General features: G+C 48.4%; 47 protein-coding genes and 2 pseudogenes (1 of these 49 running past the window's edge). 24 read left to right on the forward strand and 25 right to left on the reverse strand.

The window, feature by feature from the left end; all coding sequences use genetic code 11:
• Positions 1–555: 555 nt before the first annotated feature.
• A pseudogene (locus tag KME11_13695) lies at positions 556–1,397 on the forward strand (recombinase family protein).
• A 78-nt stretch (positions 1,398–1,475) separates the two neighbouring features.
• Positions 1,476–1,682, forward strand: a complete 207-nt coding sequence (locus KME11_13700; GenBank protein ID MBW4516263.1) for a hypothetical protein — start codon at positions 1,476–1,478, stop codon at positions 1,680–1,682.
• Between the two features lie 82 nt (positions 1,683–1,764).
• On the opposite strand, the gene KME11_13705 is transcribed toward KME11_13700, so the two are convergent.
• Together KME11_13705 and KME11_13710 are read right to left on the reverse strand one after the other, a co-directional pair.
• Positions 1,765–2,376: a Uma2 family endonuclease gene (locus KME11_13705; GenBank protein MBW4516264.1), complete on the reverse strand. Its 612-nt coding sequence runs from the start codon at positions 2,374–2,376 to the stop codon at positions 1,765–1,767.
• A gap of 119 nt (positions 2,377–2,495) precedes the next feature.
• Positions 2,496–2,675: a hypothetical protein gene (locus tag KME11_13710; GenBank protein ID MBW4516265.1), complete on the reverse strand. Its 180-nt coding sequence runs from the start codon at positions 2,673–2,675 to the stop codon at positions 2,496–2,498.
• A 61-nt stretch (positions 2,676–2,736) separates the two neighbouring features.
• Here KME11_13710 and KME11_13715 point away from each other — a divergent pair, with 61 nt between their 5' ends.
• Positions 2,737–2,886 carry a hypothetical protein gene (locus tag KME11_13715; protein ID MBW4516266.1) on the forward strand — a complete coding sequence of 50 codons (150 nt, stop codon included), beginning with the start codon at positions 2,737–2,739 and terminating at the stop codon, positions 2,884–2,886.
• 144 nt (positions 2,887–3,030) lie between these two features.
• Here the strand turns inward: KME11_13715 and KME11_13720 are convergent, their stop codons facing one another.
• Positions 3,031–3,858, reverse strand: coding sequence for a transposase (locus tag KME11_13720; GenBank protein ID MBW4516267.1), 828 nt, complete (start codon positions 3,856–3,858; stop codon positions 3,031–3,033).
• A gap of 285 nt (positions 3,859–4,143) precedes the next feature.
• Between KME11_13720 and KME11_13725 the strand changes: the two genes are divergently transcribed.
• On the forward strand, positions 4,144–4,392 hold the full coding sequence (locus KME11_13725; protein ID MBW4516268.1) for a GlsB/YeaQ/YmgE family stress response membrane protein: 249 nt from the start codon (positions 4,144–4,146) through the stop codon (positions 4,390–4,392).
• 55 nt (positions 4,393–4,447) lie between these two features.
• Here the strand turns inward: KME11_13725 and KME11_13730 are convergent, their stop codons facing one another.
• Entirely contained in the window at positions 4,448–4,687 is a 240-nt protein-coding gene (locus KME11_13730; GenBank protein MBW4516269.1) for a hypothetical protein, read from the reverse strand.
• Positions 4,688–4,771: 84 nt separating this feature from the next.
• Here KME11_13730 and KME11_13735 point away from each other — a divergent pair, with 84 nt between their 5' ends.
• Together KME11_13735 and KME11_13740 are read left to right on the forward strand one after the other, a co-directional pair.
• The gene (locus tag KME11_13735; protein ID MBW4516270.1) at positions 4,772–5,932 is read left to right on the forward strand and encodes an FAD-binding oxidoreductase; all 1,161 of its coding nucleotides are present in this window, start codon (positions 4,772–4,774) and stop codon (positions 5,930–5,932) included.
• A 47-nt stretch (positions 5,933–5,979) separates the two neighbouring features.
• Positions 5,980–6,261 (forward strand): hypothetical protein, encoded by a 282-nt coding sequence (locus tag KME11_13740; GenBank protein ID MBW4516271.1) that lies wholly within the window; start codon positions 5,980–5,982, stop codon positions 6,259–6,261.
• A gap of 165 nt (positions 6,262–6,426) precedes the next feature.
• On the opposite strand, the gene KME11_13745 is transcribed toward KME11_13740, so the two are convergent.
• Together KME11_13745 and KME11_13750 are read right to left on the reverse strand one after the other, a co-directional pair.
• Positions 6,427–6,807, reverse strand: a complete 381-nt coding sequence (locus KME11_13745; protein ID MBW4516272.1) for a cupin domain-containing protein — start codon at positions 6,805–6,807, stop codon at positions 6,427–6,429.
• Between the two features lie 262 nt (positions 6,808–7,069).
• Positions 7,070–7,741, reverse strand: coding sequence for a TetR/AcrR family transcriptional regulator C-terminal domain-containing protein (locus tag KME11_13750; GenBank protein MBW4516273.1), 672 nt, complete (start codon positions 7,739–7,741; stop codon positions 7,070–7,072).
• A 226-nt stretch (positions 7,742–7,967) separates the two neighbouring features.
• On the opposite strand from KME11_13750, the gene KME11_13755 reads away from it, so the two are divergent.
• A complete protein-coding gene (locus KME11_13755; protein MBW4516274.1) occupies positions 7,968–8,939 on the forward strand; it encodes an NAD(P)-dependent alcohol dehydrogenase in 972 nt (323 codons plus the stop codon).
• A gap of 153 nt (positions 8,940–9,092) precedes the next feature.
• Positions 9,093–10,166, forward strand: coding sequence for an AraC family transcriptional regulator (locus tag KME11_13760; GenBank protein ID MBW4516275.1), 1,074 nt, complete (start codon positions 9,093–9,095; stop codon positions 10,164–10,166).
• On the opposite strand, the gene KME11_13765 is transcribed toward KME11_13760, so the two are convergent.
• Together KME11_13765 and KME11_13770 are read right to left on the reverse strand one after the other, a co-directional pair.
• Positions 10,147–10,704 (reverse strand): Uma2 family endonuclease, encoded by a 558-nt coding sequence (locus KME11_13765; GenBank protein MBW4516276.1) that lies wholly within the window; start codon positions 10,702–10,704, stop codon positions 10,147–10,149. The genes KME11_13760 and KME11_13765 overlap by 20 nt on opposite strands.
• Positions 10,705–10,847: 143 nt before the next feature.
• Positions 10,848–15,479, reverse strand: a complete 4,632-nt coding sequence (locus KME11_13770; protein MBW4516277.1) for a glutamate synthase subunit alpha — start codon at positions 15,477–15,479, stop codon at positions 10,848–10,850.
• Between the two features lie 641 nt (positions 15,480–16,120).
• Between KME11_13770 and KME11_13775 the strand changes: the two genes are divergently transcribed.
• The 3 genes from KME11_13775 to KME11_13785 all read left to right on the forward strand — a co-directional run bounded on the left by KME11_13775 (position 16,121) and on the right by KME11_13785 (position 19,175).
• Positions 16,121–18,019 carry a phosphodiester glycosidase family protein gene (locus tag KME11_13775; GenBank protein MBW4516278.1) on the forward strand — a complete coding sequence of 633 codons (1,899 nt, stop codon included), beginning with the start codon at positions 16,121–16,123 and terminating at the stop codon, positions 18,017–18,019.
• Positions 18,020–18,214: 195 nt separating this feature from the next.
• A complete protein-coding gene (locus KME11_13780; protein MBW4516279.1) occupies positions 18,215–18,613 on the forward strand; it encodes a phosphomannose isomerase type II C-terminal cupin domain in 399 nt (132 codons plus the stop codon).
• A 118-nt stretch (positions 18,614–18,731) separates the two neighbouring features.
• The gene (locus tag KME11_13785) at positions 18,732–19,175 is read left to right on the forward strand and encodes an iron-sulfur cluster assembly accessory protein (protein ID MBW4516280.1); all 444 of its coding nucleotides are present in this window, start codon (positions 18,732–18,734) and stop codon (positions 19,173–19,175) included.
• On the opposite strand, the gene KME11_13790 is transcribed toward KME11_13785, so the two are convergent.
• The 5 genes from KME11_13790 to KME11_13810 form a co-directional block, all read right to left on the reverse strand.
• Complete coding sequence (locus KME11_13790) at positions 19,069–19,884, reverse strand: tetratricopeptide repeat protein (GenBank protein MBW4516281.1); 816 nt, start codon at positions 19,882–19,884, stop codon at positions 19,069–19,071. The genes KME11_13785 and KME11_13790 overlap by 107 nt on opposite strands.
• 203 nt (positions 19,885–20,087) lie before the next feature.
• Positions 20,088–21,662 (reverse strand): FAD-binding oxidoreductase, encoded by a 1,575-nt coding sequence (locus tag KME11_13795; protein MBW4516282.1) that lies wholly within the window; start codon positions 21,660–21,662, stop codon positions 20,088–20,090.
• Positions 21,663–21,744: 82 nt separating this feature from the next.
• A complete protein-coding gene (locus KME11_13800; protein MBW4516283.1) occupies positions 21,745–22,449 on the reverse strand; it encodes a photosystem II biogenesis protein Psp29 in 705 nt (234 codons plus the stop codon).
• Positions 22,450–22,528: 79 nt separating this feature from the next.
• On the reverse strand, positions 22,529–22,813 hold the full coding sequence (locus KME11_13805) for a hypothetical protein (GenBank protein ID MBW4516284.1): 285 nt from the start codon (positions 22,811–22,813) through the stop codon (positions 22,529–22,531).
• Positions 22,814–23,084: 271 nt separating this feature from the next.
• Positions 23,085–23,363, reverse strand: coding sequence for a hypothetical protein (locus tag KME11_13810; protein ID MBW4516285.1), 279 nt, complete (start codon positions 23,361–23,363; stop codon positions 23,085–23,087).
• 363 nt (positions 23,364–23,726) lie between these two features.
• Between KME11_13810 and KME11_13815 the strand changes: the two are divergent.
• The 4 genes and pseudogenes from KME11_13815 (at position 23,727) to KME11_13830 (ending at position 26,521) form a co-directional block, all read left to right on the forward strand.
• Positions 23,727–23,917 (forward strand): annotated as a pseudogene (locus tag KME11_13815) (type II toxin-antitoxin system HicA family toxin).
• 2 nt (positions 23,918–23,919) lie between these two features.
• Positions 23,920–24,135 (forward strand): type II toxin-antitoxin system HicB family antitoxin, encoded by a 216-nt coding sequence (locus KME11_13820; GenBank protein MBW4516286.1) that lies wholly within the window; start codon positions 23,920–23,922, stop codon positions 24,133–24,135.
• 28 nt (positions 24,136–24,163) lie between these two features.
• The gene (locus KME11_13825; protein MBW4516287.1) at positions 24,164–24,409 is read left to right on the forward strand and encodes a hypothetical protein; all 246 of its coding nucleotides are present in this window, start codon (positions 24,164–24,166) and stop codon (positions 24,407–24,409) included.
• Positions 24,410–24,466: 57 nt separating this feature from the next.
• On the forward strand, positions 24,467–26,521 hold the full coding sequence (locus tag KME11_13830) for a DNA polymerase III subunit gamma/tau (protein ID MBW4516288.1): 2,055 nt from the start codon (positions 24,467–24,469) through the stop codon (positions 26,519–26,521).
• Between the two features lie 76 nt (positions 26,522–26,597).
• Here the strand turns inward: KME11_13830 and KME11_13835 are convergent, their stop codons facing one another.
• The 4 genes from KME11_13835 to KME11_13850 all read right to left on the reverse strand — a co-directional run bounded on the left by KME11_13835 (position 26,598) and on the right by KME11_13850 (position 31,465).
• On the reverse strand, positions 26,598–28,364 hold the full coding sequence (locus KME11_13835) for a VCBS repeat-containing protein (GenBank protein ID MBW4516289.1): 1,767 nt from the start codon (positions 28,362–28,364) through the stop codon (positions 26,598–26,600).
• Positions 28,365–28,631: 267 nt separating this feature from the next.
• Positions 28,632–29,414: an anti-sigma factor gene (locus KME11_13840; GenBank protein ID MBW4516290.1), complete on the reverse strand. Its 783-nt coding sequence runs from the start codon at positions 29,412–29,414 to the stop codon at positions 28,632–28,634.
• 4 nt (positions 29,415–29,418) lie between these two features.
• The gene (locus KME11_13845) at positions 29,419–29,985 is read right to left on the reverse strand and encodes a sigma-70 family RNA polymerase sigma factor (GenBank protein MBW4516291.1); all 567 of its coding nucleotides are present in this window, start codon (positions 29,983–29,985) and stop codon (positions 29,419–29,421) included.
• Positions 29,986–30,112: 127 nt separating this feature from the next.
• Positions 30,113–31,465: a hypothetical protein gene (locus tag KME11_13850; GenBank protein ID MBW4516292.1), complete on the reverse strand. Its 1,353-nt coding sequence runs from the start codon at positions 31,463–31,465 to the stop codon at positions 30,113–30,115.
• 1,075 nt (positions 31,466–32,540) lie between these two features.
• Here KME11_13850 and KME11_13855 point away from each other — a divergent pair.
• Positions 32,541–34,364 (forward strand): protein kinase, encoded by a 1,824-nt coding sequence (locus KME11_13855; protein MBW4516293.1) that lies wholly within the window; start codon positions 32,541–32,543, stop codon positions 34,362–34,364.
• A gap of 186 nt (positions 34,365–34,550) precedes the next feature.
• Here KME11_13855 and KME11_13860 read toward each other — a convergent pair whose 3' ends face one another.
• Positions 34,551–34,841, reverse strand: coding sequence for a hypothetical protein (locus tag KME11_13860; protein MBW4516294.1), 291 nt, complete (start codon positions 34,839–34,841; stop codon positions 34,551–34,553).
• A gap of 464 nt (positions 34,842–35,305) precedes the next feature.
• Between KME11_13860 and KME11_13865 the strand changes: the two genes are divergently transcribed.
• On the forward strand, positions 35,306–35,923 hold the full coding sequence (locus KME11_13865) for a L,D-transpeptidase (protein ID MBW4516295.1): 618 nt from the start codon (positions 35,306–35,308) through the stop codon (positions 35,921–35,923).
• Between the two features lie 427 nt (positions 35,924–36,350).
• Complete coding sequence (locus KME11_13870; protein MBW4516296.1) at positions 36,351–41,486, forward strand: protein kinase; 5,136 nt, start codon at positions 36,351–36,353, stop codon at positions 41,484–41,486.
• A 748-nt stretch (positions 41,487–42,234) separates the two neighbouring features.
• Here KME11_13870 and cofG read toward each other — a convergent pair.
• The 3 genes from cofG to KME11_13885 form a co-directional block, all read right to left on the reverse strand.
• Positions 42,235–43,284, reverse strand: a complete 1,050-nt coding sequence (gene cofG, locus KME11_13875; protein ID MBW4516297.1) for a 7,8-didemethyl-8-hydroxy-5-deazariboflavin synthase subunit CofG — start codon at positions 43,282–43,284, stop codon at positions 42,235–42,237.
• Positions 43,285–43,302: 18 nt separating this feature from the next.
• Complete coding sequence (locus KME11_13880) at positions 43,303–45,375, reverse strand: prolyl oligopeptidase family serine peptidase (GenBank protein MBW4516298.1); 2,073 nt, start codon at positions 45,373–45,375, stop codon at positions 43,303–43,305.
• Positions 45,376–45,499: 124 nt separating this feature from the next.
• Complete coding sequence (locus KME11_13885) at positions 45,500–47,515, reverse strand: AarF/ABC1/UbiB kinase family protein (GenBank protein ID MBW4516299.1); 2,016 nt, start codon at positions 47,513–47,515, stop codon at positions 45,500–45,502.
• A 492-nt stretch (positions 47,516–48,007) separates the two neighbouring features.
• Here KME11_13885 and recN point away from each other — a divergent pair, with 492 nt between their 5' ends.
• The 5 genes from recN (at position 48,008) to KME11_13910 (ending at position 51,500) form a co-directional block, all read left to right on the forward strand.
• Entirely contained in the window at positions 48,008–49,813 is a 1,806-nt protein-coding gene (gene recN, locus KME11_13890; GenBank protein ID MBW4516300.1) for a DNA repair protein RecN, read from the forward strand.
• A gap of 218 nt (positions 49,814–50,031) precedes the next feature.
• The gene (locus KME11_13895; GenBank protein MBW4516301.1) at positions 50,032–50,340 is read left to right on the forward strand and encodes a hypothetical protein; all 309 of its coding nucleotides are present in this window, start codon (positions 50,032–50,034) and stop codon (positions 50,338–50,340) included.
• 356 nt (positions 50,341–50,696) lie between these two features.
• Complete coding sequence (locus KME11_13900; protein MBW4516302.1) at positions 50,697–50,921, forward strand: DUF433 domain-containing protein; 225 nt, start codon at positions 50,697–50,699, stop codon at positions 50,919–50,921.
• On the forward strand, positions 50,918–51,256 hold the full coding sequence (locus tag KME11_13905) for a DUF5615 family PIN-like protein (protein MBW4516303.1): 339 nt from the start codon (positions 50,918–50,920) through the stop codon (positions 51,254–51,256). Before KME11_13900 ends, KME11_13905 begins: the two co-directional genes overlap by 4 nt.
• 10 nt (positions 51,257–51,266) lie before the next feature.
• A complete protein-coding gene (locus tag KME11_13910; protein ID MBW4516304.1) occupies positions 51,267–51,500 on the forward strand; it encodes a hypothetical protein in 234 nt (77 codons plus the stop codon).
• Positions 51,501–51,534: 34 nt separating this feature from the next.
• Here KME11_13910 and KME11_13915 read toward each other — a convergent pair whose 3' ends face one another.
• Positions 51,535–52,518: an alpha-ketoacid dehydrogenase subunit beta gene (locus tag KME11_13915; protein MBW4516305.1), complete on the reverse strand. Its 984-nt coding sequence runs from the start codon at positions 52,516–52,518 to the stop codon at positions 51,535–51,537.
• 753 nt (positions 52,519–53,271) lie between these two features.
• On the opposite strand from KME11_13915, the gene KME11_13920 reads away from it, so the two are divergent.
• A complete protein-coding gene (locus KME11_13920; protein MBW4516306.1) occupies positions 53,272–53,862 on the forward strand; it encodes a peptidoglycan recognition protein family protein in 591 nt (196 codons plus the stop codon).
• Positions 53,863–53,930: 68 nt separating this feature from the next.
• Here the strand turns inward: KME11_13920 and KME11_13925 are convergent, their stop codons facing one another.
• From KME11_13925 to KME11_13935, 3 genes are all read right to left on the reverse strand, one after another.
• Positions 53,931–55,112, reverse strand: coding sequence for an aspartate aminotransferase family protein (locus KME11_13925; protein MBW4516307.1), 1,182 nt, complete (start codon positions 55,110–55,112; stop codon positions 53,931–53,933).
• Between the two features lie 460 nt (positions 55,113–55,572).
• The gene (locus KME11_13930) at positions 55,573–55,980 is read right to left on the reverse strand and encodes an acyl-CoA thioesterase (GenBank protein MBW4516308.1); all 408 of its coding nucleotides are present in this window, start codon (positions 55,978–55,980) and stop codon (positions 55,573–55,575) included.
• A 127-nt stretch (positions 55,981–56,107) separates the two neighbouring features.
• Positions 56,108–57,671 carry the 3' portion of an EAL domain-containing protein gene (locus KME11_13935; protein ID MBW4516309.1) on the reverse strand. 1,136 nt of this gene lie beyond the right edge of the window, so only the last 1,564 of its 2,700 coding nucleotides appear in the window; its start codon lies off the right edge, out of view; its stop codon occupies positions 56,108–56,110.

The raw sequence follows: 57,671 nt of genomic DNA on the forward strand, positions 1-57,671 counted from the left end.
GGAACGCTGCAAAAGTCTGGTGAAGAACTTTGAACGAACTCTGTCGAATGCCACGATTAAGATCTATCTCTGCTTCGTCAGGCTACTGGTGAAAAGGCTTGCAGCCTCCTCTTGAGATGTCAAATGGGTTCTATAGGTAATCTTTAAACAGTTAGGCGCATGACCATTAGAAGGAGACCACTTTAGGATAGGACAACGATTCCTTTATTTTAGGGTCATAAGCACACAATCTTGGAGCCAGAGATGCTTTCACAACTAGAGTCCTAATGGAAACACCACGAAACTCAACTTGTAAAACGAATTTGGTACTGAGATTTGGTAGTTGAGTTTCTTAATACACCAAAGGATGCAAAGACGGTTGAAAATCAACGGTCGAGGAAGCGAAAGCAACTGTGTAAAGAAAACGACCGTTTGTTTTACACTCGCGCTTTGCAGTGATAATCTGGCGTTTCAGCCCTTAAACAATGTAAAACAACTTGTCAATTAATCTATGTATCAAAATAGGACAGGTTTAACGAGTTCTGATACAATTACAGCACATTAGAACTTCTGACCATGCTGATCGGGTATGAGAGAGTCTCGACGGATGACCAAAACTTGGCGCTGCAAGTTGCTGGGTGTGACAAAATCTTTTGCGACAAAATGAGTGGGGTAAGATCCGATCGCCCCGGACTAAACAAGCACTCGATTATGTGAGATCTGGAGATACTTTAGTCGTGTGGCGGCTCGATCGATTAGGGCGATCGCTCAAAGATTTGATTGCGCTGGTAGAGGATCTAGAGCACCGACAAATTGGGTTCCGTTCGCTTCAGGAAAGTATTGATACAACCACCAGTGGAGGAAAGCTGATATTTCATGTGTTTGGGGCGCTGGCAGAATTTGAGCGGAATTTGATTCGAGAGCGAACTCAAGCGGGATTGCAGGCGGCGCGAGCAAGAGGGCGAACCGGGGGACGGCGACAGAAGTTAACGTCAGAGCAGATTGCCATTGGGCGATCGCTGACCAGCGATCCAAACCGAACGGTAATTTCGATTTGTGAGCATCTCAAAATTAGTCGCCCCACGTTCTATCGATACATCAACCCGAAAGTGAAGCCGGAGCCAACGACCCGAACAACGCGAGTGCATCTCTGGCTCAGGGTGGAGAATAACAACAAGTTTGTTCGACGCAAGAAAAAAGTGAGAGAGACGATTGAACGTTCGTGTTTGTCTCATTATGGGATGCAAAAGCAACAGCAGGACAGTTGGGAATATGAGTTGACATTCTTCTATCAGGACGAGCAAGACCTTGATAAGCAGGTTGAAGACCTGTTAGCAGAAATGGATTCTGAGGCAGATTTGGAGTGTTGTTTTATTGAGGCAGATGTAACCGAGATTGGGACAGAACGGAGTTGGTGAAAAGCTGCAATGTTGAAGGTAGAGTTAAAGCTCATTTGATTCTATAAGCTGTTATTTTTGGGTCATCAGGGTATTGTCTTGGTCTATTCAGATGTCGTTGCGGCTGAGTTCCATTTTGTCGCGCAGGCATATGGCGCGATCGAACACATTGCCTTTGTTGAGGTGGTTGAGAATGCTTTTGAACTCTGTATCGCTGAGCTTGATCCCGTTGTGCTTTTTAAGTTCAGCTTTGAGGTTGACAGTAAGGGCGGCGGCGTTTCTGAGGGTGACAGGTTCGTAACCTAGTCCTGTGAGGCGCTGAATGAGGTTTTGTTCTAGCTCTCGTTCAGATTAAGTCATGGTGACGGTGATTTAAGCATAATGTAGTCTATTCAAATTCCGGTGTTGCTCCCTTTGGTGGTAGACCTTCTGGCGTTAGCACAAGACCGCGATAGACTTGCTCGATCGCAAAGCTGAGGTTGATGCTTTTCAGTTCTATGATGTCTCCTGCTTTGTAATTAAGAATGATCCATTCGCCAGCATCGTTCTTGTGATATAAATCCATTTCAATACTGGTGGAACTCACTAACAAATAATCTTGTAAGACAGGGTTGTTTCGGTACATTCTGAACTTGCCACCTCGGTCATAAGCTTCAGTGCTATCTGACAAAACCTCAACGATTAAGCATGGATAAGTAAAATAGTCGGCAGTGCTTTTGTCCCGTTCATCGCAAGTGACACTAGCGTCTGGATAGGTGTAGTTATTAGTTTCGACAATATTAACCTTGATGTCAGAATTGCCCGTTATACAACTACTATTGTCTAAGTGGGTGTCGAACATGGCAGTAAACCGGATGGCAATACGACCATGATTGACACTACCGCCGCTCATTGCATAGACTTCACCGTCAATATACTCATGCCTTTCTAGCTGCTTTTCCTCCCAGACAAAATATTCTTCAGAGGTAAGCCGTGGGCGGTTTTCTTTTGCTGCAATCATAGTTGGTGAGATCTGGGTCAACGATGGTTAGGCAAGGATAGGTTTTGATGGGTTATGTTGTTCAATTTTAACAATCTACACAAACATTTTTGGAGCAGTCCTTTCTTAAATTATTCTGTTCAATCAATCTGTTGGGCAACGGCTTCAATCTTTTGGTCGATCGTCATTGATCTCTCGTACCGGGCGATCGCCATTAATATTACAGGTTTGTCCGAAGCACAGTATAAGGGAATGAAGGTTGAAATCTGCGATACGAGACGGAGAGCGCATCTCACCAGGATAAAGTGGGTATCAGTCATAAGTACCAGTGCCAGCTACTGATATTGATGGGTTGCTAGAAACTAAACTAGAGAGATACAGATGGTGGAATACTGTAGTGTTGCTTATGCTTGGGTAGGAAGGGGATGGACTCAAGAGATTAACTGGGTTCGTATCCAAGGTGAGGAAGTTAGCAAGTGGAAGGGAAAATCTTGGACTGATTTTCTCAATCACATGGCACAAGAGCAATAGGAGCTTGTTGCGGTAGCTCCGTTAGGAGGTGGAGAAGGCACAGTGTATGGAGTATGTTGCCTATTGTAATCGCCCTATCTAAATTAGCTAAGCTTCACTTCTATCTCCGGTTGATTACAGGCTAATAATCGCGTGCACGCTTCATTAATTCGACATCCGGTAAAAAAGCAGAGCGCGAACAGGGTAAAGGCTGTACTTTAGAGAGCAGGCAGGAGTCGTAAAGCTCGATTCTGGCAATGAGAACCAGCGGGCGCATTTGGACAGAAAGTTACGGTTTACGCTTGAAAGGCTTTTCTGTAAGGCGTTTAGACGTCTATGCCATTGACATTTCATAGGTAGGGCAGACAGGAGCGTGGCAGCCATCACTTTGCCCACCCCCGGCACGCTCAAGACCAGTTTCTGAGTTTGCCGCCACGCTTGGCAGGCTTGAATTTGGGCTTCGATCTCCTGATCGAGATCTTGGATTTGCGCATCCAACCATTCAATATGCCGTTCCACATTCGCTTGCGCTTTTCCCCGCAGCAGAGCCATCCGGTTGCGCTCTGCTGTTAAGATGTCCACCAACTGACGGCGACGGGTGACTAAATCATCCAGTTGCTGTTGTGCTTCACTCGATAACGGTCGCACAGGCGGGGTGATTTTATCGCCGAACAAAGCCAAAATCTGAGCATCGACTTGATCGGTTTTTGCCTGTTGATTCATTGCTCTGGCAAAGTTGCGTCCTTGACGGGCATTAATCACCGCCACTGAATAACCCGCTTGCGTCAGCCACAAAGCCGCTTCTCGTTCATAGCCCCCAGTCGATTCTAGAACAATTCGCTTGACTTGCTCTGGTTCTGGAAACTGCGACCGCACCGACAACAATCCAATGATTGTATTAGGAACGCGCCAGCACTTGCCTGTGGTATAGACATGAATATCCAGAAACCGTTTACAAACGTCAATGCCAATGGAATGGAGAAGGTCGCTCATGAGAGGACTCCCAATCGATAAACAGTCTAGAATTAAGTCTCAGATGTTCCTCTACCTTGCGTCATACGGGATACGCAGAAATTCTGAGTTCCCTGCCGATAATTCGAGGTGTGTCTGAGTTCAACAGAGTGTGGTGACCCTAGCTAAATCTCGATTTCAAGAATCTTAGGGAGGACGGTCTACCACACTCTTAAGATACAAGGGGGCGATTGGGGCGTTATTTAATTGCAACTCCCTAAGGTCTTAAGTTGATCTTTATCAAGTAAATGTGAGGAGAAACGCAGTATGGAAATCATCAGTACTTTGGTACTCGGCTTAATTGCAGGCGCGCTTGCCAAACTTATTTATCCTGGTACTCAAGGCGGCGGTATTTTTGCAACGATCCTTTTAGGATTTGTCGGCGCTTTTGTGGGTGGACAAATTGCTAAATTCTTGCCTTTTCTAACGGCAGTACCCTTTGCCAACCTGGTGACAGCAGTCATTGGCGCACTCATTCTGATTTTCCTATGGGGCTTAATCTTCCGCAGAGCCTAACGTCTTCAAACTCATACAATATCCCCGACTTTGCAAAAAAGCTGGGGATATTTTTCTATCTATTCTCTTTTAAAACTTTCCAACTTGCCCCGATCGCCGCAAGTGTTCCCGCCAACAGCCCTTGTCCCACGCCTTCTAGCACTTTTAGACCGGGTGCCTGGTTGAAACAGTCGTCGGTAGGATGGTCTGTAGCAAAGCACTGTGGAACTTCAGCCTGACTGCTCACAGCGCTTAACCCCAATCCTAGTAAACTACAAGTTGCGATCAGAAAAAATAACCGTTGGGTGGTGGTCATAGGGCTACGTTGAATAACGTGAGTAGTTCACACAATTTGTCCTACCCCATCCGGTTTTGACAGCGGTAAGATTACAGAAACTTTATGAAAAATTACGATTGGATTGTGGTGGGCGGTGGTTTGGCGGGTTCTGCCCTAAGCTATGAACTTGTAAAAGTGGGGTGCTCGGTGCTTTTACTAGAGCAATCGGTAGCTCAACAAGGTGCCACACGATATAGCTATGGTGGAATTGCTTACTGGTCTGGCGCTACGCCAATGATGCGGCAGTTGTGTCAAGAGTCGGTGACGCTTCACCGTAACTTGTCGGCAGAGTTAGCAGCAGATACAGAATTTCGAGAAGTAAACCTGCTATTGACCATTGACCCTGACCGCAGTCCTGAACAGGTTGCTGCTACTTATGCTGGGTTTATGACTCCACCTGCTTTGCTCAGCGTCGAAGCTGCCTGCGCTCTAGAACCATTGCTGAATCCAAGTGCGATCGCCGCTGCCCTGCTCCTCAACCACGGTCATGTTTCTCCCGAAGCAATGGTGAAAGCTTATAATCAAGCGTTTTTGAGCTTGGGTGGCGATCGACAAGTTGCCCTGGTTAAGAGCCTTTCTCCGTCGAGTGTCACGACTTCCTCAGAAACTTATACCAGTGCCAATATTGCCATCTGTGCTGGAGGGATGAGCCGTACCCTTTTACAACAAGCTGGCTTGTCTACTCGCATTTACTACACTCATGCCGAAATGATTGAAACGCCGCCTCTTGACCTAACGCTACAGGCGATCGTGATGCCTGCTGAACAGCAACGGTTTGAGATGGAGGATCGGGCGGCGGCGATCGATGCATTATGGGATAAATCAAATTATGAGGTTGTTCCCCCAATTTTGGATGTGGGTGTCGTGCAGTTGCAGGATGGCAGCGTGCGAATTGGGCAGGTTACTCGGGCATGGACGGATCTCAATCCTCAAGTGGATGCAAGGGCGAGTGAAGCAGCAATGCGGAGGGGCATTGAGAAAATTTTACCAGTGCTGAAGGATGTTCCTGGGCAATGGCGAAGTTGTTTAGTGGCATTTAGTAGCGATCGCCTTCCCCTTGTCGGGGCGATCCCCCAGGCTCCTAGCATCCATCTCTTTTCAGGTTTTAGCAATCCTTTCGCCATTCTGCCGCCACTAGCTCGGCGCTTTGCCCAGCAAGTGGCTGGACAGCCCGATGAAATTTTGGCGCAAATGTCGCCTGGGCGGTTTGGCGCAGAACACTAATAGAACTACCTGCCCTTGGACAAGATTGAAATTAAGCAGCTTTATTCTTGACTAATTTAATTATCAAAATAAACAAAAAAAAGAAAATACAGCACGATACTGCTATTGCATTTTCTTTGGTTTTTGGTGATACAAATACGATGAATCCCTGGTCTTTAATCAAAGCAGAAAAGCTTGAAACACAAAACGGCATCAGATATAACCTGAACGTTTGCCAAGGATCTGTTTTGCCAGCTTTACCAGGAGAAACGCTCAGCAGTAGACCTGTACCAATCACGGCACTGATGCCCATTGAATTGATCCAAATCTTGAGTGAAGGATCAAAGTAAAAATAAGTGACTACAACATACCAAATGAGATAGCACCAGAGAATTGTCTTATCTAGTTTGATCTCATAAAAATACTGAATCAACCCTTTCATCGCTCTAAAATACCTCTTTTATTTCCACCTAATATCAACATCACCGGCTGAAGATAGATCGTAAACTGAATGATTAGGAATAAAGAGCGAAAGAATTTTCTGATACTACAAGTTGATATCCTGCATCAGCAGGTGACACCACCGAAATAAAAACCAGTGGTGCATCACCATTATTAAATACGCCATGCACACATCCCACTGGCGCTATTACCACATCTCCTGCTCCGATCGCCTTTGTGGTACCTTCTTGATCTAAATAGTATTCTCCCTGTCCGGTTAAAATAGTCCAAGTATCTTGCCCATTAGGATGGATATGTGGGGAAATTTTCTGCCCTGGCTTAATGTACCAGACCACGACAACAGCATCTTTAGCCTCTGTAATAACCGAGCGAATCGGTTCCCCATCTGTCGGCTGGTAAAAGTCAGAACTGTTGAATATCCGAGTTGTACTCATCTTTATTATCCCAATTGAAAAACAGTGCGGTTGAAGAACGATACCGCTTTGAAATTCTTTTGCGATGTTATCGTCTCACTAAGTACCTTTAAAAACCGTCTCACTGGTAACGTTACACCAACAAGTAGGCGATCGCGTCTAGCTCTAGCAGAAATTGTTTAATTAGGGCAATGATAGAAATTGAGCGTTGCTGAATCGATTTAGCGCCACCTTTCTTTGAAGGCTCAGACGTGACTTTGGCTACGCCAACACGAAATGACCGTCAAACCTGCTGATCTCGAAACCCGTCGAGACCATTGAGGATCAATTCAAGACCAAACTCGAAGTCATGAATACCGTCATAACGCCCCTCAATGACATGATGCGTGAGCCTGTTGAGGTAAGGGTACTGATCAGCAGGGATCAGTGAAAGACCGTTCTTCGCCGCTTCAGAATACTCTGTCGCCTCGAACGGAAAGTTTAGCTCCTGGAGCGTAAATCCATAAATATGGCTGTCGATCGCATTCCACGCATGATCAGCCATCTCGCACGAAAAACCCGCCTCGCATAGGCAACCCAGCGTCGCATCCACATAGCGCAACATAGCTGGCCCTACATTGACCCGTGACACAAGCGCCATTGTTGCCCACGGGTGACGCAACAGCACCTCATGAGCCGAGATTGCCCGCTGCCGCATGGCTATTTTCCACTCAACACCCAGATCAGGCACCTCAATTTCGCTGGCAACAATATCGACGATGCCATCCAATATGTCGCTCTTGTTGGACACATGATTGTATAGCGACATTGCCTGAACACCCAGATTCTGGGCAAGCTTCCGCATCGAGAGCGACTCAATGCCACCTTCGTCAGCCATGCACAGTGCCGCGCGCAGCACCCGTTCTCGGCTTAAAGGGAGTTGAGGCGCTGTATTTGAGTTGCTCGTCTTAGCCATTTAACTCTTCTCGCATTGATTCTTAACAGACAAAGCAATCCAGATCTGGGGATTCAGTTTACTATTCATCTTGACAAGCTTACACTGTAAGTTAAACTTGCACTGTAAGCCCAAGTCATAGAGACTTAGCCCCTTCTTGATTCATCTTCTCCCCAATCTAAGAGAAGGTCATGAAAGCTTTGAGTACCCTTAGACAGGGGCAAGGGATAACAAAAGGAATGACAAAATGAAAGCGATCGTTCAAGTCGAGTATGGTTCAGCGGATGTGTTAAGACTAGAAGACATTGATAAGCCTATAGTTCAGGACAATGAAGTGCTGGTGCGGGTTTATGCTGCTTCCGTCAATGCGGGTGACTGCTACCTGATGCGAGGGACTCCGTTCCTTACTCGCCTGATGTTCGGGGGGCTACTCAAGCCCAAAATCAAGATCCTCGGCTGTGATGTAGCAGGACGGATTGAGGCGATCGGCAAAGACGTAATGCAGTTTCAACCTGGTGATGAGGTTTTTGGAGAATTGTCTGGGTGTGGTTTCGGCGCTTTTGCTGAGTACGTCTGTGCAACCGAAGCAGCATTGGTGTTAAAGCCAGCCAGCATGACCTTTGAAGAAGCTGCAACCGTTCCTGATGCCGCCCTTGCCGCCCTACAGGGACTTCGAGATGTTGGGCAAATTCAGCCGGGGCAAAAGGTATTGATCAATGGTGCATCTGGGGGCGTAGGTTCTTTTGCGGTGCAGATTGCGAAGGTCTTTAACGCTGAGGTGACCGCCGTATGCAGCACGAAAAAAATGGATAGGGTGCGATCGCTCGGCGCAGACTATGTTATTGATTACACTCAAACAGACATCACCCAGCATGGGCAGCATTACGACCTGATTCTTGACGCAGCAGCCTACCGTTCAGTTTTTGACTATCTGCCAGCATTGACTCTTGGGGGAACCTACGTCATGGTTGGCGGCTCCATCGCTCGACTTTTCCAGTCGATGTTTCTCGGCCCTTGGATTTCGAGAACCCGTCGCCATAAAGTGAAATGCTTGGTTTCAAAACCTAATCAAGCAGATCTCGTCACGTTGAGGGATCTGATAGTGGCAGGCAAGATCGTCCCTTTTATCGATCGACGTTACAACCTGAGTGAAATCCCCGCAGCAATTCGCCACCTCGAACAGAGGCAAGTGATGGGGAAAGTCGCCATTAGTGTTTGATATGCAGCGTCTCGTCAGTTTACGACCTAGTACTTGTCGCCATGAGTAGTAGTTAATGATGTTAAATTTTCTTGAAACCCTGTGACTTTAGGGTAAAAAGGCAGTGAAGGAACTGTCTAAATTATTGTTATTTGGTTCTCTTTAAGTTGATGTATGAAAGAAGCAACTTTTACCGTTTACGTTACACGTATCGTTCTTAACTTCATTGCGCGCCACGGTGTTAACGTCGAAGAACTTTGTGCAACATCTGGATTTAATTCTGCTCTGTTACAAATGCCCGACGAGCGAATTCCTAGTTCAATCCATCTTGCTGTATGGCAGGAGGCTGTGAAGCAAACAGGCGATGAAAATCTTGCTTTACACATTGGTGAGGCATCTAATTTGGGAAATATGGGTATCGTTGGATATCTCCTTATTAACTGTCAAACTTTGGGGGACGCACTAGCAAAACTCTCTCGCTACACCAGTTTGTTTTGTCAGAGTGCTCAGATGAAATTCTCGGTATCAGATGGAATAGTGTTTTATGACTACACTGTGACGGATGATGTGAAAAACTACCTATTAGAAGAACCGCACTACACGATCGAATGGACTTTTGCATCATTCCTAACTGCGGCGGCATCTCTTACAGGTCAACCACTCCGTCTATCTGCTGCCTGGTTTCACTATGCATCTCCTGCCGATACATCAGAATACGATCGCATTTTTCAAACTGAATTAAAGTTTTCCATGCCTGTGAGTCGGCTGATTTTTGATGCTAGCTGTCTGAGTTGGCCAATTTTATCGAGCAATTCAAATCTGCTGCCGCTGTTTGAAAGTCAGGCTGAAACGATGTTGAATGAGATGAATCGAGGCGATCGCTACTCTCAAAAAGTAGTCCAGGCAATCATTCAACAGCTTGCAGGAGACTTGCCCGCAATTGATGCGATCGCTCACGAGTTAGCCATCAGCGTCCGTCAGTTGCAGCGAGAATTACAAGCTGAAGGCATAACTTTTCAAAAACTACTTGATGCAACCCGCAAAGAATTAGCCCTACAGCAGCTTAAAGATTCCACGATACCGATCCACGCCATTGCTTTTCTGTTGGGCTTTTCAGAACCCAGTGCGTTTAATCGTGCCTTCAAACGCTGGACAGGAAAAACCCCGCGAGACTATCGGCTCATTGGTAAAGAATTAAGTGCCGATAGTCACCCTAACGGGCTTTTCCCTAGCGACGTAACCAACTAAAAATTTGCTCAACTGTCAGTACTAAATCAATATCTTCTAAAACCAGAAGTTGCTCGGCACCCCTTAACAATTCAGGCAAGCGATCGCGCTGATAAACTAAGACTGATTTTTCTTTAGGGTCAATTAACCAACCCAATCGACAACCATTTTTCATGCAGTGTAATATGTTTCCCGTTACCTTAGTTTGGCTCTGGTTAGGCGAAAGAATTTCAATGACCCAATCAGGTGCAAACTCAATGCCAATACTGGTAATTTCTCCGCTTTCATCAATCGGAACCCGATCGCGCTCAACCACTGAAACATCAGGCACAATCGATCGATCGCCTACCGTACAGCGCAACTCAGGAAATGCCTCATAGTTGCTGTCCAAGCGATCAATCACTCCCACTATTTTTTTCTGTAAAATGCTGTGCTTGCCGCCACCCATAGGTTTTTGAATCGCTTCGCCGTTTATGTGTTCCCAAGCGGGGGACTCGTCGATATTAGGAAAAACGAGGAATTCCGTTAAGGTGATGAATTTAGGAGTCGCTGTGGTCATAGTGCGATCGCCTCTCTAATCTTGCCTTTAGTGTAGAGGCTATTTGAAATATTAATAAAGGAAGCTTGAAACAGCGATCGCCCTTTAGCAAAATGACTAGAGGGCGACCCTTGCGGTATCTGCACAGCGCGCGTCTTATGTATTTACTGTGCCGAAGTTAATACCCGTTCCTCTGCCTTCGCCTCTGGGCTGTCTGCTTCTGATGGAGGCACGACTTGCCAGAACCGAGGCAGATACTCTGACCAATTCGCCAGAATTAGTTGCGCTTTAGGACTGTCCGTATGGTCAGCATGAGCTTGTACTAGCGTTTTAAGCTGTTGCGCTCCCGCGTCACTGACGACCCGCTGCACCTTGACGATTTCGGGGTTGACTTGGGTAGGGAAACTGCCATCTTCGTCGAGGAAGTAAGCTAAACCGCCCGTCATGCCTGCGCCGACGTTGCGCCCCGCCTTGCCCAGCACCACGATCACCCCGCCCGTCATATATTCGCAGCAGTGGTCACCCGCGCCTTCAATAACCGCTTGTGCCTTGGAGTTGCGAACAGCAAAGCGTTCTCCCACTTGCCCATTAGCAAAGAGGCTGCCGCCTGTCGCTCCATAGAGGCAGGTGTTACCTGCAATAACATTAGCAGCCGGATCGTAGGTCGCCTCAGCCAATGGTTTGATGGCAATCACGCCGCCACACATCCCTTTGCCCACGTAGTCGTTGGCTTCGCCTTCCAGGTTAAGCGTCATACCAGACAAGATGAAAGCGCCAAAGCTTTGACCAATGCTGCCCTTGAAGTTAAAGGTCAAGCTGCCCTCAAAGCCATTGTCGCCGTACTGTTTGGCGATCGCCCCTGAAACTCGTGTACCGACCGATCGATCGGTATTGACCACTGCGTACTTTTTCGATACCTCACCTTGATTCTGAATCGCTGCCAAAATTTCTGGATCGCTCAACAATTCATCATCCAAAACTGCGCCATTACTATGGGCTGCTTCATGCTCTAACCAGCTTCGATCGGTGCGGGTATCGGGTAACTGAGTCAGGCAATCCAAGTTGAGCGCTTGTGTTTTGGTCAAAGTCACGCCTTCGCGCACCTTGAGTAAGTCAGCACGACCCATAATTTCGGGGAGCGATCGGTAGCCCAGTCTCGCCAAGAGCGATCGCACCTCTTCTGCCACAAAGTAGAAGAAGTTAACCACATGGGCAGGTGTGCCCGTAAACCGCTGTCGGAGCTTCTCTTGCTGAGTAGCAACGCCCACAGGACAGTTATTGGTATGACAAATCCGCGCCATGATGCAGCCTTCGGCAATCATTGAAACTGAGCCGAAGCCATATTCTTCAGCCCCCATCAATGCCGCCATGACAACATCCCAGCCCGTCTTCAGCCCACCATCTGCCCGCAGCAATACGCGGCTGCGTAAATGGTTTTCCATCAGCACTCGATGCACTTCTGTCACGCCCAATTCCCAAGGCACGCCTGCGTGCTTGATAGAGCTAAGAGGCGATGCCCCCGTGCCGCCATCATGCCCCGAAATTTGAATGATATCGGCGTTTGCCTTGGCAACCCCAGCCGCGACTGTGCCAATGCCAATTTCTGCCACCAGCTTCACCGATACCTTTGCCATCGGATTAATTTGGTGCAGGTCAAAAATTAACTGCGCCATATCTTCAATGGAGTAGATGTCGTGGTGGGGCGGCGGCGAAATCAGCGAAACGCCCGGCTTCGATCGCCGCAGCATGGCAATATAAGGCGTAACTTTACTACCTGGCAACTGTCCGCCTTCTCCGGGTTTTGCTCCTTGAGAAACTTTAATTTCGAGCTGTTGACCGCTCATCAAATATTCTGGCGTGACCCCAAAGCGACCCGATGCCACTTGCTTGATAGCAGAACTAGCGGTGTCGCCGTTGCGCAAGCCTTTGAGGTGGGGGAACCGTTGGGAAATTCCGGTTTCATCCACATCATCAAAGCCTTTAAATCGCATCGGGTCTTCGCCGCCTTCCCCAGAGTTGGATTTGCCGCCCAAACGGTTCATAGCGATCGCCAGCGTCTCATGTGCCTCACGGGAAAGCGAACCTAATGACATTGCCCCCGTGCAGAAACGTTTGACGATATCCTCTACTGGCTCTACTGCTTCGATAGGAATGGAGGGGCGATCGCCCTTGAAGTCCAGTAAATCGCGCAGTGCCGTGATCGGACGATTAGCAATCAGGGTTTGGTAAAGCTGATAGTGGTCGTGGCTTTTTTCGCCTACTGCTTTATGCAACGCCTTCGACATTTCGGGGTTGTTCATGTGGTACTCGCCCCCTGGCTTGTAGTTAAAGAACCCCAGATTCTCTAGCTTTTTGCCCGTTAGCGTGGGGAATGCGCGGCTGTGAATGGAGATCACTTCCTGCGCTAAATCTGCCACTGTTAATCCGCCCAGCCGTGAAACCGTCCCCGCAAAGCCCAGTTGCAATAGATCCGAGCCAATCCCGATCGCCTCGAAAATTTGCGCTCCGTGATAGCTCGACAATAGGGAAATCCCCATTTTCGACAATACCTTCAGCAGACCGCCATCGATCGCCTTGCGGTAGTTGTACTGTGCCCCCGTCAGGCTAGTGGAAATCTTGCCCTGCTCAATCATTTTCTGGGTCTTGGTCGAAGTCCACCAATGGCGAACGGTTTCCCAAGCCAGGTACGGACAAATGGCGCTGGCTCCATAGCCAATCAAACAGGCGAAGTGATGGGTGCTCCAACATTGCGCCGTGTCAATGACGATGGAGGCTTTCATCCGCAGCCCTTGACGGATCAGGTGGTGGTGAACTGCACCAACGGCCAAGAGAGGCGGAGTGTAGCTGTATTCAGGGCTGAGGCTAGTGGGTTCGCCGCTATGGTTTAGGCGATCGCTCAAAATCAAAATCTCTTGTCCGGCTCGGACTGCTGCGGTTGCTTGCTGACATAGCTCGGCAACTGCCCGTTGTAACCCGCTGGGGCCATCAGAAATTTTGAAGAGGGTAGAAAGATTGGCGATCGCAAATTCCGACTGCCGAATCTGCTCCAGTTCGCTATCATTCAACACTGGCGAATCCAGCTTCATCAAATGAGCAAACTCCGATTTTGTCGTCTCTAGCAGATTTCCCCGTCCGCCCAGTTGGCTAGTGAGGGACATCACCAGGCTTTCTCGCAGCGGATCGATCGCCGGGTTCGTGACCTGGGCAAACCGCTGCTTAAAGTAGTCGTACAGCAAATGCGCTCGACTCGACAGCACGGCTAGGGGAATATCATCGCCCATGCAAAAAGTCGGCTCTTTCCCTTGGGCTGCCATGTCTTCGATTACCATTTCCACGTCTTCGGTGGTGTAGCCGAAAGCGGTTTGTTGACGCAGCAATGATCCTGCATCCATTTGGGGCGCATCGGGGAACGGCTGATTGTGTAAATCTTGGCGCACGCTGAGCCACTGCGCGTAAGGATGGGCGCTGGCAACCTGTTGTTTAAGCTGCCAATTTTTGAGAATCGTGTGGTTTTCTAAATCAACGGCGATCGCCTGTCCAGGGCCTAGCCGTCCTTTCTCCACAATGTCGGCTTCGGGTAAATCCACCACCCCAGCTTCAGAAGACACCAGCACAAAGCCATCTTTAGTAATGCTGTAGCGCGCCGGACGCAAGCCGTTGCGGTCTAACGTGGCTCCGACAATTTTGCCATCACTAAAGATTACTAGGGCTGGGCCATCCCACGGTTCTTGAATGCCGCTGTAGTACTCGTAGAAATCAGTGATTTCGGGATAATTTGCCAGGTCAGGCTGATTTTTGTACGCCTCTGGAATCAAAATCATCAGCGTTTCTAAGGGGCTACGACCTGTCCGCACCATCAAATCCACAACGTTATCGAGGTTAGCAGAATCGCTGCTGTCCATTTTGACGATCGGCTTCAGATCACCTAGGCGATCGCCCCAAATGGAATGCTCCAAATCGGCTTCTCGCGCCACCATCCAGTTAATATTGCCCACGAGGGTATTGATTTCGCCATTGTGAGCGATCAAGCGCATCGGGTGCGCCAACGGCCACTTCGGCAAAGTATTGGTGCTAAAACGGCGATGATAAACGGCAAAAATACTTTGGTAAGCCGGATCGCGCAGATCGTCATAAAACGCCGCCAACACTGCCGATCGCACCATGCCTTTATAAACCACCGTGCGGCAAGAAAACGAGCAAACGTAAAAGTCTCGAAGCTGAGGATGTGCAACTTCCAAGGGAGCTAGCGCGGTCAAAGTTCGTTTGCGCACTAAGTAAAGGAGGCGATCGAGGTCATCCCCTTCTACCTCGGTAGACTGCACAATTAACTGCTCGATTTGAGGCTGATATTCCCTGGCTTGTACCCCCAGCACCTCTGGATTAACGGGCACAACGCGCCAGCCTAAAACCTTGAGTCCACTGGCTTGAGACACGCGCTCAACGGCTTCACGGGCGATCGCTGCTGCCACTGTTTCCGCTGGCAAGAAGAACATTCCTAGTCCCATCTGTTCCGGCTGCACTGCCAAGCTCTTTGCTTCCAGCCAAGGAGCCAGCATCTCCCAAGGAATTGCCGTCATTACCCCTGCGCCATCACCCGAATCTTGGTCAGCGCAGCATCCCCCCCGATGCTCCATACATCTCAACGCCGCCAGCGCTTGAACAATCAGAGAGTGACTTTTACGCCCATATTGGTCAGCAATGAAGCCAACTCCACAGGCATCTCGCTCTTCCACCAGCCACCGCTGCCCCGCGTATCCTGCCCCTGATTCCTGATTGCTTCGCTTATCTTGACTCACGCTACTTACGACCCCTCTGAAATAACTAAAGGTAATTAGACTTAGACCGCCACGAAGTGCGCCAACACTATAGAGATCAATTTCTCATAACGACACGGAGACAGAATCTTAATAGAAATTAAAGCTCCTCGACAATCCCTCCCCTGCATTGGCGTTTGCTGCGCTCCTCCAAGACTTTTTGCGACTCTTGGCATCATGACCCTCAGCTTCTATTGTAATGGGACTGTAAAGTTCATTACTAGAAGCATTCTAGATTCGCAAACCTCCGCATCGCTCCAATGTCCTAATCTATCTCTGTAGGAGAGAAGAGAACCAAAACTCTAAAGTCTATCTCTGGAGAAGAAGAACTTAGGGTAAAAGCATACAACTGAGATGACTTCCTATTGTTTAGGGATTGCAAAGACAAAAGAGTGACCTTTAATACCGATACCCGTCTGAATATTGCTGAGCTAAGACGAGAAAACTGAAGCAAGGTGAAAAAATAGAGCGTCTGAATAAAATTCTTGGGGAACAGTAGCTCTGTTGGAATAACAACAAATTGTGAAAACTTGTCGGAAATTTGTTTGCAGATAAGGAATTCAGATACAGAGTAGTAGTTGCTTCATCAATTTTCCCCCCTAGGATAGAGTTCAGCGAATACTGTGATTAGTTTTAAAACTCGTCGTCGAATGCGTCGGTTACGCCGTGAAGAGGCACAACCTTCCAACCCTCTCCTTAAGTTCCTCACTAGGCACTTCAGAACTTTGCTCGTTGCGTGCTGCTTGGGCGGGCTGCTTTACTTCGCACTCAAGCAGCCTAGTATTGCCGAAACTCAAGCACCGCCAGCCCTCCGGAGTCCTTCTTGGGTGCCTACCCTGGCTCAAGCTGCGGTGCCGCCTATTCCCCTCACCCGGCAAGGGCAGCAGGTAGTGGTTAATGGTCAGTCCTTGAGCATTCCTTGGAGCGAGCGCCAGGGCAGCATTGGAATTGCGGATGCTGGGTTAGTGCAGGGCTGGGGCGTGAGCTTGTTGAACACTCAAGATGCTGCTACTCAGCCAATTGAATGGTTCTCTGACGTACCGGGTAAGCCGTTGGTTTTGCCGACCTGGTTGACTGACCAGTATCGCTATTTAGATATTTCAGAATTGGCACAAAAGTTTGGTTGGCAGGTGCAAGCGAAGGGGACTTCGCTACAAATTTCTACCCCCACAGCCCACGTCAAAGGAATTCGACAAGGCAAGCAAGAGTGGGGCGATCGCATTGTCATCGATCTTGATCAACCTGCTCCCTGGCGTGTAGCTGAAACCAATGGCTCTGCCGTTATTACAATTGATGCTCCTAGCGCATCTAGCCTTCATAAACTTCGGGGGATGCGCGGCAATCGCTTACGGGCTTTCAGTGTGAGCGGTAACACCCACAAAACTGTCCTTAGCTTAGAACTCCCCGAAGGCATCCGTCCTCGGGTGTGGGCATTGACCCAGCCCAATCGCTTGCTGGTGGATATCCGCCCTGATTCAATGCAACCGCAAGATATTCTTTGGGCACCGGGCTTGCGCTGGCTGCAACAAACGATCGCCGTTGAAGCAGCGCGTTTTCCAGTGATTGCCCTGGAAATTGATTTGCGTCAGCCCGGAGTCTCCCTTAAGCCAATTTTGAGTCATACTTCCACCGTTGTAGGGATTGCGCCATTGCAGTCTACGGCACAGCGTTCTAAAGTAGCGGCAGCAATTAACGCAGGCTTCTTTAATCGCAATACGCGGCTACCGCTAGGGGCAATTCGCCAAGACGACAACTGGGTATCAGGCCCAATCCTAAATCGGGGGGCGATCGCCTGGAACAGCAGCGGAGAAGCCACTGTTGGCCACCTCAGCCTTAATGAAACGATCACGACTTCGAGTGGACAACGCTTCCCGGTCTTGTATTTCAATACTGGCTATGTAGGCGCAGGCGTGTCTCGCTATACAAGAGGCTGGGGGGCGAACTACTCCACCATTTTGGAACACGAAGTTTTGGTCACCGTCAAAAATGGACAGGTTGTTAAACAGCAGCAAGCCACAGGAGCAGGCAAAGTTAGCACGCCCATTCCAACAGATGGCTATCTTTTAGTCGTCCGTGCCGACCGGGATGCCGCCCTTGCTTTAGGTGTTGGAACCGCAGTGCAGACCGAAACCGGAACTCAGCCTGCTGATTTTAGTCAATATACTCAAGTTGTTGGGGCAGGTCCTTTATTGGTGCAAAATCGCCAAGTTGTTCTCAATGCTGCATCAGAGCAGTTTGCCACCGCCTTTGCGCAGCAAGCAGCCGCTCGTAGCGTGATTGGCTCTACTGCCACGGGAACTCTAATGCTAGTAGCGGTTCATAATCGCCTAGACGGGGCAGGGCCCACCCTAAAAGAAACCGCTCAAATTATGTTGCAGCTTGGAGCAGTCAATGCACTCAATCTAGATGGGGGAAGTTCAACAACCCTTTATCTGGGAGGACAGTTGCTCGATCGCATTCCTAGCACCGCAGCTCGGGTTAACAATGGCATTGGGGTCTTTATTCGCCCCGGTGTTGAGTAGGCTGATTCTACTTAGAAAGTTAATCTCTATAAAGAGTGAGTGTAGATTGGAAGAGCCAGATGACTTTCCAGTTTAGGCATTATGACCCCTGTGGTATGTTGATCAGGGTCTATTGACATTAGGCATTAGATCACCTCTCATTCACATTTTTTGTAATTGCGATAAGGAGAAAATGTCGTGGCTCAAGTTAAAGAAATGACTCAATCAATATCTCTACCCACTTCTATCGTTCCTGGAGGCATTGCAGCAACCGAACTGCGCCCTTGGGGAGCATTCACTATTTTAGAAGAAGCGCAAGGGTACAAAATTAAGCGAATTGAGGTAAAGCCCGGACATCGCCTAAGTTTACAAATGCACCATCACCGCAGCGAGCATTGGATTGTGGTATCGGGCACTGCCAAAGTGGTGTGTGGTAGCGAAGAAAAGCTGTTGTATAGCAACCAATCTACCTATGTACCCGCCTGTACTCTCCACCGTCTAGAAAACCCTGGCGTTATTCCCTTAGTGCTGATTGAAGTCCAGAACGGTGAGTATTTGGGTGAAGATGATATTACTCGTTATCAGGATGATTACGCTCGAACTGAGGTAACCTAATTACTCTGAATACTATTGTCCTGAATTATACTGCCTGGCTCTTCTCCGTTCTAAGCCCTCCCAGCCGGAGGGCTTTTGCAAGGTATGATCAGTAGCCGTAGAGTGATGAGGAAACCTGATGATTCACCTGAGTGAAGCCGCGATCGCCGAGTTTAAGCGCACTCAATCTAAACACCCTGGCGCCTCGTTTCGTCTGGGTGTGGCAGCAGGAGGATGCATTGAGTTTTACTACACAATGGCGTGGGATGAAGTGGACTCTTCGAAAGACCCGCAAGGGGTCGCCCTTACCGACCAGATCATCAACTGCCAAGGCATCCAGGTTACCATTGCGCCTCAGCATCAGCCCTACCTGAATGGATTAACCCTAGATTACACCGAGGACTTGATGGGTGGCGGCTTTCGCTTTCATAACCCCAATGCAGTCAATTGCTGCGAATGTGGCAACTCGTTTGCCGTCAGCTCATCTTCTCCAGCAGTTCCAAAATCATCGCCCGCTCAGGAGCAGTTGGCATTTGGTCAAGGTAATCGGTTAGGTCTTGACGAGCTTCTGTCCAATGGTTGAGTTGGTAATAAATAAAGCCGCGATCGCGCAGTTCGGTCAACGCTTTAGGGAATAGCAAGAGGATGCGATCGATGACGGAGAGCGTTCGGAGCAGATCATTTTTGGAAAGATAGATAGCCTTTAAGTTCGTTAACATTCGGGTTAAAAAATAGCGAGAACCCACAGGCTCTAAAAACTCTGGACGAAAATCGATAGGCTGACCATAAATTTGGCTCAGGCGCTCTTGGCAATCTTCGGCAAACATGGTTTCGCCCCGATGGAACGGATCGACAAACACTAGCATTTCTTCAACAGCAGGACGGACTAAAAAATGTCCCGGCATTCCGACTCCCACCATGGGGAAATTAATCCGTTGTGCTAATGCCAAATAAACCAGTGAAAGCGTGATGGGTATACCAATGCGACGATCGAGCACTTCGTTCAGGTAGCTGTTGCGAGGATCGTAATAATCCTCTGTGTTTCCAGAAAATCCTAGCTCATCATACAGATATTGGTTTAACGTTTGAATCATCCGCAGAGGGTAGCGCTCAGCAGGCAACCTCGCCATAACTGCGGCTGCCATTGCTTCCAAGGCGGTGAGATAAAATTTGACATCTAGCTCAGGATATTCTTCCTGAGCTAAATATAAAGCCGCTGTTGCCAGATCAATCTGCTCATCAGGTTGATTAATCTCCTCATAAAATCTCTGTCGCGCCTGGGGAAAATCCATGCTAAGCCGTTTCCTTCGTTCGTCTCAAAAGCAAGTTCAGCCGAAGTTTTGCCAGTTATAAGTCTCCCATAGTTTGGGGCTTCAAGTTATTTTCTGACCGTACTAAGTAATCTTTGCGCTGAGGCGATCGCTTAAAAAAGCTAGGAACATCTATGTTTTTTATGTCTTTTCTTCTAATGCGATACTGAACTTCTACCCAGGTTTTATTCTTCAAAATCATTGCCTGAGCCGTACCGTAAAGCATCTAGCCCTCGAAAAAATAAATATTGCTGGCTAGGCGAAAGATTTTTTGCCCAAGGTTTGAAGGTGCAGGCGATCGGGTAAAGCCCTGTGTATACACCTAAATTAATAAAATGAATGAGCCATTCGAGTAACGTCATTATCCCCACCTGGGGGATAACTTTTAGCACCAGTAAGGGATGCATAATGGAAACCCTAAGCAAGGTTTTTAGCAAGGCAGAAAACTGCACTACGTCTTGCAGAAAGGGTTTCAAGACAGGCTCTCCAAGCTGCTCCATTTCTAGAAAAACGCTTGAAAGGAGAGCGTTAATTTGATGAGGTGCAACAGTTTGGTTAATGCCAACGCTCATCGATCGCTGAAATAACCAAGTTACCGCTAAGTTAGGCTGATAAGGCTGAAGGCGAGCAAGGGCGCGGCGGTGCAGCAAATTGGCTTCAAGGGCGGCATCAATGCCTTCAGTTAGCCGTCTGAGGTGACGAATCATGGAACCAAACCCACCAAAGCTGAGAGGTGATTGACTCCCGCTACTATCGCCAATGGACAAAATCCGACTCCAACCCAGCTGCAACGGACTTTGGCGGTAGCAGGGAAAAAAGCCAAACAGAGCGCGCTGAAACTGAAGCTGCTCGATCGCCACATTTTGATAGTTGGGTAAGAGCCGCAAGTAATCTTCAAACAGAGCTTCTAGATTAGGACGTTGGGGGTCAGCATCTAGATAGGTAAAAAGATAGGTGGTTCTGCCATCACGGGCAGGAAAGGCTTCCCAGAAATACTGACATTGATTTTGAATAGAGGTGAAGGAGGCAAAGAGATCACCAGTCTCGTTTTTGGGAAAACCTTGGGCACAGCTTCCTACAACCAGACAGATGGCATCGGGCTGTTGCCCTTGGCGCGCTTGCCGAGAGACGGTAGAGAAATGCCCCATGGCATCCAGCATTACCCTACCGTTATATCTTTGGCTGGGCTGGCTTGTTGAATCGTCCGTCGGAGTAACCGCGATCGCCACTCCATTAGGGTGCACGATCGCTTCTTTAAAGGCGACTTGCTCAAACAACTGTCCGCCAGCAGCAAGAAATCTTGATTTGAGGGTTTCGAGGAGAAAAACCGGGTCAACGCCGATGTTAAGAACATCTTCGACCCATAGTTCTATGCCTTGATCGAAGGTGAGACGGGCGGGATTGTAGCAAGTAGCGATCGCTTTCTCTAACTCTGCTTCTGTCAATAGCTCCAAATCTACCAAGACCTGCAACTCTTTACGAGAAATATTCCACTCCTGCTCTCGTCCTCGCAAAATGCCTCGCTCCAATAGGGCGACCCGCCATCCTCGCTGTGCCAGTGCTGCGCCCATCAGAATTCCCAGCGTGCCGCCACAAATCACCGCATCCCAATCCACTTCCTCTAGTAGTTCAGAACTTTCGGTGACAACGATCGCCTCTGATAAAGCATTCTCTCGATAACTTTGCCAGAGGCGATCGGCGCTCCGTAGCCCCTCTAAGGTGCCAGGCAGTTGAGAGAGAACCTGCTCAGTAAGACTCATGGTGAGAAAGGGATAAAGAAACGCTTGATTCAGATCTTTGATTCAGAGCTTAGGCTCAAGATGATCAATCAAGTCCTCAGCCTTAGCCTTCCTGGGGAGTGGCGATCGCCGCATCTGCCTTAGCTTTTGCCCGTTCTTCCTTCTTCTTGCGGTCTGCCTTGATGATATCTTCCAGGACAATTTGCGCCTGGATCATTTTTTCTAGATTGCTACGATACAGTTCTAGATCTTTTTCTACTTTGTCCCCGTCCAAATGGAGGGCTTCGCTTAAAGTGTGGAGAGCGCTATTAAGCTTTTTCGTGTCTTTCGTCAACTCTATATCCATTGCCTCTAGAAGGCTATACAGACCGACTGCAAACAAGCGACAGTACTTAAACTTGGGGTTATCGGCGATCGCTTTCAGGGTGCCGATCACGCCACTTGAATCTTGGCTAGAGATCTGCTTGACCTGCTCCAGAAAATCATTCGCTGTTAAGGAACTTGCTTCGCTTCTCAGGTGGGCGGCATCGTTGAGATAGGTTTGAGGATCTTCTTCGACGGATTTGCAGATGGCATTGAAAATTGAATCTCTGTCAGATTCGGGGCGGTAGCTCTGCATGAAGCGATCGAAGGTTGTGACTACGCCGAGGGCGTAAATCGGTTCATAGCGATAGTCCGCATTGACGGAGTGAAGATGCATCTCCACCATCAATTCGTCCACAACCCGCCGATAGATGGAGTTAATGGGGCGTGTGTGATCGTTGTAGAAAGATCGTTTGGTGTCGGAGACAGTGCGGACGTTGCTCACGGGACTTCTTCATATAATGCGTTTACTATTATCTCACAGGTTGGGAGCGTGAGGGGAGATGGGACGGAAGACGAGGAGATTAATCGAGTAGTTTCTTAATTTCTTTGTAACTGAGCCATAAGGCACAACCGCCGCCCACCAATAAAGCGACTACACCCTCGACCCCAAGAAACTCTTGGCACTCAGTCAGAAACAAGGCTCGATAGATGATTTGGACTGCCGCGAATGTTCCAGATACCGCGAATGCTAAACCTGGTAGTTCTTCAGAGCTAGGAAAGGTTTTCTTCCGAAGATATCGTGTCAAAACAATCAGCAGGAATATCCCAACCAAAATAAACTGAGTGTGTTGAACGGATAAATTCATTCAGTTTTTTTAATCGTTCCTACTTTTTCTGAGCCAGTATACCAACCATAGATCCCGGCTAAAATGCTACCCAGAACGGCTCCAGGAATTTGTCCCAGTAGCGCTCCTAAAAAAGCTCCACCGGATACCATTGCTACCACGCGATCGCCCTTTCCCCACGAATCTGCTGGCTTAGCGATGGGCGCAGACTGAATCGGTTCGACCCACTGACGAGCAGATGTAATTGGCTGATCTGCGGCAAAAAGTTGACCGGCGAGGCGACTGATGTCGGCTAAAGAGGGTTCAGTGGGTAAGGCAAAGCTGCCTTTGGCTCGTTCGTTCCTTTGGTATTGCGTTTGCAGCTTGCGGTATGCGGCTTCGTACTCGGCTTGAAAGTTGGGGTACTGGTCGAGCGTTGCCCGAATGTAGATTGGGGGCGTTGGTTGGCGATCGCTTGTAATGTGCTGCGGATATCATTCTGTAGCGCGTCGGGGAGCGGCTCGTTGATCTGGGGAATTGCCCGAATGAACGCTTCGCAACTGAGGGTATCTAGCGGGTTGAGAGATTTCATGGCGCAAGCCCGGTAAAAGTAAACGCTGCCCAATAGTAAGGATTGCTGAAGAGCGGCTCGGATGTGTCCATTTTACCTAGGTTTCCTTTCATCTCGATGGTAAGGTTTTTTAAGTATTCTTGGATGGAGACATTAAACTGGGCAGAGACATTAGAGTAGTCTGGTTTAATTTCCAAGGCTTTGTCATAGTTAGCGATCGCCCCCTCGAAAATCTCCAGCCGTAAGCTGTTGCTCTCCTTGCTCTACCCGACTCTTTGCATCTTCACCCATTCCCCACACCATCATCAGTTTGCGATTTTACAGGTGGCTGAAGTGTTCTAGAAACCGTTAAATTCAGCATCATGACCAAAGGCAAACCATGACGTGAAAGTTAAAGACGTGATTAATCTGGTAGAGGAAGATGGATAGGTACTGGTTAGGACTCCGGTAGCCATCGTCAATTCAAGCATCCGATTAAGCCAGGAAAAGTTACCATAGCAGGTAAACCTAGTGTAGATATGCCACCAGGTACACTAAACAGCATCCTGAAACAGGCAGGATTAAAGCCAGAATAGCCATGCGATACATCATTATTGTTGAAGAAGGAAAAACTAGCTTTGGTGCCTATGCTCCAGATTTGCCAGGCTGCGTTGCGGTTGCAGAAACCCGCGAAGACGTTTTGCATCTGATGCAAGAAGCGATCGAATTCCATCTTGAAGGTTTGCAGGAAGAAGGGCTACCTATTCCAGAACCAACTTCTAGCAGTGCGTATGTTGAAATTAGAGCAGCCTAGGCGATTGATCTTCATGTAGAGGGCTGATATGAGCCAAGTTGATTATGCTGTGATGTCTGATGTGGAATTAAGACAATATTTCCTGAGACATCGTGAGGACAAAGAGGCGCTTCAAGCTTATTTAGATAGGTTGGGCGACCCTTGCGGTATCTGCGAAGCAGCACGCCCCCGCCAAGTCATCACCACCGTAGATGACCCAGATTTTGATGCCAAAATTCAAGCCGCCATTCTACGAAAAATGCAAGCGGCTGGTAGCAGTGAAACCGAACTTTAAAAATCCAAAATCCCCATTCCCCTTTAAAGTAGATCATCTGAACCGCAACCCTCCGCCGTGACCTACGAACCCCTCCACCACAAATATCGTCCCCAAACCTTTGCCGAGCTAGTGGGGCAAAGCGCGATCGCCACTACGCTTTCCAACGCCCTGCGCCAGCAGCGGATCGCCCCGGCATACCTGTTCACCGGAGCTAGGGGCACGGGCAAAACATCAAGTGCCCGCATTTTGGCAAAGTCGCTGAACTGCATTGCCAGCGATGTGCCGACTGACCAGCCTTGCGGAGTGTGTGAGGTTTGTCGCTCGATCGCCAATGGGTCGGCTTTAGATGTGATTGAGATTGATGCAGCCAGTAATACGGGGGTTGATAACATTCGGGAACTGATCGAGCGATCGCAGTTTGCACCAGTGCAATGTCGGTACAAAGTCTATGTTATTGATGAGTGCCACATGTTGAGCAGTGCTGCGTTCAATGCGTTGTTGAAGACATTAGAAGAGCCTCCTGATCGCGTTACATTTGTGCTTGCGACTACTGATCCTCAGCGCGTTCTTCCGACTATTATTTCTCGCTGTCAACGCTTTGACTTTCGCCGTATTCCGTTAGACGATATGGTGGAGCATTTGAAGATGATCGCCACCCAAGAGGCTATCAATATTACTGGCGATGCGGTTCAGCTTGTGGGGCAAATTTCTCAGGGTGGACTGCGAGATGCCGAGAGTTTGCTGGATCAACTCAGCCTGGTTACAGGACAAGTAACGATTGATCGTGTTTGGGATTTAGTGGGGGCAGTTCCCGAAAAAGATTTGCTGACTTTGGTGAAAGCGATCGCCCAAAGTGACAGCACCTTGGTTTTAGACCAAACTCGGCACTTGATGGATCGCGGACGAGAGCCCCTAATTGTGCTGCAAAACCTTGCTAGCTTTTATCGAGATTTACTCATTGCGAAAACCACTCCTAATCGCAATGAGTTAGTCGCTATTACGCCGCCCACTTGGGCAGAACTGTGCGCTTTTGTCCAAGGATTAGAAATTGGCACAATTTTAAGAGGGCAACAACATCTCCGAGCAGCCGAGTTGCAGGTTAAAAACTCGACTCAGCCTCGCTTGTGGTTAGAAATTACGTTAATGGGATTATTGCCCTCGGCGATCGCGCTAGCTTCTACAGCGCCCAAACCCCTAGAACATCAAGTTGCGCCAGTTAGCTCACTGTCAGTTGCGCCACCACCAATTGCGCTGCCACCAATTGCGCCACCTGTCGCTATACCCTCTGAGGAAGCGCGCTGCTTCGCAGATACCGCAAGGGTCGTCTCACCGATTGCGCCACCCCAAACTATCCCCGATCAGTTGCCGCCAGAACAACCGACTCCGATCGCCCCTACCGAAGAATCCTTGCCTCAAGCATTGCCTACCGCAGCCGTTTTAAACCTGCAAGAAATTTGGGTAGAAGTGTTGCGTCGGGTGCAGCCTTATTCAACCCAGGTAATGATGAGCCAGCAATGCCAGCTATTAGGATTAGATGAGCATGAAGTCCGGATGGGAGCCAGATCTGAAAAGCTGTTTCGGATGGCGAAGGAACGAATGCCCAATATTGAGGCAGCCTTTGAACAATATTGCGATCGCAAGATCAAAGTGACCCTAGAAGTTATGGCTCCTGGTGTTGCCACTGCTGCCGCTCCCACTAGCCCCCCGCCTCAGGCACCGCCTCAGATATCGCCTCAGGCACCGCCTCAGATATCGCCTCAGGCATCACCACAAGTACCCAAAGCACCGCCCTCCAGCCCCCGAACTGCCGAAGCAGCACCGTCCTTCCCAGGGCAAAAGCCCCCTGAACCGCTTCATCATTTATCCCCTGAACCGCCTGTCAGCACCAGTGTTGATAGACCGCCGCTTGTGCCAGAGACACTGGCAATAGAGCGTAACACTCCTACTCCCGAAGTTTGGCATTCGGATGATGAGGTTACTCGTTCGACTAAGAGTTTTGCCCAGTTTTTTAACGGGCAAATTGTTGATTGGGAGGATACTCTCTCGGTTGACGAGATTACCGGAGATTTGGCACTGGCTGACGGCACCGTTGACCCCGATACAGATCCCGATAGTGATGTGCCGTTCTGAAGCGGGCTAGTATCGCAAAAAAATAATCCCTTCGTTACACCTGCGACGAAGAGATTAAAAGAAATAGACTTAAAGCCTATGCCTGAATTGCGAAATCTGAAGCACCCAAATTACCATCAGCAGAGCCGGGCTTGCGAATATTCGCAAAGATGCCCCCGGAGCCAAAGCCGTCTTTACTACCATTTTCGTTATAGAACAGGTTACCCGTAGAGCGAATATAGGTCACTAGCGCAGAACTATTTTCGGCTTGACGGATAGTGCCAACTGAGCTAAAAGTCACTCGGCTGTTAAAGAACTGCTTACCAACTTGGGTAAAAGTCGTTTGGTCAAGGACAATTTTATCTTCGCCCCGTTTGAAGTCGATAATCCGATCGCTGCCAATCGTATTAACATCAAAAGCTTTGCCCGTATCGAAGATAAAGCGATCGCTACCCTCATCACCTCTCAGTTTATCTCTGCCCGCACCGCCTGAAATTCTATCGTTCCCACTGCCTCCAAATACTCTATCTTGACCTTCGCCTCCCGTAAGAATATCATCGCCGCCTAAGCCAGTTACCAAATCATTCCCACCCTGCCCATCTAATCGATTCGCAGCCATATTCCCCGTAATGACATCTTTGGCTTGTGTTCCAGTTATGCTGTCGTATCCTATAATGTTCGCCTTAACGATCGGATTACTGTTAATCGTTAACGTTCCAATCGTTAGGTCTGCATTCATCGAAGCGGTCTTTTCAGCAGAGCCATCGACTAGAGGAGACTTGAGCGAAATTAGGGTAGTTTGGTTCAGCAACACTGAGGCGGTGCCAGCCTTAATATTGGGGGTGACTAAATCGAGTTTGCCGTCGCCATTCACATCCCCGATCGCCACTCCAAAAGGCCCTGCATCTACGCCAAAGAAGACTTCACTGTTGAATGTGCCATCGCCTTTACCCATTAAAATAGAAGCATCATTACTATCAAAATTAGAAGTCACAATATCTAAAACTTTATCGCCATTAAGATCGGCAGTGGCAATAGCACTGACCCCCTTACCCACTGCAAAACTTTTCGCAGTATTAAACGTGCCATTACCATTTCCTAAAACTACTGAGACATCGCTATCATTTGCCGTTGCAAAATCCAGTTTGCCATCGCCATTAAAATCTCCTGAAACAATACCGTAAGGCGAGTTTCCAACTGCGACATTAGTAGGTGCGCCGAAGCCGCCCAAACCGTCGCCTGCCAAGATTGAGACAGTATTAGCATTCAGGTTCGCGGTAGCAATGTCAACTTTACCATCACCGTTAAAATCGCCTGTAGTAGCAGCGGCTGCACCTGCACCTGCCTTATATCCAACCGCTGTGCTGAACGTGCCGTTACCTGCACCCAGCAGAACAGAAACGTTATTGCTAGCAACGTTGGTCGTCACCAAATCTGCACGACCATCTTTATTCAGATCAGCAACTACAACGCTGTGGGGTTCGTTGCCGACTGTAATTAAAGCAGGAACAGTGCTGAAGGTGCCGTTGCCACCACCTAAAAGAATGGAAATATTACCGGGAGTCGATTCGTTAGCCGTAACAATGTCTGCAAAGCCATCGTTGTTAAAGTCGCCTGTTGCTGCAACTTCCGGTTCTCTACCGTTTACTTGCAGAGAGATAGGAGTAGCGAAACTACCAGAACCGTTGCCCAGCAACACAGAGGCAGTGCCATTAGGCTGATCTTCGCCATTGCCCACCAGTAGATCAAGAACTTTGTCGCCATTGAAGTCTGCCAAAACAACAGCTTTAGATCTTGCGCCGGGTGCGAGAGGAATAGGAGTGCCAGGGGCAACAATAAATTTGAGGGGAGACGGATTTATCATAAGTTATTCAACTGGTTTTAAACAGGGGTAGATCTGTGGTTAGTCTTGGCGCGTTCAACGATTTCTCGTTCGTTCTAATGCTGCTCATGATGCAGTCATTTTGAAATCACGGGTAAATACCGCATTACGCAGTTTTGACTGGCACATGCATAGCGATCGCCATGCATCAATCAACCCCAGTATTTCCAGCTTTTTTCAAACATAGACCTGTGACAGTTGCCTATGGCGGCATGACGTTAGGTGTAATATCTGATGACAGACAAATGATTAAATTGAACCCGACAGAATGCGATCGCCCTCCGGATTCAGCGGTGTATTGGTTCCATCCACCGTTACATAAATTCCAGTTGCCTTAACTCCTTGAGGCGGCGTTTGAGAGGGCGTTAATTTAACAAATACTGAACCCTTAGCATCAGTATTAAAATCGCCACAAGGAAGGGTTTGACCATTGGCAAGCGTTAGCCACATTCGATAAATTTGGTCGGGGGGCAAGGGTGGCAAGTTGCCTAAAGACACCACAACCTCTTGCCATTGACCCGGTGTGAAGAGGAGCGTTCCGGCGGCTTTTTCACCCTTAAGCGCAACAAGACGACTGTTAGGGCGCTGAAGAATGGCAGCAACTCGATCGGTTTGCGTGGAGTCGGTTTCTGTTTGTTGGGCAAAGCTTAGCGCTTGCCGAAGGCGGAAATTATCAGCCCCTAGCATTAGTGCCAGCAGCGTGGTTAGACCCGCAAGGATCTTGCCCCAACCGATAGAGGGCGACCCTTGCGGTATCTGCGAAGCAGCGCGCAACACAGGGTCTACTGAAGCGGGTGTGGGACTTGATAAAGCATTCGCTATCAAGATCTTGTCTCGTAATTGGGGCGGCGGTGTCATCATAGGCATTGCTTGAGGCGTTGACCAGAGGCTAACCTGCATAGCGCGGACTTCTGCTGATAGCGCTGCATCCGTCGTCAAGCGTCGTTCGACTCGCGCCATTTCTTCGGGTTCCAGGTCGCCCAAGACATAGCCAGCAATCATGAGTTGATCTTCTGTCGATATTTGTGTCATCTTCCTATCCCACCGCGTCGCCTAAAATTTGTCGAAGCTTAATTAATCCTTGTCGGGCATGGGTTTTGACCGTACCCAAGGGCAGACTCAACTGTTGGGCAACTTCAGATTGACTCAAGCCTTTGTAATAGTTCAGTTCTAACACTTGTCGTTGGTTATCGGAGAGGTGGGTCAGGGCTTGCCGAACGGTTTGTTGCTGTTCGGCAGAAGAGGCTTGTTCTAGGGGCGTGGGGGCAGAAAACTCAAGGGGGGTTGATTGCTGTAAGCGATCGCTCATACGTTGCTGGCTGCTGCGACTATGAAGTTTGTTGATGGCGCGCGATCGCGTCATAACGCCCAAATAGGTACTTAATGCAGCCCGACTCGGATCAAAGCGCTCCTGCTTCCAAAAGGTCAGAAATACCTCTTGAGTCAGGTCTTCGGCTTCATCTGCTTGATTCAAAATTTTGAAGGCGATAGTGTAGACCAAACCCCCATAGCGATCATAGAGAATACCGAGGGCTTGCTGCTGTCCGCCTCTCAGGAGACGGATGAGTTCAGCATCGGTAGTATCAGCTTGAATCCGAGGCATGTATCCAATCAGAGTGAACGATGAAATTATACCTCGTTCTGAGTTGATGCAGTAGACGTTCAAGAGGTGCAGAAGAGACGCAAACAGGGCACGGCGATCGTGCCCTGTCGCTTTGAGAATGCTATTTCTAGACTAAGCTAAAGTTGTTGACAGAGAAATTTGCCACACTGGCAAGGGAACCTGTTTTCGCATCACCCAAATTCGCCAAAACGCTAATGTCGCCGCCGTTGGCTAAATCTTTTGAGTAAACTAAGCGGTTAATGCCCAGAGTAGTGTTGAAGTAGACAAATGCTCCTTCTTTATCGGTAATGCTATTGTTGTCAGCGATCGCCTTTGCCGCACCCGCCGCCGCCGCAAATCCGTTGGTCAGAACTAGAACGTTGCCGTTGGTCAGGGTTGAAGACGTCCCCTTTTGAAAATTGATAGCGCTAATGCCCAAATCTTTAGAATTTAAGTTGAAGCGATCGCCGCTGATCTCAAAGTCTTTAATCACATCCGGCTTATTCAGGACGCTAATGCCCGTCCCTCCGGCGTTAGGAGTGAGCGCACCACCTGCAAAAACATTGCCTGCGTAGACAAACTGATCAGCGCCAGATCCTCCCGTTAAAGTATCTACACCGTCTCCCCCTGTGATCACATCATTGCCATCACCGCCAGTCATCACATCATTTCCCGTACCGCCAATCAACACATCATTTCCAGCATCACCATTGAGTTGCAAAAGCGTACTCGTTGCTGATCCATCAAAACTGTCATTACCATCGCCACCAGAGAAAGAAACTAGGTTCACACCTGTGCTAGATAAATCGTTTACTTTGAAGGTATCGTTTCCTGCTAAACCGATTACATCAAAAGCTTCTGATGTATCTACAGTTAAAGTAAAACGTCCTGCTCCCAGCGTTCCATCCAATGCAACTCGCTCAAAAAATGCTTTGTTCAATGCATCTTTACCAAGGACGAAACTATCCGCTTTTGTCTCGGCTCCTTTAACAACAATCGTATCATTTCCGGCGTTCCCGCTCATGATATCGCTGCCATCTCCATCAACCCATTCCAGCGTATCATTACCATTCCCACCTGCCATCACATCATCGCCCTTTCCACCCGAAACAGTGTCATTGCCATCACCACCATTCAGGGTGTCATTGCCATCGCCGCCCTCTAGAGTGTCATTGCCTGTACCACCATCCAGGGCATCATTGCCATTACCGCCGAGCAGTGTATCGTTGCCATTACCGCCTACTAGACTATCAGCACCGTTACCACCATCCAAGAAATCATTGCCATCGCCTCCGTTTAAGATATCATCGCCTCTCCCTCCGAACAATTGATCTGAATCATCGCCTCCGTTCAAACTATCATTGCCTGCTCTGCCAAAAAGAAAGTCATTGCCTGCTAGCCCTAACATGACATCTTTTTTGTTAGTGCCTCTGAAAACGTCGCTGCGATCGGTGCCTTTAATTCTTTTGGATTTTGCCATGATCTTTCTCCTTATTGCTGTCGTGAAGATGGTGAAAGCGAACTAACAACTATCCAAATATTTTGGGAAAGCGTTTGTGTTGTTCTGTCATGGATACAGGTGTGGTCAGCACCTGGATTTAAATTAGGAAAAAGTTTTCTAGGAAGAGGCATTTGGCAGCAGATGGAAGAGCCGTATGATCAGCGATCAACGACAATCGTGAAACCAACTTGCAGTTCCATAGAGGTTGGTTAAAGTCGGAAGATCTTATATTGATGGGCGATCGTCAAAATCCAGACTTTGATCTAGATTCCATGACATGCGACCCTGTATCAATTGCATGTTTAGTGCTAGGAGTAGATTTTTATCACGCTCAAGTCCCAGATAGACTGGGTATGCCTCAGACCCTGGGGAGAAGCCCCAATGGTGCTGGCAATTCCTACTCATTACGGGGAAGCATCCTACTCATGGTAGATGTTCTCCCAACCTTCTGAATGTTATTCATGACTAGGCGATCGATTTCTGGTACTAGTGCTTGAGATAGCTTCCTATCAGGAGCAGGCAAGCATCCTTACTACTTTTGACCTTGGCTTGCTCTAACTCTCAGCAACACTTGCCGAAAGCAAGGTAATTAACCCTTAAGTTGAGGCATTTTTTCCTAAAATTTGTCCTACAGCTAGGGTGCGGCTCAGTATATAGTGAGAAGTAGGCGTAGCATCTATCCGCGTAGGTTGGCTCTTTATTTTTAATCTTCTCGATCGCCACTTTAAAGTAGAAAGTAGGAAAAGTAGAAAGTAGGACATCCTAACAGTTAAATTTGAAGGTTGTGTTCTGGTGCAATCTCTGTTGTGGTTCCTTTAAGGGGTGGCTGAGTAAGAGTGATATCGGACGTAGCTTTGCAATCTCTGATTAACTTTTAAAACTCTATCCTATGAAGCAAGTTATAACCTGCTGAGTTTAATTGATTAAGCCAAGGCGTTTCGGCGCATAATTTTGAGGGAAAGGAGAAAAACTGAGCTTTAACAGTCTCCACCTCTAGAATTAGCTACTGATAATGACTGAATAATGATTGCCCCTTTCTAAAAATTAGAAAACTTTGAAGTACACTCAGCGATTGCTAAAAACAGTCCCAGGTCATACCGTTGGTGGGCGGTATCGAATCGTTCGCCAACTGGGGGTAGGGGGATTTAGTCAAACATTTCTGGCAGAAGATACTCAACTACCCAGCCATCCGCTTTGTGTTGTCAAACAACTCAAGCCACAAGTACGTAACCTAGAGCGATGGTCGATCGCCAAACGCCTCTTTGATACTGAGGCTCAGGTTCTCTATCAGTTAGGAAATCATGACCAAATTCCTCGTTTATACGCTCACTTTGAAGAGCATCAGGAATTTTATTTAGTTCAAGAATTAGTAGAAGGGGAATCGCTACAAAAATTGTTCATTCCCGAACAGCCCTGGACAGAACAACGGGTCATTGTTCTGCTGAAAGACATTTTGCAGATTTTAATCTTTATCCATGACCAGAATGTTATTCATCGAGACATGAAGCCTTCTAATATCATCTGTCGTCAGCGGGATGGCAGAGCGATGTTGATTGATTTTGGGGCAGTTAAACAGGTCAGTGCCCCCTCGCTTGATGCAGCCGATGGACAAATGATGACAATTTCTATTGGCACTCAGGGCTATGTGCCAACGGAGCAGTTAAGCGGTAGCCCTCGATTTAACAGCGATATTTACGCAGTGGGGATTATGGGAATTCAAGTTCTGACTGGAATTCGTCCTCATTTATTAGAGCGCGAAGTTCAGACGAACGAAATTATTTGGCGCAATCGTCCGACTGACCCGCCAGGAACATCGGTGCAGATTAGTCCCGAATTAGCGACTATTCTCGATCGCATGGTGTGTTATCACTTCAGGGATCGCTACCAAACGGCGGCAGAACCTTTACAGGCTCTTGAAGAACTGCTGCAACAACGGAACGATGTGGTACCTGCCCTTGAATTTGCTGCCCTTGCCTCTGAGTCGGCGATCGCTTGGAACAAACTAAATCAAAGTTTTGAGCAATCTTTGGCCTCGCCACCGCTGCTAGCCCATCCTGAGTCACCGCTAGCGGTTGCTGTTACTGATGCGGCGATCGCTCCAACTTCTTTTGAGGGCATTGCCAATGCGGCGATCGCCCCCACCTCCTTCAAAGTAGCGCCTGAGTTAATGACCCTTAAAACAAACATCGTGGCAAGGTCGGCTGTAAGGGAGTTGCCAGCTTCTCGTCCGCCGTTGCTCCAGGCAGCCATGGCTCAGGTTCGCTCAACCTTGCACACGGCTTCTCAAAAGATCCCTCACCCATCAGAGTGGAATTCTAATATTTGGAGAGTAGGCATCCTTGGTGGACTAAGTATCGCGGCGATCGTTAGCTTGTCCTATCCCTCCAATCGGCTCAAGGGGCTTAGTATTATTCCTCGTTCAGCCCAAGTTACTCCTACCACGACCCCTATTTCTTTGCCTTCTTTGCCCTGTCGGGAACCTTCCCCCCCCCCCTTGCCGTCTAGAGAAGCGGACTACGAGTATCCAGACGGCACCCGCTATTACGGCTCAGTGGCGCAGGGTCGTCCAACCGATGGTCGAGTGCTGATGGTGTTTCCTACCGGTAATCGCTATGACGGAGATCTGAAGGGAGAAAAACGTACAGGATGTGGCACTTACACGTTTGCTAGTGGAAAACGTTACGTTGGGCAGTTCCAAAACGATCGCTTTGAAGGGCAAGGCACCTGGATTTTGCAGAATGGCGATCGCTATATTGGTAGCTTCCAAAATAATCGATGCCAAGGTCAAGGCACATTTGTTTTTGCAAACGGCTCATCTAGGCGTGGTGTATGGCAGGATGGTAGCTTAATTGACGGCAATTTATCGTGTAACCGCTGAGCTTAAATTTAAGTCTTTTGAGGTTATAAATAAAGCACGGATTAATGCTACCTTCACATTGTTTATTCAGTATAAAGAGGCATGATTTATGACTAAGAAGTTGTCTAAGTTACTTAAACTCTCGTTGCCCCTCGTCACACTGCTTTTCATAAGCGGAGGCAGCTTAATTTCTAACAAGGCTCTTGCTCAAGATACTCCAGACCCTACCCCTGCCTCACCCTCACCCTCACCTTCACCTTCACCTTCACCTTCACCTTCACCAGGAACAGCAACGCCCACTACCCCAACTCCTAGCAGCACTCCCACTCCGGGTAGCACAACAACTCCTGGCGGTACGACCACTCCTCCGGGTAGTACAACAACTCCAAGTGACACCACCCCTGACAGTACGACTCCCAATAGTACAACCACTCCTAATACTACAACTCCTTCCAACGGCACGACTTCATCGCCTAGCGACACAATTAGACCTACCACTCCGACTTCAAACCCTAACCCACGGGCTTTATGGTAAAGCAGTTCTAGGAATTGCTTGGGCGTAAAATTCCTGCCTGTAGAGACGCATTATTTGTTCTTTTAGGGTGTTCTTCCAGGGCAATCTGCGTCTTTGTCTTAGCATCAGTAAGCGCCTAGTCATCCTAGTTGTGGAGCAAGATGTAAGAACTACCTTCTTATCTATATAACCGGGTTCCTTATCGAACTAGGTTTTTAACAGAGATCTAGAGTTAGTCAATTTCTCTCTACAGCAGGTATCGATATCAAAATATTGGCATTGCCGAATTGTAAGCTGAAGATCTAGTTCCCCTGCTCTCTTAGGGCAGGGGCTAGAAGTTAGGTTTAATCAACAAGGCGACGGATCTCTCCTCAGCCCTTCTTCTAAAGACAAGGGTATTTGAGCAGATTCATAATTTCATTCAGTAACGCCCAAATATTTAGGTCAAATGTTTTTGTCAAACCATAAAGCGAATGGGGATCTTCGGTACTCTTTACAAGTTTCTTTAGGAGCAGTGTTAACCCTTATTTTTGTTGGATTGCCAGCAACTGCCCAATCTGCAACTCCTGAAGCCATTGGTCAATCTGATGAGGTCACCCCATCGTCACCGCTTTATCTTCCCTTTCTAGATGAAGTTCAATATTTACCTCCCATTCAACCTGTTCTACCAGAGGTTTCAGAAACCCGCCTCGTGCTTAAGATAAGTGAGCGTATGGTTTATGTTTACCAAGGTAACTCGCTAAAGGTAAGCTATCCCGTGGCTGTGGGTAAAAAGGGTTGGGAAACGCCGACAGGTCAATTTAAGGTCACTTCAATGCTAGAAAACCCGGGTTGGACAAATCCTTTTACGGGTGAAGTGGTGAGTGCTGGAGCAGATAATCCTTTGGGGGAGCGCTGGATTCAGTTTTGGACGGATGGTCAAAATGCGATCGGGTTTCATGGTACGCCGAGTCGAGAATCTGTAGGTCGGGCGGCTTCCCATGGCTGTGTACGGATGTATAACGAAGATGTTCGCGAACTGTATGCTCTAGTTTTGTTAGGAACACCTGTGATAGTAGAACCCTAAAAGATTGATTTATGATGAATTTCCGGAAACGTTGAGCTATTTTTAGAACAAATATTAAAAATAAACATTCAGTTAACAGAATCGGAGAGGCGGATGATTGCCTATGTTTTTGCCAATTATTTCTTTAAATGTAAAGAAAAGAGTGCAGAGAAAGAGTGCAGAGAATGTGATTAGAAGTTTTGGCGTTGCTGAATGAAAGTATGAAAATTTGGTTCCCCTGCCTTGACAGGGAAGGGGCTGAGGGGGTTTGAATCAGCAACGCAGCGAGACAGATCTCTCCCCAAACCCTCTCCTAAAGGAAAGGGGCTTTGAGCAGATTCATATTCACTAATGCCGAAGTTTTATAGCGATCTACCAATTTGTTTGATTTGAGCTAACTATTCTATTTATTCCTAGCTGCACGGTAAAAAAATTCTAGGTGCCGATTATGTCAAATCAAAACAGCGTACAGTGGCAGGCTGGGAATATTATTCTCGACTTGTATAAAGTAGTTGGCATTTTGGGGCAAGGTAGCTTTGGCGAGGTCTACAAGACTCGACATTTGGGTTGGAATACTGACCTATCGGTTCATAGTCCATCTTCAGCAACTCTTACGGCGTTAGGTGGAAATGAAAACTTTGAGCAGCAGGTTAAAACTTGGATCAGGCTAGGGCTGCACTCTCACATTGCAGGGTGCTACTACATCCGCTATGTCAATGACCATCCGTTGGTGTTTACGGAGCATGTGGCAGGCGGCAGTTTACGAAATTGGATTGGCGATCGCCGTCTCTACTCCAATGGCACCACACTTGCCTTGCGTCGTATTTTAGATATCGCGATTCAACTTGCCTGGGGGCTTCACTATGCCCATGAGCAAGGCATCATTCACGAGCATGTTACGCCTAACACGGTTTTGATGACCGCTGCTGAGGAAGCCAAGATTACTGATTTTGGTTTGGCAAAAGCCGATACTACCGCGATCGCTTACCTGGCTCCAGAGCAGCACCGTCAAGCACTCTTAACCCAGCAAACTGATTTATGGGGTTGGGGGTTAACGGTGCTAGAAATGTTTGTCGGTCAATGCACCTGGGCAACTGGGACAACCGCCATGCAGGCATTAGATCATTATTTAGAACATGAACTCAAAGAAGCGCAACTGCCTCGAATGCCTGTGCAAGTTGCCCAACTTTTGCAACGCTGCTTTCAAGACAGCCCAGACGATCGCCCTGCAAGTTTGAGAGAAGTGGCAAATCTTCTTCAGGCTCTCTACCTAGAAGCAATGGGTCGTCCATATCTGCGGCAAGAACCGCCCCTGACTCCCACGACCGCGGATGACCTTAATAATAAAGCTGTATTTGCCTGGGATTTGGGGCAACTGACGGAAGCCTTCAGGTTGTGGGAGCAAGCGTTGATAAATCAACCTCGACATTTGGAGGCTATCTACAATCGAGGGCTAATGTTGTGGCGATCGGGCAGAGTCAGCGATGATCAGGCACTACTACGGCAATTAGAGCAGCAATTAGAAATGAGCCGTTCTTCTACGCAAGATTGGCGAGTCGAGTATCTCTTGAGCCTGGTTCAAATGGAGCGAGGGAATTACCAGACAGCCCTACAAATTTTAGAAGGAGTTCACGCGAGAGGCATTCAGCAAGACGATATCCGAGCCGCCCTCACCCTAGCAAAAGAGCGTCTGCCCCACGCTAAGCAACTACTGCCTCAACTCGGTGAAGCAACCCAGAAAAAACGCACCAATCACAAAATCAAAGCCATCACTTTAAGCCCAACCAGTCTCTATGCCCTCTCTAGCGGTGAGGAAAAGGCGATACGGCTGTGGGATATTGCTAAGGGGCGGTGTTTATGCCTTTTTAAAGGACATGAAGAACAGGTGCTTTCGGTGGCATTTAGCCCCGATGGTTGCTCTATTTTGTCGGGGGGCGATGACCAAACAGTGCGGCTGTGGAATGTGGGTGATGCTAGCCAAGTTCATACCTTTGACGGTGGAGAACGCCGGGTTATAAGGCGAGATACAGGCAACCTATTTAAGCCTCTTGGTATTTTAGTCAATAAACTGCGCAACCTAACTCGCCAATGGGGATCGCAGGGTCATCAGGGCGCAGTGCGATCGGTGACTTTTAGTGCAGAGGGTCGCTATGTCCTTTCAGGGGGGGATGATCAAGTCATTAAGCTGTGGATGGTGGCAACGGGTGAGTGTTTGCAGACTTTTCGGCGGCATCAAGGGCGCATATCAACCGTGCTGTTTCATCCCGATCGCCAGCACATTCTATCGGCTAGCGATGACCAAACGATCAAAGTTTGGGAGATTGCTACGGGTCAAGCTAAGCAGACTTTTGAAGGACATCACGATCTGACCTCAATGGCTTGTAGTCCAGACGGATTGTCTGTTTTGGCAGGAGATAATCCTATCAAACTTTGGAATATGACCACCGGGCATATGACCCGAACGTTTGAGGGACATCAGGGAGCCGTCCGAGCGGTGGCATTTAGCCCAGATGGTCGGTTTTTCTTGTCGGCAGGCGATGATCAACTGCTGAAGCTGTGGGAGGTGAAGACGGGGCGCTGTTTGCGAACTTTCGAGGGACATGAATCAGTGATTCGAGCGATCGTCCTGAGTTCAGATGGTCAGCATGTGCTGTCGGCAGATGCGTCAACGCTGAATTGGTGGGCGGTTCATAGCACCGATGCGCTAGATTTGGCACCGTTACGCCTCTCTAATTTGCAACTCACTGAGCCGGAGATCGGAGGCGATCGCCTCTATGAACAAGAGCTAGCCCAATCCCAGGCGGCGCTAGAGGAGGGCGATGCGGTTACAGCGGCACAACATATTCGGCAGGCACGGGCACAACTCGGATACAATCGCGGGTCAGAAGCGGTTCAAGCCTGGCTCAATCTTTATACGGCGCTCCCTCGGCAAACTTTAAAAGATAGCTGGGAGCCTATAGGCTTTGAACGGTACACGGCAGCGTTGCACGCAGTGGCATTTAATCTAGCGGGCAACTCTGTTTTAGCAGGCAGTGCCGATGCAACGTTGAAACTGTGGGATATTGCGACCAGTCGTTGTCTTTTAAGCTTTGAAGGGCATAAGGGGGAAGTCGCAGCGGTGGCATTGAGTCCGGTCGGACACTCGGCTTTGTCGGGCAGTGCCGATGCGACGCTGAAACTGTGGAATGTGACGACGGCTGAATGTTTAAGAACCCTAACTGGGCATACCGCTGGAGTGAGTTCGGCGGCGTTTAGCCCAACGGGTCGCTATGCTTTGTCGGGCAGTAGAGATACCACACTCAAACTCTGGGAAATTGCCACGGGTCGGTGTTTGCAAACCCTAAAAGGTCACCGAGATGCGGTAATGGCAGTGGCGTTTGGCTCAGATGGGCGATCGGTAATATCGGCAAGTGCTGACAAAACCCTGAAGCACTGGGACATTGCCACAGGTGAATGCTTAAACACCTTTGAGGGGCATGTCGCGGCGGTTTATGCGGTAGATTGGAGTGCAGACGGTCGCTCTGTTGTTTCTGGCAGCGCTGACCAAACGCTGAAGCTGTGGACTACGGACGGCGAGTGTCTACGAACGTTTGCCGGACATGCTGGGGCAGTTCGATCAGTTAGCTTAAGTACTGATGGACGATATGCCCTTTCCGGCAGCGATGATAAAACCTGTAAACTGTGGAATGCTGTCACAGGTGATTGCTTATGGACTTTTGCCGGACATACGGCAGCGGTTCGAGCCGTAAGCCTGAGTCCAGATGGTCGCTATGTGTTCTCAGGTAGCGATGACCAATTTTGTAAAGCCTGGCTTTTAGATTGGGAATTAGCAGAGCAACCGCCCCGCAATTGGGATGAGGGAGCCAGCCCCTACCTAGAGTCTTTCCTGCGTTTACATACCCCCAGCGTTGGCATCTTGCCTGCTAGTCGTCAGCCTAGCGCTGAAGAAATCACCTTGGCGCTCACCTATGAGGGGACTCCGACCTGGACTGAAGTTAATTTCAACAATTTAATGCAAACGTTGAAGGCAGCAGGCTATGGCTGGCTGCAACCCAATGGCGTGCGTCAGCAGTTGAACCAAATGGTGAAGGCGATCGCCAAACCTGTTGCCCCAATTGCCCAAGTCGTCCAAGTCGCCCAAGTTCCGGCTTCGCCCGAAGCTCCGGCTCCCTTCGCCACAGCGTTTGCAACTGAATTCGCCACAGCATTTACCTCGTCTGAACCCAAGGCTAAAGTGATCTTGAGCGTGATTGCGGGCAGTTTGCAGGGATTAGAAGTGGAATTTGACGATCGCACCATTTGCATTATTGGTCGCGCCAAAGATTGTCATGTGCAGTTGCCCAATGACGAGTTGCACAAAACGATTTCTCGCTACCATTGCCTCCTCGACATTAATCCTCCGGCTGCCCGGATTCGTGATCTAGGCAGTCTGCACGGCACCTACATCAATGGTCAAATGATTGGCAAACGTCAACGCGACCAAACGCCTGAAGAGGGGGCTCAAATAAATTTTCCAGAACATGACCTGGCTGATGGCGATGAAATTAAGCTGGGACAAACTATCTTTTCCGTCAAGCTAGAATCCCTTGCCAAGGATGAACCTGTCGATGCAGGAACTAACAAACCTCTTAATCCTTTCACTGGCTTCCTCAATAGCGTGCCTTTAGTGGAATCATCGGGTGGTGAATCAGGTCATGAGAACGGCTTAGAGTTGCCTCTTATTGAAGGGTACACGCCAGTAAAACAGTTGACTATCAGTGAAGCAGGGGTGACGTACTTAGCTCGGCAAAACGCCACCGATCAACTGGTCACTCTGAAGGTCATGCTGCCCCAAAAGGCAGTACGACCTTCGGTTGTGGAAGCCTTCTTGCAGGAAATAGAGCTAATTAAAACCTTGCAGCATCCCAGTATTATTCGGCTTCTAGATTCTGGCTATCAGAATGATGCCTTTTTCTTTGCCATGGATGCTTGTGAGGGTGGCAGTGTGGTTGAGCTAATGCAGCAACGGGGCGGACGCTTGCCTGTAGATGAGGCAGTAGCGATCGCCCTACAAGTCTTAGAAGGTTTGGAGTATGCCCATCAGGTTAGGCTCCCCGTTGGCAGATTCACTGAGCGATCGATGCGTTCTGCTCAAGGCTTAGTTCACTGTGACCTCAAACCGAGTAATATTTTGCTGTCGGCTGGGTCTGTGCAGACGGTTAAAATTGCTGACTACGGTTTAGCCAAAGCCTTTGACCAGGCTGGTTTAGGGGGATTATCCATGAGTGGAACGGCAGCTAACCTGCCTGTATTTATGCCCCGACAGCAGGCGGTTAATTTTAATTATGCTGAGGCTGAAGTGGATGTTTGGGCGATCGCCGCCTGTCTCTACTACATGCTGACCGGAACATACCCACGAAACTTCAGCAGCGGCAAAGATCCTTACCTTGTCCTCTTACAAACCGATCCGATCTCGATTAGCCAGCGAGAAGTAACGATCCTTCAACCGATAGCCAATTTAATTGACCAAGCTTTGGTCGATAATCCCCAAATTATCTTTAAAACGGCAACAGCCTTTAAACAAGCCTTAAAGGAGATCTCTTAGCTGTCGCAATCTCGCAATCGGTAAACCCGCGTAGGGAGCGATATAGTAACAAATGTTCCCGATCGTGAGGTTCGGCTTGTGACTGATTCACCGCTTTTAATTGCCCAGCTAACGGATACTCATTTGTTTGCAGATGGCAGTCAGGAGATGCTGGGATGTCGGACGAATCACTCCTTCCGTGCAGTGGTTGCGGATATTAGTCAGTTGCAGCCCCAGCCGGATGTGTTGCTGTTGACGGGAGATCTTTCTCAAGATGAAACCCTAGAGTCGTATGTGTATTTGCGATCGCTCATCGAACCGTTAAACATTCCGACCTACTGGATTCCGGGCAACCATGACCAAGGCTTAGCCGACCTGGAGCAGGGCTTAAACTCTGCATTAATTTTGCCCGACAAACACTTTCAGAAAGGCGAATGGAATTTTATTTTGCTGAACACCATGATGATTGGCAAAGTGCAAGGACGGCTATCGGTTGCAGAACTCACGAGACTGGAGGAGCAGCTACACCTCCATCATCAGCCCACGATCGCAGTCCTGCATCATCCGCCGTTGCCAGTGGGCGCAGAGTGTATGGATCAGATTCGCCTAGAAAATTCCGATGAATTATTTGAGATAATCGATCGCTTTCCCCAGGTCAAAATCGTTCTGTTTGGGCATATTCACCATGCGTTTGAGCAGTTGCGGCACAGCGTTCGCTATGTGGGTACGCCCTCAACCTGTGTGCAGCTTAAGCCCAAAAGTGAGGTGTTTACAATTGACGCTCGCCCGCCCGGATTTCGGTTGTTGCGGCTGTATCCCGATGGGCAATATGAGACGGAAGTACGGCGAGTTGCGACCCTTGCGGCAACGGCAAAGCCGATCGCCAATGGTTAACCTGGGCGCGTAAATCAGCAGGTAATTTGTTGTCGTGGTGCGGATAAATGGGCAAGCGCGGCTGAAGTTGCCATCCGGCAGGTTGGAGCAGCGCGGCAAGATTTTCGTCGCGGGGATGGGGATAGTCGGGGTTGACTTCATCTTTGGGACTAATGCCGCCCAGATCGCTGGCTCCCGCTTGCAGACAGGCGATCAGTTGAGGCGCATAAGGAATGAGATTGGGGGGAATTTGCAACACAATATCAGCAGGTAATAAATGACGCGCAATCGCCACCAGTTCCACCAGTTGCTCGATCTCAAAAGCTTCTCCTTGCCACGCCTGATTCTGCCCCGGACTGTGCGGCTGAAGAATAACTTCTTGAATGTGTCCCCAATGGCTGTGGACTTGAGCGATCGTCTCCAAGGTTGCCACCCAATCTGCTTGGGTTTCCCCCAACCCCAACAGCAAGCCCGTGGTAAACGGGATCTGTAACTCTCCTGCCTGTTCTAGCTGCTGAAGCCGCAGCGCAGGTATTTTGCTAGGCGAATGGCGATGAACAGTTTGTAACAGCGCTGGGGTCATTTGCTCTAGCATTAACCCCATGGAAACGTTGACGGTTTTAAGCTGTGCCATTTCCTCATGAGTCAGCAACCCTGCATTGGTATGAGGTAAAAACCCAAGGCTAAGGGCAAGTTCACAAAGATCATAGATTCTTTGAAACCAATCAGAACGGCGATCGCTTTGAGGATGAACTTCGCCGCTCAGTACCAAAATTTCGATCACGCCTTGGGGTTGCAGCGATCGCAACGTGGCTTCCGCCCGTGCCAAAGTCATCCACTCATCCTGATTTGGATCAACCCGAAAGTTGCAGTAGGTGCAACGATTGAAACATTCGTAGGTGGGAACTAAGGTGTAGGCGGGGCTGTAAGTCGCTGTTAAATTCATAAATTTAAATTCATAAATTCACGTTGCAATCTCCAGGCACCGCACCAAAAAAGCCCAGCGATCGGCAATTTCTTCAATCACCTTCGCAGTGGGTTTCCCGGCTCCATGTCCTGCCTTAGTCTCAATTCTAATCATTACAGGTGCATCGCCCTGATGCGCTGCCTGTAACGCCGCTGCAAACTTAAAGCTGTGGGCTGGCACCACGCGATCGTCATGATCAGCGGTTGTAACCATCGTTGCAGGATAAGCTGTACCTGGCTTGAGATTGTGTAACGGCGAGTAGGCATAAAGTGCCTCAAACTCGTTCTCATTATCAGACGAACCGTATTCCTCGCACCACGCCCAACCAATGGTAAATTTGTGGAATCGCAGCATATCTAGTACACCCACCGCAGGCAGTGCTGCACCAAATAAATCAGGGCGCTGAGTCATGCAGGCTCCCACTAACAAGCCACCGTTACTGCCTCCGGCGATCGCCAATTTCTTCGACGATGTATATTGATTCGCAATCAGCCATTCTGCTGCCGCAATAAAATCATCAAATACATTTTGTTTACGCTGTTTTACGCCTGCCTGATGCCACTCTTCGCCATACTCGCCGCCGCCACGCAAATTAGGAACGGCGTAAATTCCACCTAACTCCATCCACACTAAATTACTAGGCGAAAAAGACGGGGTAATGGAAATATTAAAACCGCCGTAAGCATAAAGATAAGTCGGGTTATTTCCATCTAATACCAGTCCCTTTTTATGGGTAATAAACATAGGCACTTTGGTACCATCTTTGCTGTCGTAAAAAACCTGCTGAGTTTCATATTGCGAGGGGTCAAAATCTACATCAGGCTCTCGGAAAAGGCTGCTCTCTCCCGTCACCATGTTGTATCGGTAAATGGTATTGGGCGTGGTAAACCCAGTAAAGCTGTAAAAGGTTTCGGTGTCGTGGCGCTTGCCGCCAAAGCCACCTGCCGAGCCAAGTCCAGGCAGTTCAATTTCCCGTACGAATGCGCCCGTTAGGTCAAAGATTTTGATTTGAGTATGGGCATCTTTAAGGTAACTCGCAACAAATTGGTTATTAAGTAAGCCTATACCTTCTAGAGTTTCGTCAGCTTGAGGAATGATTTCGTGAACGGTATTGGGATTGGTGATGTCAATGGCGATCGCGCGTTTTCGAGAGGCATCTAAATCTGTTTCAAACCAAAAAGTTGTACCATCATTATCAATAAAACTATAACTGGCTTCAAACTCAGAAATTAACTCTACAACCGGGTTCTTGGAATTACCCAGATCCTTGTAAAACACCAAATTTTTAGGCTGGCTACCCCTCCAGACGGAAATGATTAGATAACGTCCATCTTCTGTGACTCCACCGCTAAAACCCCATTCTTTTTGGTCTGGACGTTCATAAATTAATACGTCTTCGGCTTGCGTTGTGCCCAAGCGATGATAGTAAAGCTTCTGAAAATAATTAACATCTTCTAGCTTTGTTTCTGCGTTTGGTTCAGCATAGCGTGAGTAGAAAAATCCCTGGTTATCCTGTGTCCAAGAAGCCCCCGAAAACTTAATCCACTGGAGATGATCGGGCAAATCTTCTCCAGTTTCTATATCGCGCACTTTCCACTCTTGCCAGTCAGAACCTGCTGTCGATAAGCCATACGCCATCAGGCGGGCATCTTCGCTGATGGATAAGCCAGAGAGGGCAACAGTGCCATCGGCTGATAACGTGTTGGGGTCGAGCAATACTTTGGGCTCGGCATCTAAAGCAGGCAGGGTATAGAGAACACTTTGGTTTTGTAAGCCGTCGTTTTTGAAATAAAAATAGCGATCGCCCTCCTTAAAAGGAATCCCAAACTTCTCATAATCCCAAAGCTTTGTGAGGCGCTGCTTTAAGGTTTCTCGAATGGGAATGTCGTTGAGATAAGCAAAGGTGACTTGGTTTTGCGCTTCAATCCAGGCTTGACTCTCTTCAGAATTAGGATCTTCGAGCCAGCGATAAGGGTCGGCGATCGCTTGACCATGATAATCGTCTACTTGATCAACAGTAGCCGTAATGGGGTAGCTCAGTTTAGTCGGAATCTGATCAGACTGAAGCATAGGGAAAGTTCTGAACGACAGTTCTTAATCTAGCGTGTTCCTTCAGATCAGTGCTCATAAAAAAAGTCTCTCCTTAGAAAGACTTTCGATACAATGCCAGAAAATAGAATGCCAGAAAATAGAATTACCTAGAAACAGGGAGCTTCGGCACCAGTGTGCCTAATGTTTGCCCATTTTGACTTGCCCGAGTAGGCTCTCGTAGTAGCACCTCACGGATCAGCCTTGCAGCCGCTCTTTGCGCCAATCCACCTGCAATATGCTGTCCCATCTCATGTAATTCAGGCTTAAAAAACAAGCGAGGTACCAAAGGAACCAGAAGCGCAGGATCAAATCCAGGTGTTTCGCGCAGCATCCCAACAATTCCTAAAATCCGATCCAAATTGCTGGGTTCAGGAGCCGCAACTCCCTTTTGAACGGATTTAGATTTACCGTTAGACGACTCAGCCCAGCCCAGCCAGCCCTCCACATTATGCTTAACCTGGTCTAGAGCATTACGCCCCAAATCATCAACCCCTTTAACAATTTCTTCTGCCAGCGAGTCTCGAATAAATTCTCCTCGCTCTGAAAAAAGAAACTCAACCGTCTGCTCTAACACCTGATTAATGTCATAGTCTTGACTCTCCTGAGCATTGTTTAACAAATTCTCTAATCGATTCCAACGGAAACTACCGTCCTTAAATAGAAGATCTTGCAAGGAAGTTCTAAGTTCAGGTGACTGGTCGGTGAGCAAGCGCTTAGCAACGTAGGGGTAGGCTTTACTCAGCACTTTAAATTCAGGATCAACGTTAATGGCAATTCCTTCTAACGTCACCAACGATCGAATAATTAAGGCGTAGTAGGCAGGCACCCGAAATGGGAAGTCGTACATCACCTGAGAGAGTTGATCGGTAATACTCTTAAAATTAAGTGCTGCCACACTAGCGCCCAAAGCCCCATCAAACACAGACTTAAGAGCAGGAATAATAGGAGTCAAATCAGTTTCAGGTGTTAAAAACTCCAGCTTTACATAGTCATTTGCCAAGCCATCAAAGTCACGGTTAACCAAATGCACCACTGCTTCAATCAGACCATAGCGCTGATAGGGCTGCACTTCACTCATCATGCCAAAGTCTAGATAAGCCAGCTTGCCATCGGGTGTTGCCAGCAGGTTACCTGGATGAGGATCAGCGTGGAAAAAGCCATGCTCTAGCAATTGCAGTAGAGAGCATTGAACGCCTACTTCCACCATGTAGCGAGCATCTAGCCCTAGCTCACGAATTTCTTGGGGATTGGTCAACTTAACCCCATTAATCCATTCCATGGTTAGCACACGCCGACCGCTGTACTGCCAATAAATTCGAGGCACGTAAATATCTTGCACATGTCCATAAAGTTGAGCAAATCGCTCAGCATTACGACCTTCGTGGGCGTAGTCCATTTCTTCAAAAATGCGAGCACCAAATTCGTCCATGATGCCAACAATATCGCTGCGAACCCGTTTAATATTGCTGCTTGTCCACGCTGCTATTTGCCGCAAAATGTACAAGTCTAAAGTGATGAGTTGCGCCAAACCAGGACGCTGAACTTTAACGGCAACGGTTTCGCCACTCTTAAGTTTACCTTTGTAAACCTGCCCTAGCGATGCAGCGGCGATCGGGTCAGCAGTCAGTTCAGCGTAGATATTTTCGGGGCGATCGCCCAATTCTTCCTCAATGAACTGGTATGCTAATTCGTTAGGAAAGGGGGGCAGTTGATCTTGTAGCTGCGTTAGCTCTTCTAAGTACTGGGGCGGCACCAGATCAGGGCGAGTTGAAAGCGCTTGTCCAATTTTGATATATGCCGGACCTAGACCCGTTAGGACCTCTCGTACCCGAATAGCACGTTTACGTTGATTCTTCTCAATTTGTCCGGTTTGCTTATCCCAGAGCAACGCTAGAACAAAGGTTAGGAAAGTCCACACAATTCCTAAAAGCCGTCCCCATACTTTGAACGGGCGCTTACCATACTCAGCCGCGATCGCTTCTGGGTCATATCGTGGCGCTTCGGGTTCATCGACCACATGGATTGACTTAAGATGCTCTTGGGGCGCAGGATGGAGTTCACTCTCCATCACCACAGCCGGAACGGAAGACGAATTAGAATTTGGAGTTACGGTTTGCATGAGGGACGACAAGTGGAGGAGAGTTGGGCAGTGCTGAGTCTTTCGGTTTTCTTTAAAGGTAGTTGAGGTGATTCTGGCAGAAGCAAGCGATAGCTGAAAGTAGGATTGCGCGAAACCAAAGGTAGTTAAATCACAATAATCTCTACATGTAACGTATTGTAACAGTAGCTTTAAGATTGTTCCTATCTTCCGCCTGATAGATTCGGTTGAGGCGTTAAGAAATCAGGCGATCGCTTCCCAAGGTAGCTTTCCCTCAGGCTTTAGATCCTCCTCTAGAGTTCTCTGCCAATCTAAATTTCTCTAATATTTCCTCAAAAAACATCTCATTTTCCGTGTGACGTTCCATGTAACGCATAGTCAAAACTAGGCGTTCTTCGTCTACATTTGTACTAGTCTATTGAGAACACCTGTACCTCATCCGCTAGAGCACCATTCATTCCTTGATTCTCGATAAACTTGTAACTATCAACCCCCGGTCATCGTATTGAAATCATGCTGATCTCTCTTCAGATTGAAAACTTCGCTTTGGTCGATCGCCTCGACTTAGAGTTGGGCACTGGGTTAAACGTTTTGACCGGAGAAACCGGAGCCGGGAAGTCCATTATTCTTGATGCGCTGGATGCAGCGCTAGGTGGCAAAGTATCTAGCCGAGTTATTCGCACGGGGGCAGAGCGGGCGGTTGTTGAGGCGACGTTTGATCTTGATCCGGGGCTGCTGGGCTGGTTAGCAGAGCAGCAGATTGAATTAGTTGATGATGTATCGCTAGTCTGTAGCCGAGAATTAGTGGCGGCGCGAAGCGGGGTGCGGAGCCGATCGCGGGTTAACGGAGTGCTGGTGAATAAAGCTCAGATGGATGATCTGCGCGATCGCCTCCTCGAAATTACTGCCCAAGGACAAACCCTACTGCTAGGCAAAGCAACCCTTCAGCGCGAATGGCTAGACGGCTTTGGCGGCGTACATCTGGTTGAACAACGCGAGAGCGTCGCTGATGTTTTTATGGCAGCCCAGCAAGCATTCAAAGCCCTAGACAAACGTCGCCAATTTGAACAACAGCGCCTCCAACAGCTTGATCTCTTTGAATATCAAGCCAAAGAACTGACTGCCGCCAACCTCAGCGATCCTGATGAACTGACCCAGCTTGAGCAGGAACGCCAGCGCCTCAGCCATAGCGTTGAACTTCAGCAGCAAAGCTATCGGGTCTACCAAGCCCTTTACCAAAACGATCGCGGCTCTGAAGCTTGCGCCGACTTACTGGGCACCGCTGAAAATACACTGATTGACATGACTCGTTACGACAGTTCTTTGCAGCCCATTTTAGAACTGGTGATTGAAGCGATGGCGCAGGTTGAAGAAGCGGGACGACAGATTAATGCCTATGGGGAGGCATTGGAAACTGACCCCGATCGCCTCCAAACTGTCGAAGATCGTATTCTTGAACTGAAGCAAATTTGTCGTAAGTATGGTCCTACCCTGGTCGAAGCGATCGCCCACAGCCAGCGCGTTCAACAAGAGCTTGCTGAACTGAGTGGCAGCAGTCAATCTTTAGAAGTTTTAGAGCAGAATTATCAAGCAATTCAGGCAGAGCTTTTGCAGTCTTGCAACAAACTGACTGAACAACGCAAGCAAGCTGCTCGTCAGTTGGAGGGGCTTTTGCTCAAAGAGTTAAAGCCGCTTGCCATGGATAAAGTGCAGTTCAAAGTAGAAATTAGCCCTAGCCAGCCCACTGCCATGGGGAGCGATCGCATCAGCTTCGTTTTCAGCCCCAACCCTGGCGAACCCCTGAAGCCGATGACAGAAATTGCGTCGGGCGGTGAAATGAGTCGGTTCTTGTTGGCGCTTAAAGCTTGCTTCTCTCAGGTCGATTCGGTGGGCACGATGGTATTTGATGAGATTGATGTGGGCGTTTCGGGGCGAGTTACCCAGGCGATCGCTGAAAAGCTGCATCAACTCAGCCATCGACACCAAGTTTTGTGCGTGACTCACCAGCCGATTGTGGCAGCGATCGCCGATCATCATTTTCGCGTTGATAAACAAGTTATTGATCCAGCCAATGGCAAACGGGGCAAAGCCAAATCAACCGCATCAGAAGACGTGCGAACTGTGGTGAGAGTCATGCCCTTAAACGAACATCAACGGCGAGAAGAATTAGCGCAACTGGCAGGCGGTCAATCGGATCAAGAGGCGATCGCTTTTGCAGATTCTCTACTGTTGCAAGCTGCCAATACGCGAAGTCAAAACAATCCATCTTTAACCGTTGCATCTAAATCAGCAGCAAAAACTAAAACTCGTTCTAGATAGGAGAACCACATTTACCTAAACTATTACAGACAGCTTATGAATGAAAGATTCAGGATGTTATGCGGAAAGTTTTAGTCCATCCACCTAATTTGGGGTAATATGCATAAAATTTCTTCCTAATAAGATTGCTAGGCGGCTCAGCCTACTTGCAATGAGATCACACAAAGATACTTATAGGATATTTCAGTGTTTGAATTATCATATATGCTTTCATTTCTATGAAAAGGTTTACGTGGAAAATTCCCGAAGATAGCCTACTGCACGAACATATCAAAAATAACAACCTAAGTACTGAGCGAGAGCGTCTAGAGCGTTACAAGTTTATATGGGAAGAATTCGGGGCTCCCACTGATATGCTCTTAGCTGGAGGTATTCCAGCAATATTTGCACTGAATGAGATGAAGATTGCGTTTATAAATGGTCAGTACATGGCAACTGTTCTATTGGCGCAAGTTTTCATTGAACATTCCTTAGGGGGATACTTTGCAACCAGCGACAATACAGCTATTTCAGCAAAGGTTTTTTAAAGTTAATAGATGAGGCATTTTCGATTGGATATATCAGTTTAGAGCTATCAGAGCATCTTCATGAGTTGAGGAAAATATGTAACCCTTATATTCATGCCAATGTTGGGTTAACTTCCAAAAGCTACATGGGCAGATTCTTAGAGCAGCAAGCTACTGATCCTGATACCCTCGCAGAACGGGATGCACGTAAGGCTATACAGATACTTGCGGATTTTATACGTTTTCAAGCACCAGATTGGCACCCAAGTAATCAAGGCTTTCAGGAATGAGAGGAACTTCAATAGCATGGACAGGTTATACCAATGTCTAGCAATACATCTATAGCAGGATCAAGATTTATTCTGGAGTAAAGCCATATGTCAGATTTGCTTAAAAGAATTACGATTAATCTACAACAGTGTGGTGGTCGCCCTTGTATTCGAGGGATGAGAATTAGGGTCTCAGATGTACTGGATTTATTCGCCGCTGGACTGAGTACTAAGCAGATTTTAGAAGAGATGCCTGATTTAGAGGCAGATGATTTGAAGGCAGCACTTCTATATGCCTCACGTAGACTTAATCATCCGGTGCTGGTTGCATGACAATTTGGGTAGACGCGCATTTGTCCCCTGCAATTGCAGTTTGGATTAGCATCACTTTTGGAGTTACAGCATTAGCTTTACGAGATATTGGTTTGAGAGATGCTGAAGATCCTGAGATTTTTGAGGCAGCAAAAGCCCAAGACGTTATCTTTATCACTAAAGACAGTGATTTTGTTGATCTGGTCGATCGCCTTGGCTCACCACCGCAGATTATCTGGTTGACCTGCGGTAACACCTCAAATATCCGGTTACAAGAGATTTTGAGTGCTACTTTGCCAAAAGCCCTGGAACTACTACGATCGGGTGAAACTTTAATTGAAATCAGCGGAGAGTAGCAGATTGACTATGAAAACAGAGCAAGCGAACGTAAATCAGTTTGCAGTATGCCTGAACAACGAAAGCTACAAGGCATCACTGGAGGTCGGCAAAATATACCGATTAATTGATGATGAGGAAGCAAGGGCAAACGGGTTAATTCGGATTATTGATGAGAGCAGTGAAGACTACGCTTTTTCTATAAATCGGTTCTACCCGATCGCAGTGCCTAAGCCCATAGAAGAGGTTTTGCTAGCGTGCTAATAGGAGCAGCGGCACAACAATGGCGTTTCTCACCCTAAACTCTCAGACCCACCATTTTTTGCACCGCCTCAACAATTTGGGCAGGCTGCACGATCGTCAGGTTTTCTAGACCGCCGTTGTAGGGCGTGGGAATATCTTGAGAGGCAAGACGGAGAACGGGTGCATCTAGCTCATCGAAGAGGCGATCGTTAATAGAAGCAGTTACCTCTGCACCAATACCGCCCGTTCGCATACATTCTTCAACAATGATGACTCGATGGGTTTTGCGAATGGAGGTACCGATCGTCTCAAAATCTAAGGGTTTTAAGGAAATGAGATCAATCACTTCTGGATCATAACCTTGTTGCACCAATGGCTTCACCGCCGTCATCACATGATGCCGCATTCGGGAGTAGGTCAAAATCGTCACATCTTTGCCCGATCGCACCATTTCAGCTTTGTCGAGCGGCAAAACGTACTCGCCTTCGGGCAAATCTTCCTTGAGGTTGTAAAGCAATACGTGTTCAAAGAATAGAACTGGGTTATCGTCCCGAATGGCGGCTTTTAGTAGACCCTTGGCATTGTACGGCGTTGAACAAGCCACCAGCTTTAAGCCGGGAACACCTTGGAAATAAGCTTCGAGTCGTTGGGAATGCTCTGCGCCCAACTGCCGACCGACTCCACCAGGGCCGCGAATCACCATCGGGATTTTGTAGTTACCGCCTGATGTATAGCGCAACATCCCGGCATTGTTGGCAATTTGGTTGAATGCTAAGAGCAGGAAGCCCATGTTCATGCCTTCAATAATGGGTCTTAGCCCGGTCATTGCGGCACCGACTGCCATTCCTGTGAAACTATTTTCGGCGATCGGGGTATCTAATACTCTAAGATCACCGTATTTTTTGTGGAGATCTTTCGTCACTTTGTAGGAGCCGCCATAGTGCCCCACGTCTTCACCCAATACAAAAACTGAGGAGTCGCGAGCCATTTCCTCATCGACGGCTTCGCGGAGGGCGTTGAATAAAAGGGTTTCTGCCATGGGGGGGAACTCTAAATGGTCTGAATTTTGCTAAGTTATCTAGATTACGATTTTAACGGGTTGGGGGGCTAATTCCTGCACCTGATTATACTGATGAACCATTTTCCCGATTCAACCCTGAAAGTTCCTGGTTTTAGGTCGATAAATGTATCTGATCGGACTTGATTAGAACTGTAGAAGTAAGAGACGATAGTCTGATGTGGGATTGGGAGTGGCATGAAGTTTGATATTTTGCATCAGGTTAACCAAAAGATTGGGTCTATCCGATCGCTTAGAATTCAGTCCACGACGCTAAAACTGGTGGCTTTGGGCTTAGCGGCATTGTTGGGCGTTTTAATTTTAGGAGGTATTCAGGCGATCGCTCGGGTTGATAGTGCCCTTGCCCCCAACGCCGCCACAGAATTTGCTTCCCATCCTATCCCGTCTTCTCGTTCCTCCCCACTGCCCTCTTCTCAACCGATCGCCAAGACAACTTCACCTCAGTTCCCCTTGTCAGCCTCTCAGCCCAACCTAGCAAAGCGCCCTGCTTTGCAGATACCGCAGGGGTCGCAATCTCAAGCCTCTCCCGCAGCCCCCAGCCCTGTCCCTAGCAGTCAGCCTGCTGGCTCTCCATCACCTCAAGCCAGCCCCGCAACTCAACCTGCAAACCGTCCGGAGACTCGTCAGCCCGTTCGCCCCTCTCCTGCGGCTCCTATTGCTGCGCCCGCCCTTGCCCCCATTGCTCCCGTTTTCTCTACGCCTAATCCGGCAGTCATGACGCGCGTCCCAGCATTGGCGAATGCGCCCGCTGATCCCAGTAACTATGGCGATCGCTATGCTACAGATATTTACGGTAGACCCGTTAGCAACGCCCTGCTCGTAGTTCTTCATGAAACAGTCGGTTCCGCTAGTAGTGCCGTCAATACTATGCAGGCACCTCACCTCAACGAAGACGATCAGGTTAGCTATCACAGTATTATCAAGCGAGACGGCACTGTAATCTACGTCGTTGCCCCTGAAAAACGAGCCTTTGGGGCTGGGAACTCTGTCTTTAACGGAGCGAATGGGCCCGAAGCGGTCAAAACTCACAAAGATTTTCCGCCTTCGGTCAATAACTTTGCCTATCATATTTCTCTGGAAACGCCTGGTGATGGCGGCAATTCTGCCCAAACTCACAGCGGCTACACCAGCCAGCAGTATCAGTCTTTAGCTTGGCTAGTTGCCTGGACTAACGTTCCCTACGATCGCATTACGACTCATCGAGCCGTTGACCAATCTGGCTCGCGCATTGATCCTAGAAGCTTTGACAATCAACAGTTAGTGGCTCAACTGCAAAGTTATTCGCGTGATACTGCTCAGCGGTAGCTTTTCCTGCCTTACAAAGCCCCCCGACTTGTTGAAGAAATCGGAGGACTTTACACTTTGAAGGATGATTACGAAAGACAAGCCATAGCCTGAGTAACCACCTGGAGCGCTTCATCCACTTCACCTGCGCTCACAACCAGCGGCGGCACAAAGCGCACGACCTTGGGCCCAGCAGGCACCAGCAACAAGCCCTGTTCCATCGCTTCTTTAACTAAATTAATTGAAGTCAACTCAACCTCAGGATGCAGCACCAAGCCGTTAATTAAACCCCAACCGCGCACTTCAGCAATGATTTGAGGGTACTGAGCAGCGATCGCCCTTAACCCATCCCGGAGTTGCTCACCCCGCGCCTGGACATTTGCCAGCAGGTTTTCGCGCTCTAGAGTCTCACAAACTTTTAACGCCACACCGCAGACAAACGGATTGCCGCCGTAGGTGCTGGCGTGATCGCCGGGTTGGAACACATCGCAGAACGACTTGCAGAGCGTTGCGCCAATGGGAATGCCGCCGCCTAGACCCTTCGCCGAGGTGAAAATATCAGGTTCAATGCCCAAATTCTCGTAGCCCCAGTAATGCCCAGTGCGCCCCATGCCCACCTGCACCTCATCAAGGATTAGCAGAATGCCTTTCTCATCGCAAATTTGCCGCACTCGCTGGAAGTAAGCCCGATCGCCTGGACGAACGCCCCCTTCTCCTTGTAGCGCTTCTAGCATAATGGCAGTGACTTGACGATCGGTGCTATCGAGCAGGGCGATCGCCTCTTCAATTGCCGAAATATCGTTATAGGGAACGTAATAAAACCCAGGCACCAGCGGATCAAAGTTTTTTTGATACTTAGGCTGTCCTGTTGCCGTCACCGTTGCTAAGGTTCGTCCATGGAAACTCGCGTGGGCAGTGATAATGATGGGGCTTTCGATGCCCATGACGGTGTGGGCATACTTCCGCGCCAATTTAATTGCCCCTTCGTTGGCTTCGGCTCCAGAGTTGCAGAAAAAGGCGCGATCGGCACATGAATGTTCGACCAGCCACTTGGCGAGTTCTCCTTGCTCGGCAACATAGTAGAGGTTAGAAACATGGTGGAGTTTTTTGATCTGCTGACTCACTGCTTCAACCATCACCGGATGGGCATGACCTAGTGTACAGGTTGCAATACCTGCCACAAAATCTAGATACTCTCGCCCATTTGTGTCCCAAACGCGACAGCCTGCTCCATGATCTAACGCCAGTGCAAACCGACCATAGGTAGACATAACATACTGATCGAACTCAGCAGTGTTAAAAGCGACCTGCTCAAAATGGGCTGAAGGAACTTGAGCAGATAGGTGAGGTGCGATCGTGGGAACTAGAATTTCTGGACTCACAGGGATGCCTCCTGATGGCAGGGTAGATTACAAAAAATCGTCAGTGTTAGGGGTTGTCAGTGTTAAAGAGAAATCAATTTCTGTTCAGCAATGCTGAAACAGCGTAGTGTCAGCCAGGATACTGATCTTAAGACAGCTTGTTAGTGCATGTTATAAGTTCTGGAAGAATTTCTAGATATTCTGAGCGTTAATTCTATCAATCACTAGCTCTCAAAACTCCTATAGCTATGCCAATAGCGGCGATCGCTCTCTGCAATTCCTAGTTATATTGATGCTTAAAAATGTCATGATTTGATAGGTTCTGCAAGAGCGTTAAGCCGTGGAAGCGCTAGACTCCTGCAACTACTGCCTACGCTGCTTGCAACCATTGCATAATTTCGGTAGGCAAGTCGAGCCGAGTCCGAGTGACTGGATCAATGCAAACATGAACAGTGGTTGCTTGACTAATAGGATTCTCAGGTTCTTTCAATAGAAGAATGCTATACGAGATTTCAAATTTTCTGGGATTAAGGTAAGCAGGCTTTACCTGGATTTCATACTCTAGCCCACAGAACATAGGGCAGAGAAAGTCTACCCTGGCATGGACAATGGGCAGGGCAAAGGCTGAATGGGTAAAAAACTCTCTGAGGTTAAAACCCGTATTCGCTAGAGAAGCTTCGTAGGCTTCGTGGCACATTGCCAGAACGTTGGCAAAGTAAACAACGCCAGCAGCATCGGTATCTTGGAAGTGAATGGTGCGAGAGTGGTGGAATGACATGGAAAACGAAGCTGTAGTTTTTTGGTGTTGCTGAAAGTCCGAAGCTACTCGAAGCTCTTTTCTTAAAGGACAGGGATGAGAAGAGGTTTCTCTGGCTATACTGCTGGATCACTTTAAAGCTTGGTATTTATTGTAAAGCAGCGAACTCTTGATTTCGATACAGTTGGACTGCTGCTGCTGCGGGCAGGGGTTTACTAAAGAAGTAGCCTTGCATAGCATCACAACCCACCGCGCCTAAAAACTCCTGTTGCTCTGCCGTTTCTACCCCCTCAGCAATCACAGCTAGGTTCAATCCATGTCCCAAGGCTACGATCGCCCGAATCAAAGAAGCATCTTTGGCATCGGTCGTCAAATCTTTGATAAACGCCCGGTCTATCTTCAACGTATGCAAAGGAAATTGCTTGAGCGTAGCTAACGAAGAATACCCTGTCCCAAAATCATCCAGCGAAATGTAAACTCCCATTGCCTGCAATTCTTCCAAAATCGAAATGGTCACGCTGATATCCTGCATGGCAATACTCTCAGTAATCTCAACTTCTAAGTATTGCGGCTCTAACCCTGTTTCAGCCAAGATGCGATCGATTGACTTCACCAGGCTATGCTGCTGAAACTGACGAGCCGACAGGTTAACAGCGATGCGAATGGGCGGCAACCCTGCTTCCTGCCAAGCTCGATTCTGGGCACAAGCAGTTTGTAGTACCCACTCCCCGATCGCCTTAATCTGTCCAGTTTCTTCAGCTAAAGGAATAAATTGAATAGGCGGTACCAACCCTCGCTCAGGATGCTGCCAGCGCACCAATGCCTCCATTGCCACGATCTTTCCTGTCTTGAGGTTAACCTGGGGTTGGTAGTGCAACAAAAACTCATTCCGATTCAACGCTCGATAAAGGTCATTGACTAGCACCAGTTGGTCAAGTGCCTGGGTATTCATATCCGGTGCATACAATTGGAAATCATTTTTGCCCTGTTGTTTTGCCCGGTACATGGCTCTATCCGCATTTTTTAACAGCGTTTCTGCATCTTCTCCATCGTAAGGAGCCAGGGCAATACCAATACTGGTGGTGACGTGAATTTCCTGTCCATGGCAATCAAACGAAGTTTTAAGGGTTTTGAGAATCCGTTTCGCAATCTTAGTGGCATCATGGGCAGATCGAACCTGGGGCAAGATTAGCGTAAACTCATCGCCTCCCCAACGGGCGATCGTATCGCTAGGTTTTAGGCATTTAGCTAGGCGATGAGCCACTTGTTGTAATAACTGGTCACCACTGGCGTGCCCTAAAGTATCGTTAATCGTTTTAAAGCGATCGAGATCAAGAAACATTACTGCCAGCATTTCGCCCCATTGATGGGCATACGCCAATGCCAGCGAGAGCCGCTTATCAAATAAGACTCGGTTGGGTAATCCAGTTAGAGGGTCATGAGAGGCTTGATGCCGAATCATATCCTCAACCCGTCGCTGCATCACTGCCATGTACAGATGCGTGCCTAAGGCTTGCGCCAGTTTGACATCATCAACACTCCATTGTTGTGCCTGTCCCTTTTTAACTTCTTGCCACGCTTCAAAAGACTGGCGAGGACGAGTATTGCGATCGTCCGGATTGCACTGCCCTGCCCACAACTTTTCTGTGTCAATTTCGGCACGAAAAATACTGAGACAGCCAATGCACTGATTTTGATATTGCAATGGGACA

This window comes from Timaviella obliquedivisa GSE-PSE-MK23-08B, from assembly GCA_019358855.1.
GTDB lineage: Bacteria > Cyanobacteriota > Cyanobacteriia > Elainellales > Elainellaceae > Timaviella > Timaviella obliquedivisa.

Bases quoted from the DNA above. Each gene is read 5' to 3' on its own strand.
- KME11_13705 (MBW4516264.1), bottom strand. From the start codon at position 2,376: ATGATTGCAGCAAAAGAAAACCGCCCACGGCTTACCTCTGAAGAATAT.
- KME11_13710 (MBW4516265.1), bottom strand. From the start codon at position 2,675: ATGACTGATACCCACTTTATCCTGGTGAGATGCGCTCTCCGTCTCGTA.
- KME11_13715 (MBW4516266.1), top strand. From the start codon at position 2,737: ATGGTGGAATACTGTAGTGTTGCTTATGCTTGGGTAGGAAGGGGATGG.
- KME11_13720 (MBW4516267.1), bottom strand. From the start codon at position 3,858: ATGAGCGACCTTCTCCATTCCATTGGCATTGACGTTTGTAAACGGTTT.
- KME11_13725 (MBW4516268.1), top strand. From the start codon at position 4,144: ATGGAAATCATCAGTACTTTGGTACTCGGCTTAATTGCAGGCGCGCTT.
- KME11_13730 (MBW4516269.1), bottom strand. From the start codon at position 4,687: ATGACCACCACCCAACGGTTATTTTTTCTGATCGCAACTTGTAGTTTA.
- KME11_13735 (MBW4516270.1), top strand. From the start codon at position 4,772: ATGAAAAATTACGATTGGATTGTGGTGGGCGGTGGTTTGGCGGGTTCT.
- KME11_13745 (MBW4516272.1), bottom strand. From the start codon at position 6,807: ATGAGTACAACTCGGATATTCAACAGTTCTGACTTTTACCAGCCGACA.
- KME11_13750 (MBW4516273.1), bottom strand. From the start codon at position 7,741: ATGGCTAAGACGAGCAACTCAAATACAGCGCCTCAACTCCCTTTAAGC.
- KME11_13755 (MBW4516274.1), top strand. From the start codon at position 7,968: ATGAAAGCGATCGTTCAAGTCGAGTATGGTTCAGCGGATGTGTTAAGA.
- KME11_13760 (MBW4516275.1), top strand. From the start codon at position 9,093: ATGAAAGAAGCAACTTTTACCGTTTACGTTACACGTATCGTTCTTAAC.
- KME11_13765 (MBW4516276.1), bottom strand. From the start codon at position 10,704: ATGACCACAGCGACTCCTAAATTCATCACCTTAACGGAATTCCTCGTT.
- KME11_13780 (MBW4516279.1), top strand. From the start codon at position 18,215: ATGACTCAATCAATATCTCTACCCACTTCTATCGTTCCTGGAGGCATT.
- KME11_13785 (MBW4516280.1), top strand. From the start codon at position 18,732: ATGATTCACCTGAGTGAAGCCGCGATCGCCGAGTTTAAGCGCACTCAA.
- KME11_13790 (MBW4516281.1), bottom strand. From the start codon at position 19,884: ATGGATTTTCCCCAGGCGCGACAGAGATTTTATGAGGAGATTAATCAA.
- KME11_13795 (MBW4516282.1), bottom strand. From the start codon at position 21,662: ATGAGTCTTACTGAGCAGGTTCTCTCTCAACTGCCTGGCACCTTAGAG.
- KME11_13805 (MBW4516284.1), bottom strand. From the start codon at position 22,813: ATGAATTTATCCGTTCAACACACTCAGTTTATTTTGGTTGGGATATTC.
- KME11_13810 (MBW4516285.1), bottom strand. From the start codon at position 23,363: ATGAAATCTCTCAACCCGCTAGATACCCTCAGTTGCGAAGCGTTCATT.
- KME11_13820 (MBW4516286.1), top strand. From the start codon at position 23,920: ATGCGATACATCATTATTGTTGAAGAAGGAAAAACTAGCTTTGGTGCC.
- KME11_13825 (MBW4516287.1), top strand. From the start codon at position 24,164: ATGAGCCAAGTTGATTATGCTGTGATGTCTGATGTGGAATTAAGACAA.
- KME11_13835 (MBW4516289.1), bottom strand. From the start codon at position 28,364: ATGATAAATCCGTCTCCCCTCAAATTTATTGTTGCCCCTGGCACTCCT.
- KME11_13840 (MBW4516290.1), bottom strand. From the start codon at position 29,414: ATGACACAAATATCGACAGAAGATCAACTCATGATTGCTGGCTATGTC.
- KME11_13845 (MBW4516291.1), bottom strand. From the start codon at position 29,985: ATGCCTCGGATTCAAGCTGATACTACCGATGCTGAACTCATCCGTCTC.
- KME11_13850 (MBW4516292.1), bottom strand. From the start codon at position 31,465: ATGGCAAAATCCAAAAGAATTAAAGGCACCGATCGCAGCGACGTTTTC.
- KME11_13865 (MBW4516295.1), top strand. From the start codon at position 35,306: ATGTTTTTGTCAAACCATAAAGCGAATGGGGATCTTCGGTACTCTTTA.
- KME11_13870 (MBW4516296.1), top strand. From the start codon at position 36,351: ATGTCAAATCAAAACAGCGTACAGTGGCAGGCTGGGAATATTATTCTC.
- cofG (MBW4516297.1), bottom strand. From the start codon at position 43,284: ATGAATTTAACAGCGACTTACAGCCCCGCCTACACCTTAGTTCCCACC.
- KME11_13880 (MBW4516298.1), bottom strand. From the start codon at position 45,375: ATGCTTCAGTCTGATCAGATTCCGACTAAACTGAGCTACCCCATTACG.
- KME11_13885 (MBW4516299.1), bottom strand. From the start codon at position 47,515: ATGCAAACCGTAACTCCAAATTCTAATTCGTCTTCCGTTCCGGCTGTG.
- recN (MBW4516300.1), top strand. From the start codon at position 48,008: ATGCTGATCTCTCTTCAGATTGAAAACTTCGCTTTGGTCGATCGCCTC.
- KME11_13895 (MBW4516301.1), top strand. From the start codon at position 50,032: ATGAAAAGGTTTACGTGGAAAATTCCCGAAGATAGCCTACTGCACGAA.
- KME11_13900 (MBW4516302.1), top strand. From the start codon at position 50,697: ATGTCAGATTTGCTTAAAAGAATTACGATTAATCTACAACAGTGTGGT.
- KME11_13905 (MBW4516303.1), top strand. From the start codon at position 50,918: ATGACAATTTGGGTAGACGCGCATTTGTCCCCTGCAATTGCAGTTTGG.
- KME11_13910 (MBW4516304.1), top strand. From the start codon at position 51,267: ATGAAAACAGAGCAAGCGAACGTAAATCAGTTTGCAGTATGCCTGAAC.
- KME11_13915 (MBW4516305.1), bottom strand. From the start codon at position 52,518: ATGGCAGAAACCCTTTTATTCAACGCCCTCCGCGAAGCCGTCGATGAG.
- KME11_13920 (MBW4516306.1), top strand. From the start codon at position 53,272: ATGACGCGCGTCCCAGCATTGGCGAATGCGCCCGCTGATCCCAGTAAC.
- KME11_13925 (MBW4516307.1), bottom strand. From the start codon at position 55,112: ATGTCTACCTATGGTCGGTTTGCACTGGCGTTAGATCATGGAGCAGGC.
- KME11_13930 (MBW4516308.1), bottom strand. From the start codon at position 55,980: ATGTCATTCCACCACTCTCGCACCATTCACTTCCAAGATACCGATGCT.